The sequence below is a fragment of the Streptomyces sp. NPDC012510 genome (genome assembly GCF_042955065.1).
Taxonomy (GTDB): Bacteria; Actinomycetota; Actinomycetes; order Streptomycetales; family Streptomycetaceae; genus Streptomyces.
The window spans coordinates 1-57,671 of sequence record NZ_JBIBEN010000034.1; the positions used below are offsets into that span (position 1 = coordinate 1).

40 protein-coding genes and 2 pseudogenes (1 of these 42 running past the window's edge) are annotated in these 57,671 nt (G+C 69.7%); 27 read left to right on the forward strand and 15 right to left on the reverse strand.

Translation table 11 applies throughout. From position 1 onward, the window contains the following. Positions 1-92 precede the first annotated feature (92 nt). From ACFY9I_RS39095 to ACFY9I_RS39115, 5 genes and pseudogenes are all read left to right on the forward strand, one after another. A pseudogene (locus tag ACFY9I_RS39095) lies at positions 93-324 on the forward strand (transposase); the annotation flags it as partial. A 291-nt stretch (positions 325-615) separates the two neighbouring features. Then, positions 616-1,179 (forward strand): annotated as a pseudogene (locus tag ACFY9I_RS39100) (DUF5753 domain-containing protein); the annotation flags it as partial. Next, positions 1,176-1,376 carry a DUF397 domain-containing protein gene (locus tag ACFY9I_RS39105; protein ID WP_391011341.1) on the forward strand — a complete coding sequence of 67 codons (201 nt, stop codon included), beginning with the start codon at positions 1,176-1,178 and terminating at the stop codon, positions 1,374-1,376. The pseudogene ACFY9I_RS39100 and the gene ACFY9I_RS39105, both read left to right, overlap by 4 nt. Positions 1,377-1,428: 52 nt before the next feature. Next, a complete protein-coding gene (locus tag ACFY9I_RS39110; protein WP_391011344.1) occupies positions 1,429-2,289 on the forward strand; it encodes a polysaccharide deacetylase family protein in 861 nt (286 codons plus the stop codon). Positions 2,290-2,351: 62 nt separating this feature from the next. Further along, a complete protein-coding gene (locus ACFY9I_RS39115; protein ID WP_391011347.1) occupies positions 2,352-2,546 on the forward strand; it encodes a hypothetical protein in 195 nt (64 codons plus the stop codon). A 23-nt stretch (positions 2,547-2,569) separates the two neighbouring features. Here the strand turns inward: ACFY9I_RS39115 and ACFY9I_RS39120 are convergent, their stop codons facing one another. Together ACFY9I_RS39120 and ACFY9I_RS39125 are read right to left on the reverse strand one after the other, a co-directional pair. After that, the gene (locus tag ACFY9I_RS39120) at positions 2,570-3,241 is read right to left on the reverse strand and encodes an ABC transporter (protein WP_391011350.1); all 672 of its coding nucleotides are present in this window, start codon (positions 3,239-3,241) and stop codon (positions 2,570-2,572) included. After that, a complete protein-coding gene (locus tag ACFY9I_RS39125) occupies positions 3,241-4,197 on the reverse strand; it encodes an ATP-binding cassette domain-containing protein (protein WP_391011353.1) in 957 nt (318 codons plus the stop codon). Before ACFY9I_RS39125 ends, ACFY9I_RS39120 begins: the two co-directional genes overlap by 1 nt. Before the next feature lie 93 nt (positions 4,198-4,290). On the opposite strand from ACFY9I_RS39125, the gene ACFY9I_RS39130 reads away from it, so the two are divergent. The 6 genes from ACFY9I_RS39130 (at position 4,291) to ACFY9I_RS39155 (ending at position 11,175) form a co-directional block, all read left to right on the forward strand. Next, positions 4,291-5,037: a peptidyl-tRNA hydrolase gene (locus ACFY9I_RS39130; protein WP_391011356.1), complete on the forward strand. Its 747-nt coding sequence runs from the start codon at positions 4,291-4,293 to the stop codon at positions 5,035-5,037. A gap of 128 nt (positions 5,038-5,165) precedes the next feature. Next, the gene (locus ACFY9I_RS39135; RefSeq protein WP_391011358.1) at positions 5,166-5,774 is read left to right on the forward strand and encodes a DUF4142 domain-containing protein; all 609 of its coding nucleotides are present in this window, start codon (positions 5,166-5,168) and stop codon (positions 5,772-5,774) included. 126 nt (positions 5,775-5,900) lie between these two features. Then, positions 5,901-6,707: a DUF4142 domain-containing protein gene (locus tag ACFY9I_RS39140; protein WP_391011360.1), complete on the forward strand. Its 807-nt coding sequence runs from the start codon at positions 5,901-5,903 to the stop codon at positions 6,705-6,707. A gap of 251 nt (positions 6,708-6,958) precedes the next feature. Further along, positions 6,959-8,296 carry a DUF692 family multinuclear iron-containing protein gene (locus ACFY9I_RS39145; protein ID WP_391011363.1) on the forward strand — a complete coding sequence of 446 codons (1,338 nt, stop codon included), beginning with the start codon at positions 6,959-6,961 and terminating at the stop codon, positions 8,294-8,296. Positions 8,297-8,557: 261 nt separating this feature from the next. Next, positions 8,558-9,355, forward strand: a complete 798-nt coding sequence (locus ACFY9I_RS39150; RefSeq protein ID WP_391011366.1) for a DUF4142 domain-containing protein — start codon at positions 8,558-8,560, stop codon at positions 9,353-9,355. Positions 9,356-9,570: 215 nt separating this feature from the next. Beyond that, entirely contained in the window at positions 9,571-11,175 is a 1,605-nt protein-coding gene (locus ACFY9I_RS39155) for an alpha/beta fold hydrolase (protein ID WP_391011369.1), read from the forward strand. A 44-nt stretch (positions 11,176-11,219) separates the two neighbouring features. Here the strand turns inward: ACFY9I_RS39155 and hemQ are convergent, their stop codons facing one another. Together hemQ and hemG are read right to left on the reverse strand one after the other, a co-directional pair. Continuing rightward, positions 11,220-11,951, reverse strand: coding sequence for a hydrogen peroxide-dependent heme synthase (gene hemQ / locus ACFY9I_RS39160; protein ID WP_391011372.1), 732 nt, complete (start codon positions 11,949-11,951; stop codon positions 11,220-11,222). A 5-nt stretch (positions 11,952-11,956) separates the two neighbouring features. Continuing rightward, positions 11,957-13,486, reverse strand: coding sequence for a protoporphyrinogen oxidase (gene hemG, locus ACFY9I_RS39165; RefSeq protein ID WP_391011375.1), 1,530 nt, complete (start codon positions 13,484-13,486; stop codon positions 11,957-11,959). Between the two features lie 239 nt (positions 13,487-13,725). Here hemG and ACFY9I_RS39170 point away from each other — a divergent pair, with 239 nt between their 5' ends. After that, a complete protein-coding gene (locus ACFY9I_RS39170; RefSeq protein ID WP_391011378.1) occupies positions 13,726-14,709 on the forward strand; it encodes a DUF4349 domain-containing protein in 984 nt (327 codons plus the stop codon). 62 nt (positions 14,710-14,771) lie between these two features. Beyond that, positions 14,772-16,172 (forward strand): FAD-dependent oxidoreductase, encoded by a 1,401-nt coding sequence (locus ACFY9I_RS39175; RefSeq protein ID WP_391011381.1) that lies wholly within the window; start codon positions 14,772-14,774, stop codon positions 16,170-16,172. 142 nt (positions 16,173-16,314) lie between these two features. On the opposite strand, the gene ACFY9I_RS39180 is transcribed toward ACFY9I_RS39175, so the two are convergent. Further along, positions 16,315-16,659 carry a hypothetical protein gene (locus ACFY9I_RS39180; RefSeq protein ID WP_391011384.1) on the reverse strand — a complete coding sequence of 115 codons (345 nt, stop codon included), beginning with the start codon at positions 16,657-16,659 and terminating at the stop codon, positions 16,315-16,317. A gap of 135 nt (positions 16,660-16,794) precedes the next feature. On the opposite strand from ACFY9I_RS39180, the gene ACFY9I_RS39185 reads away from it, so the two are divergent. The 11 genes from ACFY9I_RS39185 (at position 16,795) to ACFY9I_RS39235 (ending at position 46,468) form a co-directional block, all read left to right on the forward strand. Then, complete coding sequence (locus tag ACFY9I_RS39185) at positions 16,795-17,604, forward strand: rhomboid family intramembrane serine protease (RefSeq protein WP_391011386.1); 810 nt, start codon at positions 16,795-16,797, stop codon at positions 17,602-17,604. 622 nt (positions 17,605-18,226) lie between these two features. Beyond that, on the forward strand, positions 18,227-18,397 hold the full coding sequence (locus ACFY9I_RS39190; RefSeq protein WP_391011529.1) for a helix-turn-helix domain-containing protein: 171 nt from the start codon (positions 18,227-18,229) through the stop codon (positions 18,395-18,397). A 288-nt stretch (positions 18,398-18,685) separates the two neighbouring features. Then, positions 18,686-20,272 carry a TIGR02677 family protein gene (locus tag ACFY9I_RS39195; RefSeq protein WP_391011389.1) on the forward strand — a complete coding sequence of 529 codons (1,587 nt, stop codon included), beginning with the start codon at positions 18,686-18,688 and terminating at the stop codon, positions 20,270-20,272. Beyond that, entirely contained in the window at positions 20,272-21,687 is a 1,416-nt protein-coding gene (locus tag ACFY9I_RS39200) for a DUF2398 family protein (protein ID WP_391011392.1), read from the forward strand. The genes ACFY9I_RS39195 and ACFY9I_RS39200 overlap by 1 nt, the downstream gene beginning before the upstream one ends. Beyond that, entirely contained in the window at positions 21,687-25,991 is a 4,305-nt protein-coding gene (locus tag ACFY9I_RS39205; protein ID WP_391011395.1) for a TIGR02680 family protein, read from the forward strand. The genes ACFY9I_RS39200 and ACFY9I_RS39205 overlap by 1 nt, the downstream gene beginning before the upstream one ends. After that, entirely contained in the window at positions 25,988-27,253 is a 1,266-nt protein-coding gene (locus tag ACFY9I_RS39210; RefSeq protein WP_391011398.1) for a TIGR02679 family protein, read from the forward strand. The genes ACFY9I_RS39205 and ACFY9I_RS39210 overlap by 4 nt, the downstream gene beginning before the upstream one ends. A 160-nt stretch (positions 27,254-27,413) precedes the next feature. Next, positions 27,414-28,589 (forward strand): protein kinase, encoded by a 1,176-nt coding sequence (locus tag ACFY9I_RS39215; RefSeq protein ID WP_391011400.1) that lies wholly within the window; start codon positions 27,414-27,416, stop codon positions 28,587-28,589. Between the two features lie 134 nt (positions 28,590-28,723). Continuing rightward, complete coding sequence (locus tag ACFY9I_RS39220) at positions 28,724-31,843, forward strand: SNF2-related protein (protein ID WP_391011403.1); 3,120 nt, start codon at positions 28,724-28,726, stop codon at positions 31,841-31,843. Continuing rightward, positions 31,840-37,389, forward strand: a complete 5,550-nt coding sequence (locus ACFY9I_RS39225; RefSeq protein WP_391011406.1) for a hypothetical protein — start codon at positions 31,840-31,842, stop codon at positions 37,387-37,389. Before ACFY9I_RS39220 ends, ACFY9I_RS39225 begins: the two co-directional genes overlap by 4 nt. Then, on the forward strand, positions 37,386-44,150 hold the full coding sequence (locus tag ACFY9I_RS39230) for a DEAD/DEAH box helicase (RefSeq protein WP_391011409.1): 6,765 nt from the start codon (positions 37,386-37,388) through the stop codon (positions 44,148-44,150). The genes ACFY9I_RS39225 and ACFY9I_RS39230 overlap by 4 nt, the downstream gene beginning before the upstream one ends. Continuing rightward, positions 44,147-46,468, forward strand: coding sequence for a UvrD-helicase domain-containing protein (locus ACFY9I_RS39235; protein ID WP_391011412.1), 2,322 nt, complete (start codon positions 44,147-44,149; stop codon positions 46,466-46,468). Before ACFY9I_RS39230 ends, ACFY9I_RS39235 begins: the two co-directional genes overlap by 4 nt. An 88-nt stretch (positions 46,469-46,556) precedes the next feature. Here ACFY9I_RS39235 and ACFY9I_RS39240 read toward each other — a convergent pair whose 3' ends face one another. Further along, positions 46,557-47,603 (reverse strand): hypothetical protein, encoded by a 1,047-nt coding sequence (locus ACFY9I_RS39240; protein ID WP_391011415.1) that lies wholly within the window; start codon positions 47,601-47,603, stop codon positions 46,557-46,559. 363 nt (positions 47,604-47,966) lie between these two features. Continuing rightward, entirely contained in the window at positions 47,967-48,884 is a 918-nt protein-coding gene (locus ACFY9I_RS39245; protein WP_391011418.1) for an FkbM family methyltransferase, read from the reverse strand. 103 nt (positions 48,885-48,987) lie between these two features. Here ACFY9I_RS39245 and ACFY9I_RS39250 point away from each other — a divergent pair, with 103 nt between their 5' ends. Continuing rightward, positions 48,988-49,524, forward strand: a complete 537-nt coding sequence (locus tag ACFY9I_RS39250) for an AAA family ATPase (protein WP_391011421.1) — start codon at positions 48,988-48,990, stop codon at positions 49,522-49,524. Here ACFY9I_RS39250 and ACFY9I_RS39255 read toward each other — a convergent pair. The 4 genes from ACFY9I_RS39255 to ACFY9I_RS39270 are packed head-to-tail and all read right to left on the reverse strand — an operon-like array spanning position 49,482 to position 53,453. Beyond that, on the reverse strand, positions 49,482-50,381 hold the full coding sequence (locus tag ACFY9I_RS39255; protein WP_391011423.1) for a glycosyltransferase family 2 protein: 900 nt from the start codon (positions 50,379-50,381) through the stop codon (positions 49,482-49,484). The genes ACFY9I_RS39250 and ACFY9I_RS39255 overlap by 43 nt on opposite strands. Next, positions 50,381-51,595: a glycosyltransferase gene (locus tag ACFY9I_RS39260; protein ID WP_391011426.1), complete on the reverse strand. Its 1,215-nt coding sequence runs from the start codon at positions 51,593-51,595 to the stop codon at positions 50,381-50,383. Before ACFY9I_RS39260 ends, ACFY9I_RS39255 begins: the two co-directional genes overlap by 1 nt. Then, a complete protein-coding gene (locus ACFY9I_RS39265) occupies positions 51,592-52,302 on the reverse strand; it encodes a hypothetical protein (protein WP_391011429.1) in 711 nt (236 codons plus the stop codon). Before ACFY9I_RS39265 ends, ACFY9I_RS39260 begins: the two co-directional genes overlap by 4 nt. Then, the gene (locus ACFY9I_RS39270) at positions 52,299-53,453 is read right to left on the reverse strand and encodes a glycosyltransferase family 1 protein (protein ID WP_391011432.1); all 1,155 of its coding nucleotides are present in this window, start codon (positions 53,451-53,453) and stop codon (positions 52,299-52,301) included. The genes ACFY9I_RS39265 and ACFY9I_RS39270 overlap by 4 nt, the downstream gene beginning before the upstream one ends. A 144-nt stretch (positions 53,454-53,597) precedes the next feature. Here ACFY9I_RS39270 and ACFY9I_RS39275 point away from each other — a divergent pair, with 144 nt between their 5' ends. Then, positions 53,598-54,575, forward strand: a complete 978-nt coding sequence (locus ACFY9I_RS39275; protein WP_391011435.1) for a helix-turn-helix domain-containing protein — start codon at positions 53,598-53,600, stop codon at positions 54,573-54,575. Beyond that, a complete protein-coding gene (locus tag ACFY9I_RS39280; RefSeq protein WP_391011437.1) occupies positions 54,572-55,141 on the forward strand; it encodes a peptide deformylase in 570 nt (189 codons plus the stop codon). The genes ACFY9I_RS39275 and ACFY9I_RS39280 overlap by 4 nt, the downstream gene beginning before the upstream one ends. Positions 55,142-55,273: 132 nt before the next feature. Here ACFY9I_RS39280 and ACFY9I_RS39285 read toward each other — a convergent pair whose 3' ends face one another. From ACFY9I_RS39285 to ACFY9I_RS39300, 4 genes are all read right to left on the reverse strand, one after another. Continuing rightward, a complete protein-coding gene (locus ACFY9I_RS39285; protein ID WP_391011440.1) occupies positions 55,274-55,996 on the reverse strand; it encodes a 5-formyltetrahydrofolate cyclo-ligase in 723 nt (240 codons plus the stop codon). A 166-nt stretch (positions 55,997-56,162) separates the two neighbouring features. Then, positions 56,163-56,846: a hypothetical protein gene (locus ACFY9I_RS39290; RefSeq protein WP_391011442.1), complete on the reverse strand. Its 684-nt coding sequence runs from the start codon at positions 56,844-56,846 to the stop codon at positions 56,163-56,165. A gap of 309 nt (positions 56,847-57,155) precedes the next feature. Beyond that, the gene (locus ACFY9I_RS39295; protein ID WP_391011445.1) at positions 57,156-57,338 is read right to left on the reverse strand and encodes a DUF397 domain-containing protein; all 183 of its coding nucleotides are present in this window, start codon (positions 57,336-57,338) and stop codon (positions 57,156-57,158) included. An 11-nt stretch (positions 57,339-57,349) separates the two neighbouring features. After that, positions 57,350-57,671: the 3' portion of a Scr1 family TA system antitoxin-like transcriptional regulator gene (locus ACFY9I_RS39300; RefSeq protein WP_391011448.1), read on the reverse strand. Its footprint extends 533 nt past the window's final position; only the last 322 of its 855 coding nucleotides appear in the window; the start codon falls outside the window, past its right edge — the gene reads right to left on this strand; it ends in the stop codon at positions 57,350-57,352.

Consider the following 57,671-nt stretch of genomic DNA (forward strand, 5'->3'; position numbering starts at 1 on the left):
AGGACCCTAGACAAGTCCCATCGTTGCAGGTCAGGAGCACTCTCCGCTTATTTGATCAAGCCTCGGACACTCCACCTCGTGAAAGCGCGAGGTTAAAGGGGGGTTCCAAGACGGGCCGAAGTCCTGTTGACCGGGGCAGAACCGGTAGCAAACACCATCTGATCACCGATGCCACTGGCATCCCGCTCGCGGCCACGCTGACTGGCGGCAACCGCATCGATGTCACCCAGCTCATTCCGCTGCTCGAAGCGGTTCCGCCGGTGCGGGGCAAGCGCGGCCGGCCCCCGGCGCCGCCCCGACATGGTGCTGGGCGACCGCGGCTATCGGCGCCGACATCCGCCTGGCCGACACCCTCACCGCGCTGATCGCCTCGCTCCCCTCACTGCTGGAGGGGAAGGAGCGGCACCGATCGGCCCCCGACGACCCTCACTGCGATGTGCTGGTGGACCTGACCGACTGGTGGTGACCTCGCGGAGCTCTCGTGTACGGCGCCGTGGCGTACATGCGTGTTCGATGGACGGTACGCGTAACCGTTCGTGACGCTGGGTGAGTTGATCGTGGGAGAGCCCCGACAGACCCGACTCACCCGGAGGTGGCCGTGCATGAGCGTCGACGGCCTCGTGGTTTCGGCGGTGGGCTCGGCTGGAGGCTCAGGCGATCACTCTGTGCACGTACGAGTGCCGCCTTGTGCCAGGGTTGCTGCAACCGGAGTCCTACGTGCGGGCCTTGTGCGACGAAGACGTTCCACCGCTGCCGGACGAGGAGTTGGAGGCCCTGGTCACGGCGCGAATGCAACGGCAGAGGCTGTTGCGGGACAAGCCGAGGGCCACATTCGACTTCATCGTCGGGGAGGCCGTGCTCATGCGCCTTCTCGGCGGCAGGGACGTCAGCCGCGACCTGTTCGACCACCTGCTGGCAGCAAGTGAGTTGCGCAACGTGACCCTCCAGATCATGCCTGCGCACACCAAGCACCACGCCTGTCTGGCCGGCCCCGTCCGTCTCCTCGAAACCCCTGACGCCCAGCGGTACGCATACTCCGAAGGGCAGGAGAGCGGACGCCTGATCGCCGACAAGAAGGAGGTCGCCAAGCTCTCCCTGCGCTATGCCAGGCTGCGTTCGCAGGCCCTCTCCGCGCAGGACTCCGTGGGCCTGTTGGAGAGAATGCGAGGAGAGCTATGAGCACCGCTGAACTGCACTGGTCCAAGAGCAGCTACAGCAGCGCCCAGGGCGACGACTGCGTAGAAGTCGCCACCGGCCCCTCCACCATCCACGTCCGCGACTCCAAACTCCCCACCAGCCCGGAGCTGGCCCTCTCCCCCGCCGCCTGGCACTCCTTCGTCACCCGGGCGGGTGACTTCGCGCCGGACTCCCTGTAGACAGACAGCCAAACCGACTATCCGCTGACCTCACCCCCCTTACGTTCGTGCGGTGAGCACTCCCGTACGAAGAATCACCGCGCTCTGCGCGTCCGCCGTGCTCGGCGCCACCCTCGCCGCCTGCGGCACCCCGCACGCCTCGACCCGCATCGTCACCGTCACCGCGCCGGCAGACCCGTCGGCGGTCTCCTCGTCCCGGCCGCCCACGCTGGCGCCGGGACCGGCCGGGCTGACCCCCGTGTTCGAGCACGGTCCGCGCACACGCGCGGACAAGACGGTCGCGCTCACCTTCGACGCGGACATGACCGCGGATCAGGGGGAGAGGGCCGCCGCGGGCGAACGGTTCGACAATCCGCAGCTCATCGCCGCGCTACGGCAGCTGGAGGTTCCGGCCACCGTGTTCATGACGGGGCGGTGGGCCGAGGAGTACCCGATCCAGGCGCGGTCGATCGGACGGGACCCCTTGTTCGAGGTGGCGAACCACTCGTACAGCCATCACGCCTTCACCGATGAGTGCCACGGCCTGCCGACGATGGCTCCCGGGCGGATGCGGGCGGATCTGGAGCGGGCCTACCGGGTGTTCCGGGAGGCGGGGATCACCGACCCGATGCCGTACTTCCGGTTCCCCGGCGGTTGCTACGACGGTCGCGCGCTGCGGCGCCTGAGCGCGTCCGGGGTGACGGCGGTGCAGTGGGACGTCGTGAGCGGGGACGCCTTCGCGACGGACGCGGACGACGTGGTGCGGGAGGTGCTGGAGGGGGTGCGGCCGGGGTCGGTCGTGGTCATGCACTGCACGCGGAGTGCCGCGCCGGTCACGGAGCGGGCCGTACGGAAGATCGTGCCGGTGCTCAGGGAGCGCGGGTTCCGGTTCGTGAAGGTGTCGGAGCTGGTCGGGGCGGCGACGGCACGGTAAGCCGCGAACGCACCGAGTAAGCACCCACTTCAGTCATCCCGGAGTCGCTCTACGCTGGACATATGAGCGATTATCGCACCGCTGATACGACCACGGAACCGGCCCCGACCGCAGCGCCTGCCCCGGCCGACGGTTCGCCCTTCGCCGAGTGCGTGCTGTGCCGGAAGCCCACCGAGTACCCGGAGTCGCACAAGGGCATCACCCTGTGCCCGGTGTGCGAGTGGCGGGAGGCCGAGCGCACCGCCTGCTCGGGCTGAGGCGGGCCCCGCAGGCCGTCCGCTCAGACGGCGCGGCGGTTCGTCAGGGCGCAGGCCACGGCGGTCGCGGCCGCCGTGAGGAGTCCGGCTGCCGCCAGGGGCAGCAGCGGGACGGGGACCGTCGCGTGCTGTGAGCCGTCGACCAGGGCGGTGACCGCCAGCCTGGCCGGGGAGCCGGCCACCACCAGGGTGAGCAGTGCGCCGAGGAGGAGGGCGGGGACGGCCCGTCCGGGCGAGCGCAGCAGCGGCCAGTTCGTGAGCGCGCCGACGGCCGTGCCGAGGAGGGCACAGGTGAGGACCACGAGGAGTCCGGCGGCGCCCGCCGGCAGCGGCTCGACCCGGGTCTGGTGGTCCGTGCTCGTGGGGGCGCTGATCAGTGTGACGACGACCGTGGCGGCCGTGCCGAGGAGGGCGGACGCCGCGAACGCGACCAGGACACAGGCCAGGTGCACCCGGCCCGGTCCGACAGCGGCACCCGTACAACCGCGTGCCGCCGGTTGTTCGTTGGTGACGCAGATCCGCGTCAGCCAGGCGGCGACGGGCAGCAGCGCGGCGGCCGTGTAACCGAGCGAGTCGAGCACCGGCTGCCCGCTCTGCACACCGATGCCGAGGAACGCCGCGTAGAGGATGACGGGCGGCAGCCAGCGTTGGGAGCGGACGAGGAGGGCCGCCTGGTAGCGGAGGAGGGCGTTCATCAAGAGCTTTCCACTTCCAGTTCCACGTCCCGTTCCGGTTCCACTTCCGGTTCCCGTGCGGCCGGGGCGGCGGGCGCCGGACCCACGCTCACTACGTGCCAGGGCGGACGAGCCCCCAGCAGCGCCCTGAGCGACGCGTCCGAACCGGCCTGCGGGACGGTGAACCGATGGACGTCACCGGAGCCCGTCTCTTCGACCACGGTCGCCAATCGCCGCACGAGGTCCGGCACTTGGCCACCCGACGGACCCCGCCCCTCGATGACGACGACGGGTACGGCCGCCGAAACGTCACCCCCACCCGCCCCCTCCGCCCACGAAGTCCCCTTCCTCGTACGAAGGTCGAGCGCGCCCCCGACCACCGCGTACGTCGCGTCCGGCACCCCCGCGAGCCGACGCGGGTCATGGTCCACGAACACCACCACCGCCCCGGCTGTCGTGCGCTCGACGACCGCGCGCTCCAACTCCTCGCGTGCATCGGCGTCCAGGCCCGTCCACGCCTCGTCGAGGACGAGCAACTCCGGTGCGCCGAGGAGGGCCTGCGCCACGGCGACCTTCTGACTGCTGCCCTTGGACAGCTGCGCCATGGGCGTACGTGAGTACTCGGCGGCACCGAAGCGCTCCAGCCACTCGCCGGCGGCGCGGGCGGCGGCCGGGCGGTCCAGGCCGTGGACGGCGCCGAGGTGGGTGAGGTACTCGGCGGCGGTGAACGGCAACGCGGCGGGGAAGCGCTCGGGGACGTACGCCGTGCGCGGTCGTCCGGTCACCCGCCCCTCCGAGGGCGCGTCGAGCCCGGCCAGGACGCGCAGCAGCGTCGACTTGCCGGTGCCGTTCGCGCCCTCCACCCGGATCAGCGCACCGGGGGCGACCTCCAGGTCGACTCCGCGCAGCACCCAGGGGCCACGGAACCCGTAACGGCGGCCGACACCCTCCAGCCTCAGCGGTAACTCCCGTTCCATGCCCCCATCTTCGTACAACCGAGCGAGTATGGGGACCGGGGACCTCATCGTCCGCCCGCCGAACACGGTTCTTCCGCCTGGCAGACTGGTCGGGTGACCACGAACGACCCGGCCCCCAGCCACACCACCGCCCCCGCCACCGCGCAGGACAGTCCCTTCAGGGACGAGCGGACCTCGCGCGACGAGGCGCCGCAGTTCGTGCTGCCGCTCGTGGCGCGCATCGAGCGGGCGGCTCCCCCGGCGCGTACGGACGCGCTGGAAACGGCGGCGCGGGCGGTGCTGGTGATGCTGAGCGACGAGCGGTCGCTGGGGGACGGGGAGTGGGCCGAGGCGATGCGGTGCTGGCAGGACGCGCGGATCCGCAAGGTGGTGCGGCGGGCGCGCGGCGCGGAGTGGCGCCGGGCCGAGGCGCTGCCGGGGATCACGGTGACGGGCAAGTCGGCGGAGGTGCGCGTCTTCGCGCCGGTCCCGCTCGACGGCTGGCCGAAGGACCTGGCCCGCCTCCAGGTCTCCGGCACCGACCTCGACGATCCGGAGCCGCCCGCCGAGCCCGACCCCGCCGCCCCGGTCCTGTGGCTGAACCCCGAGGTCGACATGTCGGCCGGCAAGGCCATGGCCCAGGCGGGGCATGGTGCCCAGCTCGCCTGGTGGGACCTCTCCGACACGGCCCGCGCCGCCTGGCGCGACGCCGGTTTTCCGCTCGCCGTCCGCACCGCCGCCCCGGCCCGGTGGCAGGCCCTGGCCACCGCCGCCCTCCCGCTCGTCCGCGACGCGGGCTTCACGGAGGTGGCCCCGGGCTCCTGCACGGTGGTCGCGGATCATCGGGCGCTCCAGGGCTGAGGGCCTTCCCTTCCCCTTCCTCGGCCCGTTCAAGGCTCGTTGAACAACTCCCGTGGGCCCTACGTACTTCCCGGTACTGGCCAAGCAAGTGTCCCAACGACCAGTTGGCATCATCCGGGAGGATCATTTTGCGGCGTCTCAACGGCTCGGTCATCGCCGGCCTGGCTCTCGTCGTCACCGTCGGCGCCCTGGCGTTTCCTGTGTGGTCCTACGCCGACCGTTCGGGTACCGCCCAGGCCAACATGGCCGCCGGCACGGTGAACACCCAGTGGGGGCCGCTGACGGCCGCCGACCGAGATCTCATCATCCGCGTACGGCTGGCGGGGCTGTGGGAGCTGCCGGCCGCCGAGCAGGCGATGCAGCGGTCGAGCAGCCCGGAGGTCAAGGAGGCGGCGGACCACCTGATCGTGGGCCACAAGGACCTCGACGAGCGGGTCAGGAACGTGGCGACCCAGCTGGGCGTCGCGCTGCCGAACGTGCCGAACGAACAGCAGCAGGGCTTTCTCCAGCAGATGAACAACGCCACGGACGACCAGTACGACCGGGTGTGGGCCAACCTGCTCCGCTCCGCGCACGGCAAGATCTTCCCGGCCATCGGGCAGGTGCGGAACATGACCGAGAACACCCTGGTGCGCCAGCTGGCCTCGGACACCAACCAGACCGTGCTCGACCACATCACGATGCTGGAGAAGACCGGCCAGGTCGACTTCGACGCGATCGCGAACGGCACGATCTGACGCGGCCCCACGGCACGGTCCGGGCCCGCCGCTGCCCCGGCAGGGCCCGGCCCCGCCGGGGCAGCACCCCCACCCCAAGCAACAGTCAGTCCCCAACGATCAGTTGGTTTCCTCCGGGAGGCTCTTTTGCGACGCTCCAAGGGCTCTGTCCTCGTCGCCGTGGCGGTCGTCGGCACCATCAGTGTGCTCGCCTACCCCGTGTTCTACTCGTACCCCAACCGCAACGCCACGGCCGCGGCCGCGCTCACCGGTGACACGGTGACCACGCAGTGGGGGCCGCTCACCCCGAGCGACCGCGACCTGCTCATCCGTGTGCGGCTGGCGGGTCTGTGGGAGCTGCCGGCGGGGCAGCAGGCGCTGGAGCGCAGCGGCAGCAAGTCCGTCCGGGAGGCCGCCGACCATCTGATCGTGGGCCACACCGACCTCGACAAGCGGTCACGGGTCATCGCGGCGAAGCTGGGCGTCGAGCTGCCGAACCAGCCGACGGCGGAGCAGCAGGGCTGGCTGGACCAGATGACCGCCTCCAAGACCGAGGCCGAGTACAACAAGACGTGGGCGAACCTGCTGCGGGCCGCCCACGGCAAGATCTTCCCGGCGATCGCCACCGTGCGGAACTCCACCCGCAACACGCTGATCCGCCAGCTCGCCTCCGACGCCAACCAGACCGTGCTGGACCACATCACGATCCTGGAGGGCACCGGCGAGGTCGACTTCGCGACCATCGCCGACAACTCGGTCAGCGGTACCGCCAGCCCGACCGGCCCGCCGCCGCCCGAGCCCGGCCAGGTGCCGCCCGCCGCGCCCCCGGCACTGCCGTCCACCAATCCCCGCGTGAGCTCGGTTCCGTCGCCGACCACCCCCGGGCTGGTCCCCACCGGCCGTCCGGACCCGGAGGAGATCAACAAGGACCAGGGACTGCCACAGGTCCAGTAGGCCCGGGCGGGTCGGGTCCGGCGGGTCCGGCGGGTCCGGTCCGGTCCGGTAGGTCGGTCCGGTGCGTCCGGCGGGTCAGATGCGGCGGGCCGGCGGAAAGCTCAAATGTTGCTCTGAAGGTCCCCTCCACGGGGTTCGGTCCCGGCTGACGGGGCCATGACTCCGTCACGCCGGAACACAGGTCCGCCGTAGGGAGACACACAGGGTCCTGGTGAAGCCGTGACCGACGTGACCGAGGAGGGGACGGGACGATGGAGCAGATCGCGCGGTTGGGGACGGGCATCGGCTGGCGGCCGGAGATCGCCGACGCCGTCGAGCGCATGACCCGGGCGGCAGGCGGTGTCGACTGGGTCGAGGTCGTCGCCGAGAACGTCTGCCCCGGCCACATTCCCGAGCCGCTGCTGCGCCTGCGCGAGCGCGGTGTCACCGTCGTCCCGCACGGCGTCTCCCTGGGGCTGGGCGGCGCCGACCGCCCCGACGAGCAGCGCCTGCGCTCCCTGGCCGAGCGCGCGGAGGCCCTGGGCGCCCCCCTCGTCACCGAGCACATCGCGTTCGTACGGGCCGGGGGTGCCCTGACGGCGTCCGCGCGGCTGGAGGCCGGGCATCTGCTGCCGGTGCCGCGCACCCGGGACGCCCTGGACGTGCTGTGCGAGCACGTCCGCATCGCCCAGGACGCGCTGCCCGTGCCGCTCGCCCTGGAGAACATCGCGGCCCTCATCAACTGGCCGGGCGAGGAGATGTCCGAGGGCCAGTTCCTGTACGACCTCGTCGACCGCACCGGCGTCCGGCTCCTCATTGACGTGGCGAACCTCCACACCAACCACGTCAACCGGGGCGAGGACCCCGCGAAGGCGCTCGACGAGCTGCCGGTCGAGGCCATCGCGTATGTCCATGTCGCGGGCGGCTTCGAGCGTGACGGCGTCTGGCACGACAGCCACGCCCACCCGGTCCCCCGGCAGGTCCTCGACGTCCTCGCCGACCTCGCCTCCCGCGTGACCCCACCGGGCGTCCTGCTGGAGCGCGACGAGAACTTCCCCGAGCCGGCCGAGCTGGAGCGGGAGTTGGGGGCGATTCGCGGGGTGCTGGAGAAGGCCGAGGTGCGAGCCGCCGAGGGACGGGACGCCGGGGAGGAGACGGCGGTGCGGGACGCCGAGAGGGCGCCCGTGGCCGAGTCCGCCGCCCGGCAGCGGCTCGGGCTCGCACAGGCCGCGCTGCTGTCCGCGCTGGTCGCGGGGACACCGGTGCCCGAGGGGTTCGACCGGGTGCGGCTGGGCGTGCAGGCCCGCGCCCTTGCGGCCAAGCGGGCCGACGTCGTGGCGAAGGTGGCACCGGAGTTGCCGGAGATCCTCGGCACGGCGTACCGGCCGGCCTTCGTCGCGTACGCGCAGGGCAATCCGATGACCGACGGCTACCGGCGGGACGCCCTCTCCTTCGCCGAGCACGTGCTGCTGACGGGCCGGCCCGGCGACGCGGGCACCCTGCGCGAGCTGCGCCGCTGGTGGCAGGAGCGTTCGGGCCCGGCCCCGCTCTCCCAGCGCCCGACGGCCCGGCTGGCCCGCGCGACCCGCAGGGTGCTGCTGCGCCGCTGAGCCGGTGTGCTCCCGCGCCGAGATGTGCTGCGATTAACAACCCGTGCCCCCACGACCCCCAGGCACGGGTTTGCCGTCCCTTTACCTCTGCTTTGACCTGACTTGCCCACCGCTCCGCTTACCCCATCCGGCGCGTTTTGTCCCCTCCTCAACCGTTCCTCGTTTCGGGGCAGTTGGCTCAGACCGGGCAGTAACATGCCAGCCGTAGGCGAGTCAGCACCCGTTGCGCATCAGCGTGCGGTGCCGCAAGCAGGAGGCACCATGCGAACCACCGACGGCAGAGGGGGACTGTTCAGTGGCACAGGGCTCATCGTCGCCGGACTGACGGCGACACTCATCGCGCTGGTCTTCCCGATCTGGTCGTACGCCGACCGCTCGGGCACCGGCGTCAGCGTGCTCAACGCGTCCACGGTGACGACGCAGTACGGTCCGCTGTCCGCGCTGGACCGGGACTTCGTCACCAAGGTCAGGCTGGCCGGGCTGTGGGAACTGCCCGCCGGCCAGCAGGCCCAGACGAAGGGCACCACCTCGGCCGTACGGACCGCCGGGGACCACCTCATCGAGGGGCACACCTTCCTCGACGCCCGCGTCCGCAACGTCGCCTCGCGGCTCGGCCTGCCCCTGCCCAACCAGCCGACCGACCAGCAGAAGGCCTGGCTGGACACGCTGACGGCGGCGCAGGGGCAGCACTACGACCGGGAGTTCGCCAACATCCTGCGGCTGGCACACGGCAAGGTGTTCTCCGTCGTCGCCCAGGTCCGCGCCACCACCCGCAACTCGCTGGTGCGGGATCTCGCCGACGACGCCAACACCACCGTGCTCGACCACATCAAGGTCCTGGAGGCCACCGGGCTCGTCGACTACGACGCGATCGCCCGCGACGCCGCCGCCGCGAGCACTCCGCCGATGACCAACTCTCCCGCGCCGCCGGCCCCGTTGATCGACCCCGGCTCGCCGATCCCGGTGGCCCCGTCGCCCACCGCGCCGACGGCCACGGCCTCGCCGCGCTACACGCTGCCACCGGCCGCCAACGGGCCGGTGGCGGACGACAGCGCGTAGCGACGGGCACGGCGATCCCGGGCCGCAACCGCCTGCGGCCGCCGCCACGGAACGGCGGGCTGCGATCCGCCCGCCGACGGCCCGGCCCCGCGCGCGCCGGGGGTTGTGACCACCGCACCCCCGGACGCGGGGCGACACTGCCGGACAGTGCTTTACATTGCCCCGTTTCACACCAAACATCCCTTTGTTGCTGTCGTGCTGCGAAGGGATTCTCGATGCGAGCTGCCGTTCTCTACGGAATCGTCGGGGCGGTGTTGCTGAGTGCCCTGGGCACAGCGCCGGCCAAGGGGGACATGAGCCCGGCGGCGGGGGCGGTCGCCCTCGCGGCACGGCGGGCCGCCGACGAGGGGATCGACTTCGGGAAGTGCCCGGAAGTGGAGGGGCTGCCGGACGGGGTGCGGTGCGGGACGGTCGAGGTCCCGCTCGACTACGCCCGCCCGGACGGCGAGCGGATCTCGCTGACCGTCAGCCGCATCCCGGCCACCGGGAAGGACGCGCGGGGCAAGCGGGTCGCCCGGCAGGGAGCGCTCGTGTTCAATCCGGGCGGGCCCGGAGCCTCCGGGATGTTCTTCCCCCTCGCCGGCTACGTCCCCCGGTGGAAGCGGATCGCGGCCGCCTACGACCTCGTGGGGTACGCCCCGCGTGGCGTCGGCCGGTCGGCGCCGCTGTCCTGCCAGGACCCGAAGCGGCTGCGCCGAGGGCCGTCACCGGCGCCGACGCACCCCTCGGAGTCGTACAAGAGGGAGCGGATCGCGCGGGCGAAGGCGTACGCGCGGGGCTGCGCCGAGCGGGGCGGGAGCGCGCTCAGGCACTACCACTCGCTCAACAACGCCCGTGACCTGGACGTGCTGCGCGCCGCGCTGGGCGAGCCGCGACTGACGTTCATGGGGGCGTCGTACGGCACGTACTTCGGGGCGCTGTACGCGTCCCTGTTCCCCTCGCACGTGCGCCGGATGGTCTTCGACTCGGCGGTGAACCCGGACCCCGGCCAGATCTGGTACGAGAACAACCTCGACCAGTCGGCCGCGTTCGAGGGACGCTGGGCGGACTTCCGGGCGTGGGTCGCCAGCCACCACAAGGTGTACGGGCTCGGGAACACCCCTGAGAAGGTTCTGCGCAGCTATGAGCGGGCGTCGGCCCGGCTGGCCGTCCGCCCCGCCGGCGGCAAGGTGGGGCCGGGACAGTTGCAGGGCGCGTTCCTGCAGGCCGCGTACCACGACGACCACTGGCCGCAGCGCGCGCTCGCGCTCTCCGCGTATCTCAAGGGCGACCCGAAGCCGCTCGTCCAGATCGCCGGGCCGCACCCGGAGGGAGCCGTCGAGCAGGAGAACGCGGGCGCGGTGTACACGGCCGTCGAGTGCAACGACGCGCCCTGGCCCACCCGGTGGCGGGTGTGGGACCGCGACAACACGCGGCTCGCCCGCACCGCGCCCTTCGAGACGTGGGACAACGTGTGGACGAATCTGCCGTGCGCCTACTGGAAGGGGCCGCGTCAGCGACCGCTGGATGTGCGGACCGGGCCCGGCGAGCTGCCGCCGACGCTGATCCTGGCAGCCGAGCGGGACGCGGCCACGCCCTATGAGGGGGCGATCGAGCTGCATCGGCGGCTGTCGGGGTCGGTGCTGCTGACCGAGCGGGACGCGGGCAGCCACGGCGTCGCGGGCGGGGCCAACATGTGCGTCAACGCGTATATGGAGGCGTACCTGTTGGAAGGGAGGGTGCCCGGGCGGCGAGCCGCGTGCGCGGCCCGCCCGGAACCTCGTCCCGGCCCCGCTCCCCGTCCCGGCCCGGCGCCCCTCACCGGCGAGGGGCGCGGGTAGTCCGCCCAGGCCCGGTGCCGGTGCCGGTGCCGGTGCCTGGTGACTCAGGCCAGGCCCGCCACCAGTTCCGCGACGGACTTCCTGCGGCCCGTGTAGAACGGGACCTCCTCGCGGACGTGCATACGGGCCTCGGAGGCGCGGAGGTGACGCATGAGGTCGACGATGCGGTAGAGCTCGTCGGCCTCGAAGGCCAGGATCCACTCGTAGTCGCCCAGGGAGAACGAGGCGACCGTGTTGGCGCGGACGTCCGGGAAGCCCCGGGCCATCTTGCCGTGGTCGGCGAGCATGCGGCGGCGGTCCTCGTCGGGCAGCAGGTACCAGTCGTAGGAGCGCACGAAGGGGTAGACGCTCACGTAATCGCGCGGGGTCTCGTCCGCCAGGAACGCCGGGATGTGCGAGCGGTTGAACTCGGCGGGACGGTGCAGCGCCATGTTCGACCAGACGGGCGCGAGGGCGCGGCCCAGCCTCGTCCGGCGGAAGAGGTTGTACGCCTCCTGGAGCTGGTCGCTGGTCTCGGCGTGCCACCAGATCATGAGGTCGGCGTCGGCACGCAGGCCCGACACGTCGTACGTACCGCGGATGGTCACGTCCTTCGCGGCGAGCTGGTCGAACAGCTCCTGGACCTCGTCCGCGTAACCGGCGCGGTCCTCCGGCAACACGTCCTTCAGCCTGAAGACGGACCACAGCGTGTAACGGATGACCTCGTTGAGGTCCTTGGCCAGCTTGCCCTTGTTCGGGATCCGGCCGGACTCGGTGGTGGGGGCGTCGTCGCTCATGGGTCTCATTCTCCCGCTCCGCCGTGCAGGCTCCGCACCGGGTGGGCGGTGAGGTGCTGCACAGTCCGCGGGTCACCGTGGATCTCATCGACGGCAGCCGCCGCGCTCGCCACGCACGCCGGGATGCCGACGCCGTCGTACGCGGCCCCGCAGACGGCGAGGCCGGGGAGCTTGCCGAGGTGCTCGCGGACGCGGGCCACACGCGCGTGGTGACCGACCGGGTACTGGGGCAGGCCGTCGTCCCAGCGGGTGACCCGTGTTTCAAGGGGGGTGGCGGTCAGGCCCGTGGCCTCGCGCAGGTCGTGTCTCGACACGTCCACGAGATGGGCGTCGTCGTGGTCCAGGATCGCCGTCTCGCCGTACCGGCCGACGGAGGTGCGCAGGATCAGCAGGTCGGGGTTCTGGTCGGCGATCCAGCCCCACTTCTGGGAGGCGAAGGTGGACGCCTTGATCGTGCGGCCGTCGACGGGCGGCACGAGGAAGCCGCTGCCGTCGGGGAGCGTGATGTCGGCGCGGCGGTAGGCGAGGGTGACGAGGGCCATGGAGGCGTACTCGACGGCGGACAGTTCGGCGGCGGCCTCGGGAGCCTCGGCACGCAGCAGCCGGGCAGCGGCCGGAGCGGGGACGGCCACGACGACGGCGTCGGCGTGCAGGACACCCGTCCCGGCGTTCCCTTCAGCGTTCCCGGTGCTTCCGGCGCTCCCGGCGCTTCCGGCGATCCCAAGGTTTCCGGAACCCTCGGTGACGATCCGCCAGCCGCCGGAGGGCTCGCGGCGCAGCTCCGTCACCGGCGTCCGGGTGAGGATCTCGGCGCCGCGCGCCCGTACCGCCTCGGCTACCGCGTGCGGCAGTCCGCCCACGCCGCCCTCGATGCCCATGAAGACCGGGCCGGTCTGCTGGGCGGCGGCGGCACGCTCCTGGATCCCCCGGACGGCCTCGGTGAGGGAGGTGTGGGTCCGCGCGACCTCGAAGAGCTGCGGGACGGCCGAGCGCATCGAGATGCGGTACGCGTCGCCCGCGTAGACACCGCCGAGGAGGGGCTCCACCAGACGGTCGACGACCTCGCGGCCTAGGCGGGCCGCCACGTACTCCCCCACCGCCACGTCGTCGCCGACCTCGGTGCGCGGCAGGTCGGCGTCCCGCTCGATCCGGGCCAGGCCCTCGTCGGACAGGACCCCGGAGAGGGCGGCGGCGGTGCCGGGGACGCCCATGACGTGTCCCTTGGGCATGGGCCGCAGGACACCCCGGGTCCAGAGGGAGGCCGTCGCGGTGGCGGGCGGCTGGAGGCGGTCGGCGAGGCCGACCTCGCGGGCGAGGGCGATCGCCTCGGGGCGGCGGGCCAGGATCGACTCGGCGCCGAAGTCGACGCGGACGCCCGCGATCTCGCCCGGCAGCAGCTTGCCGCCGACCCGGTCCGAGGCCTCCAGCACGGTCACGCGCGCGTGTCTGTCCAGCAGTCGGTGCGCGGCGGCCAGTCCCGCGATCCCGGCCCCGATGACGACGACGTGCCCGGCGTCCGTGTGCGATCCGCTCATGGCTCCACCCTCTCAGATGTCACTGACAGTCATGCCGTCGGTCCCACCGGCCGCCTCGTCGGCGATCACGTCGTCCGCCGTCCTCGTGCCGTCGGTCCGCGTGGCCCCGCCGAGTCCTGACCGTGACCTCTTCGGGACCGGCTCAGGCCAACGTTCCGGTCCGCTCCGGCGTCGAAGGATCGACAGGCAAGGCAGACAGAGCAAGCGAACCGGTCACGACCCTCGGGGGGTACGCCGCAATGGCGCAAACACACGTACGACGTTCCGGGCGGCCCGCAGGGGTCGTGGCGGCCCTGTTCCTCACCGCCGCCCTGGCACTCACGGGCTGCAGCGCGGACGCCAGGAACAGCAGCTCGGACAGCGGGGTGGCCAAGAGCATGGTCGACGAGGCGGCCCAGCAGGAGGGCGCGCTCGACGGCGGCTACAGCGCTCGTGAAGGCGCCGCCGAGGACCAGGCCGCCGACGCACCGCCGGACCTCACCGCGAACCACGTCATCCGCACCGCCACCCTGACCGTCCGGGTCAAGGACGTACCGAAGGCCCTGGACGAGGCCCGCACCGCCGTGGAGAACGCGGGCGGGTTCGTCGGCAACGAGTCGACGACCCGGGACGGCAAGGACCGCGAACGCACCAAGGTCGTCCTGCGTGTGCCCACCGACAAGTACGAGGAGGTCCTCACCGAACTGGAGGGCACCGGCAAGCTGATCGAGCGCAAGACCAAGGCGGAGGACGTCACCGACCAGGTCGTCGACGTGGACAGCCGCATCAAGACCCAGCAGTCGAGCGTCGCCCGCATCCGCGAACTGATGAACCGGGCGACCAAGCTCGGCGATGTGGTCACCCTGGAGGGCGAGTTGAGCAGCCGTCAAGCGGACCTGGAGTCGCTGCTCGCCCAGCAGAAGTCCCTGAAGGACCGCACGAGCCTCGCCACCATCACGCTGTCCCTGTCCGAGACCGCGACCAAGAAGGTCGAGAAGGACGACCAGCCGGGCTTCGTGGACGCGCTGGCGGGCGGCTGGAACGCGTTCGTCGCCGTGTTCCGCTGGCTGGGCATGGCACTCGCCGCCATCCTGCCCTTCGCCCTGGCCACGGCCCTGGTCCTGCTCGTGTGGTTCCGTTTCGTCCACTCCCGCAGGCCCCGCCCGGCCACGACGACAGCCGCGTCGGGCGACGCCGCCGGTTCGCTCCCGTCCGCCGCGCCCGACGAGGAGGAGCGGGACTGACCGGCGGCCGAATCCCGCCCCGGCCGGGAGGGTCCGCGTGCGGGGCCCCGTAGCGTGTGCCCATGAACACGATCCGCGCTGACGAACGTTCGAGGGAACGCCTGGTGGTCATCGGCGGCGACGCGGCGGGCATGTCCGCCGCGTCGCAGGCCCGCCGGCTGCGGGCACCTGACGAACTGGAGATCGTGGCCTTCGAGCGGGGCCACTTCACCTCCTACTCGGCGTGCGGCATCCCCTACTGGGTGGGCGGCGACGTCTCCGAACGCGACCGGCTCATCGCCCGCTCGCCCGAGGAGCACCGGGCCCGTGACATCGATCTGCGGATGCGTACGGAGGTCGTGGAGATCGACGTCGAGGGCTCCCGTGTGCGGGCGCGGGACCTCGACGCGGGCACCGAGTCCTGGACCGCGTACGACAAGCTCGTCATCGCGACCGGCGCCCGCCCGATCCGCCCCGACCTGCCCGGCGTCGACGCCCCCGGTGTGCACGGGGTGCAGACCCTGGACGACGGCCAGGCCCTGCTGAACACGCTGAACGCCACCGAGGGCCGCCGCGCGGTGGTCGTCGGCGCGGGATACATCGGCGTGGAGATGGCCGAGGCGCTGATCAACCGGGGGTACGAGGTCACGGTGGTCAACCGCGGCAAGGAGCCGATGTCCACCTTGGACCCGGACATGGGCCGCCTGGTGCACAAGGCCATGGAGGGCCTGGGCATCACGATGGTGAACGACGCCGAGGTCACCGCCCTGCGCACCGGCGACGACGGCCGCGTCCGCGCGGTCGCCACGGAGGACGCCGCATACCCGGCGGACGTGGTGGTCCTGGGCATCGGCGTACGCCCCGAGACGGCACTGGCCAAGGCCGCGGGCCTACCTCTCGGCGACCACGGCGGCCTGCTCACCGACCTCTCCCTGCGCGTACGGGGCCACGAGAACATCTGGGCGGGCGGCGACTGCGTCGAGGTCCTCGACCTGGTCTCGGGCCGCGAACGCCACATCCCCCTGGGCACCCACGCCAACAAGCACGGCCAGATCATCGGCGCCAACGTCGGCGGCGGCTACGCCACCTTCCCCGGTGTCGTCGGCACCGCCGTCAGCAAAGTCTGCGACCTGGAGATCGCCCGCACCGGCCTCCGCGAGAAGGACGCCGACCGCGCGGGCCTGCAGTACGTCACCGTCACCATCGAGTCCACGAGCCGCGCGGGCTACTACCCCGGCGCCGCCCCCATGACGGTGAAGATGCTCGCCGAACGCCGCACCGGCCGCCTCCTGGGCGTCCAGATCGTCGGCCGGGAGGGCGCGGGCAAACGCGTCGACATCGCGGCGGTGGCCCTCACCGCAGGCATGACGGTGGAACAGCTGACCGCCCTGGACCTGGGCTACGCCCCGCCCTTCTCCCCGGTCTGGGACCCGGTCCTGGTGGCGGCGAGGAAGGCGGTGGCGGCGGTGAGGTCCGCCTCTTAAGGGGCGCGGGGAACTGCGCGACCTTCCAGGGGCGCGGGGAACCGCGCACGTCTTCAGGGGCGCGGGGAACTGCGCGACCAGCCACGACGCACCCGCACCCGCACTCGCACCCGGCGCCGCACAGCACCCCCACCACGCCCCGTCACACGGCCGACGTACCGGTGATCCGATCGATCGCCTGTCGCGCCTGATCCACCGGTGGCCGCGAGGGCAACGCGGACACCGACGCGGCGGACGTCACCGCAGAGGTCCCCGCAGCCGGAGACGGCCCCGCCGCCGCGGGCTTCGCGTGCGCCGCCGGCCGGGCGGACCGCAGCCGATGGCTGACCGCCTCGTCCAGCGTCACCGGCCGCTGCATCCGCGCGGCCAACCGCCCGGCCTCCTGGCCGAGCGCGGCCACGTCTTCCCAGGGCAGCCGCACCACCAGCGAAAGCTCGGCCTCACCATCGGGGGTGGCGTGCATCGCCGGGGCAACTCGGTCGTTCATCGCCTGTTCCTCACGTAGGTTCGTAGATCCGCGGTTGAGGAGTCATACGCACCACCCGCCCCGCACGTTCACCGACGGCCGGCACCAGGCCCGGCCCGCCTGATTCCGGCCCCGTATGCAGGGCAGAAGTCCGGTGTGGTCATCCCCGTCCATGACGTGAACCCCGTGCGCCGTACGCCCTACGTGACCTACGTGCTGATCGCCGCGAGCGCCTTCGTCTTCGTCTTCATGCCGGGTCTCGCCGGTTCCGTACCCGGTGACAGCGAGCTGGCACGGCTGTGCCACACGCAGGCGTTCCTGGAGCAGTACGCGGCGATACCACAGGAGTTGATCCGCCATCAGCTGCCCCAGCTGGTACCCACCGGCGAACTCACCCGCTCGGGCGGCTGCGCGCTGGGCCCGCCGGGCTACGACAAGTCGCCCGCGCTGTCCGTCGTCACCGCGTTGTTCCTGCACGGCGGCTGGCTGCACCTGCTCGGCAACATGCTCTTCCTGCTGATCTTCGGCAACAACATCGAGGACCGGCTGGGGCATGTGCGGTTCGCGCTGTTCTACGTGGCGTGCGGGTACGCGGCCGCGTACGGTTTCGCCCTCGCGAACGCCGACTCGGCCGACCCGCTGATCGGCGCGTCGGGTGCGGTCGCCGGGGTGCTCGGCGCGTATCTGGTGCTGTACCCGAAGGCCAGGGTCTGGGTCCTCGTACCCTTCCTGGTCTTCCTGCCGCTGCGGCTGCCGGCGTGGATCGTGCTGGGCTTCTGGTTCGGGCTGCAGGCGGTGTACTCCTCCGGCCAGGGCGTCTCCAGCGCGGGCACCGTGGCCTACGTGGCGCACGTCGTCGGCTTCGTCGCGGGCATGCTGCTGGCCTGGCCGCTGCGGCCCGGCACTCCGCCGCCACCGGAGCCGCGCGGCCTGCTGTGGGGCAGGCGGGCGCGGCCGGGATGGTGAGAGCGGCAGCGCAGACGATCGCATCGAAATTTGCAGAAACAACCTTTGCGATATCAACCAGCGAGCGTCACAGCACACGCGCGATCAGTCGCACGTTTGATCACCTTCCACCCTCTCTAGCAGAGCTCACGCTGACCCATTGCTGAGTTATCTGACTCACTGTCAGACGACGTGGGGCTGACATGCCCACCTGCCTACCAGCTCACTCCAGGCGACGGAGCGGCCCCCATCAGGGGTGACACCTCGCACCCGCGAGAGGTTCCAGTGAAGGGTCCCACCGGCCCGGGCACACCCCGCTCAGAAAGGGAAGCCGACCCCTTTCATGCCCCACCCGCAAAGGCGCACAGCCCGGAAACGCGGCGCGGAACATAGCAGAGCATCCCCGGTTAGCAAAACCGGGGATTCCCACCACCATTGTTCTTATCCGCGCCGACACTTGGCGGTGGCAGAGCGCGGAAATGTTTGGGCTGCACAAGCCGACCTGTACGGTGCAGCCAACCACGACCACGTGGCCGCCTGGAACGAAACGAGAAAGTCAGTGCCGCAAGAGCAGACCAGCATGGGCAGTATCGCAAGTACGAGATCCGCCTCACAGAAGAGCCGCACCACCGAGCCAATACTGATGGACACGACGGAACTGGCCGCCATGCTAAATATGTCCGAGAGCTGGGTTTACAGGGAGGCCGCCAAGTTGGGACTCAAGGGTTACAAGCTCGGACGAGGACGGAACGCAAAAGTCCAATATAAGCGATCCGACGTGTTCAAATGGCTAGAGCAGCAGAAGATCCACTAGCAACCCAGCATCGACGTTGAAGCAAATAGACCGCGACCATAGCGGACAACAAAAACGTTGACTTCAGCTAGGTAGCCCTACCCGGCAATAAAAGTCAGCAATCGCCCGCGTCGCCAGCAGCCACGAAGGCAGCAAACGGACACGGCAGGGCTGTCAGCACGCCGCCATACGACGCCTTGATCCAGAAGGAGATCAGGCCGTGTATCAGTCCGCTGCTTGTCATAGGGGGGTGTCAGAGTCGAAGCTGATGGCTGCCCCGGGTGTCCACAGCTGCAGGGAGGGGAATAGGTGCCGCAGTTTGACGGTTCCGGCTCGCTGGGGTCGTTCGATCTTGATGGTCTGGTGCTTGGTGACCGGCTGAGATTGTTCAACTTCACCCAGCGGGACGATGCGGCGTCGTATCTGTGGGTGCTGCGGGCAATGAACGCCCTCCGTGCAGTTCACCAAGTACAGGTACACACCAACGACGTAGCGGCAGCATTGGAGGAACTGGCCGCCGACCATGCCGACGTCCCAGCCGTTCCCGATCTCAATCTGCGGGCAATGCTGGATGTCCTGTCCGGGGACCGGGACCGTGAGCGAGACGGCGGCCGGGTCCTGTGTCGGGTGGAGGATGCCGCCCGGGCGGGAAGTCTGGCCGCATACCGGAACAGGCAGTCGGTGTACCAGTTCACAGAGATCGGCTACCGGGCCTACATGGCAGTGGAGGATGTGCTCGGCGCGCGGGTGGAGGACGCCAACCTGTCCCGGCTGGTGTTTGCCGACATCCTGGCCGATCTGAAGGCCCTGGCCGTTGCGAACCTCAGTGCGGACCGGGAGGAGATCTACCGCAAGCTCTCCCGGCTGGACAGCGTGCTGGATGACATGGCCCGCCGGGCCGCACGGTTCTATCTGACGTTGAACGACGTGGTGCGGACCACGGACATCTCTCCAGAGACGTTCCTGCGGCACAAGCACGCCCTGCTGGCGCACATGAGCGATTTCTCTGCTGAGCTGGAGCGGTACACGCCACGGCTGGCTGAGGCGGTCCGCGCAGTGGAGGACAGCGGGATCGAAACCTTGCTGGAGCGGGCGGCGGAGGCAGACGAGCGGCCGATGATGCGGCCGGACGCCCGCCAGGAGGATTGGCGGCGGCGCTGGGTGGGACTTCGCCAGTGGTTCCTGGGCAGTGAGGTGTCGGAGTCGAAGGCCGACCAGTTGCAGGGGGCGACGCGCACAGCCATCTCGGGTGTGATCGCGTTGCTGCGGCAGGTCACCGAGTCGCGGCGGAGCGGGGTGAGCCGCACCACGCAGTTGCGGCACCTGGCGGCCTGGGTCGCGGGAGCACCGGATGAGCAGGCGGCGAACGCGCTGATCGCCGCAGCGTTCGACCTGCGGTCGGCCCGCCATCTGGGCGGTGCCCACGACGACGGTGAGCAGATCTCGTCCCGCTCCACGTGGTGGGACGCTCCCGGCGTCGAGGTGAGCATCAGCTTGTTCCGCCATGGCAAGCGACCTTCGCCAGGGGGCCCGCAGCCGATCCGTACCGAGCGCGGGGCGCGCGCCCGGCTGCGGGAGCAGCAGCGGGCGGTCCGGGCAGCGGAGCGGGCGGCGGCCGAGCGGCTGCTGGAGCACGGTCCGCATGAACGGGTGCTGGACGAGGCCGAGACCCGGGCGGTGCTGAAGCTGCTCACGCGGGCGTTGGAGGCCCGGACCGTGGTCGCCGGGCAGTTGAGGTCGGCCACCGGCACGAGCGACGTCATGACGCTGCGGCTCAAGCCCAGCCAGACCGGTAGTCGGCTGCGTACCGTGCACGGCACGCTGGTGCTGCCCGGCTTCACCCTGGAACTCTCCCCTGCCGGCCCCGCCCGGCCCGGCCGGGGAGAGGCTGTCTGATGGCCGCCGTACACCGGGTCGCTGCGACGGTAGAACCTGCGCAGCTGGGCTCGTACCAGGAGGCCGCCCGGCTGGTGTTGCTGCACAGCGTGATCAGCGAGAGCCACCCCCGCCCCGGGGCGCTATCGGTGGTGCTGCGCTGGGCGGACGAGCTGTCCGAGGACTTCCGCTCGCTGTTCGGCTACTCCCTGCACACCACCGCCCGGCACGCGAGGCTGATCAGGCGTTTGGACGCGTTCGACGGAAGCCAGGCGATCGTGGCGGCCAACAGCGGCAGGAGGCCGTTCGACCGGCGGCGGTTGGCGTACTTGTGCCTGGTCCTTGCCTGCCTGCATGGTTCCAGGGTCGAGATCGCCCTCGCCGACCTGGTCAAGGACTTCAGTCCGCACGCCAACGCCATCGATCACCTCGGCTTCGACCCGACCGCCCCGGGGCACAAGGACGCCATCGTTGACGTCATGGACTGGTTGGTGCAGTACGGGGCCCTGCGCGTCTCGGACGGTTCGACTCAAGCCTGGGCCCGCGATCCGGATCGAGGGGACGCGCTGTTCGACATCGACCATGAGCTGTGCAACGCCCTGTTCCGTCCTGGCAAGCCCCTGCAGCACCTGACGAGCGCCGCCGGGTTGTTGGAGGCGCCGCCCAGCGGTGTCGGCCGCGATGCCCGCCGCCGGCATGCGGCGCAACGGGCGCGTCGTGCGGTGATCGAATATCCGGTGGTGTACTTCGCCGACGCCGATCCGGAGACCGCCGCCGCGCTGCGGCAACCCACGCTCGCGGAGGACTTGGTGCGGCTGACAGGGCTGCAGATCGAGCGCCGGGCCGAGGGCATCATGCTCGTCGACACCACCGGCCACTTCACCGACCGGCGCTTCCCGGGCCGCGGCGGCGCGGTCAACCGTACGGCCGGCCTGCTCCTTGCCAAGGTCGCTGACCTGCAGGAAGACCCCGACCGGTCCCGCGAGCTGAAGCGCATGCGACCGCCAGATCCCCTGGAAGAACACGCCGACCTGCTCGCCCGTATCGACCTGGCGCTGCCCCACGGCGGGACGCTGGACGCTCTGGCGCTGGACGCGCGCCCAGCTGACAGCAGCATGGCCCCTGCCGTGGACGAGGCGGTCCGGGCCCCCGACCTGCCGCTGGTTGAGGACGCACGCCTGCACGAGATGATCAACGAACTCTATGAGGAGTTCGGCCCGGCCTCGTTCACCAACAAGTGGCAGGCCGACCCGCGTGGCCTGCTGGCCGAGGCTCTCGCCCTCCTGGCTGATCTGCGCCTGGTGCACCCGGTGCCCGGCGGTGTGCTGGTTCGCCCGGCCGCCGGCCGCTACCGCAACATCACCGCCGTCCTGCCCCGCCCGAAGACTGACGGGCAGTTTGCGTTCGACTTCTCGGCCGCGGAGGACTCCTCTTGATGATGCCCGCCGAATCCAGCCCTTCCTGCGACGCTCCGACCGTCCGTTTCAAGCCCACACGTGCCGGGATCATCGGCCTGTGGGACTACCGGGACGAGGAGTTCGTCTTCGCCGACGGCCGTCTCGTCCTTCGCGGTCACAACGGGTCGGGCAAGACCAAAGCGCTGGAGGTGCTCTTCCCTCTGGTCCTCGACGGCAGCATCGACCCGCGCCGACTGGATCCGTTCAGTGGCGAGGAACGCACGATGAAGTCCAACCTGCTCTACCGGGGCCAGGAATCGGCGTACGGGTACGTGTGGATGGAGTTCACCCGAGCCACCGCCGACGGTGAGCTGCTGGAGGCGGTGACCGTCGGCATCGGCCTGCTGGCCCAGAAGAGCAAGGAACGCCCAGGCCGCTTCTTCTTTGTCACCGACGGCCGGATCGGCGTGGACTTCGGCCTGCTCAGCGCCGACTCCCGGCCGTTGCGCAAGAAGGAACTGGAGAAGCTCATCGGCCGGGACGCGGTCTGCAAGACCGCCACCATGTATCGGCAGGCCATCGACGATCGCCTGTTCGGCCTGGGTCCTCAGCGCTACGCCCAGCTGGTCAACCTGCTGCTCCAGCTGCGCCGCCCGTTGTTGGCCAAAGACCTCGACCCGGACAAGCTCTCCGACACTCTGACGGCGGGCCTGCGGCCCGTAGACGAGGCGCTGATCGCCCAAGCCGCACGGGATTTCGAAAACCTCGCCGAAATCCAAGCCGTGCTGGACTCCCTGGCCAAGGCCGATGGCGCCGTCCAGGACTTCCTGCGGGACTACACCGCCTACTTGGGGGCGCACGCCCGGGACCGCGTCGAGCAGATCAACGCGCGCTGCGAGGCCACGGTCGGCCATTGCAACAAGATCGCCACAGCGGCGCAGGACCGCCGTGCGGCTGCTGCCGCCCTCCAGGCCGCGAAGGCTGCCCGGGACGAGGCTGATACGAAGCGCAAGAAGCTCGGTGCCCACGTGGACGGACTCCGCAACCACGACGCGCTGAAAAAGGAGGTTGGGCTGCGAGAGCTCCGTGACCGCGTCCGTGACGAGGGCAAGGACATCGCCAGCACCCAAAGCCGCCTGGAGAAGATGGGGCAGCGCCTGGCCCGCCTGACGTCTGAGGCAGACCGGGTCGAGAAGCGGCTCGGCGAGCTGCGCAGCGCTGCCGACCGGCACACCCAGACCCTTTTGTCGGCAGGACAGGCCGCCGATCTGATCACTGATGACGACCCGCTGGACCTCGCCGGTGACCTTCTGACCCACGTCGAGAGCCGGGCCACGGTACGTCGCCATGACATCGGTGAAGTGCGTGGCTACCTGGACGCGGCCGAACGCGCCGCTCAGGACCAGCGCCGCGAACAGGGCCGGTTCGACGCCGCCGACAAGGAAGTCACCGACTACGATGCCGCCTGCTCCCAGGCCGCCGACACTCTCGCCACCGCCCGATCAGACGCGGCTACCGAGCTGCGGAAGATGATCGAGCGGTGGACGGGCACGGAGCCAACAGCCGTTCTCATCACTTCTAACGCGCCGACTCTGACGGCGGCGCTGGAAGCCGTCGGCGAACCGGATGCGTCCGCACTGCCCGAGGTCTTCCGCTCCCTCACCGACGAACGCCGCACCAGCGCCTTGTCCCACCAGGATTCCCTCAAGCGCCGTCATAGCGAGATGCAGGAGAAGCTCGCGGCGCTCCGCGCCGAACGCGCAGAGGTCGCCGCCGAACGAGATGACGCGCCCCCCGTCAGCGACCTGCGCCCGGCAGACCGTAGCGGCCGTGCCGGCGCGCCACTGTGGCGGCTCGTCCGCTTTGCCGACCACCTGCCACAGGAGCAGGCCGCGGCGGTGGAAGGCGCCTTGTACGGGGCGGGGCTGCTCACAGCCTGGCTTCACCCCCACGCCGACGCCACCGTCCAAGCGCTCACTGAGAGGGAGCCCGACGGCTACCTGCTGCCGCTCCCCGCCGCCCAGCGCCCTACCGGTCGCACCCTGGCGGACGTCCTCGTCCCTGACGAGGAACAGTCCCAGGTGCCGCCCGAGGCGATTGCTGCGGTCCTGGCCTCGGTCCGTCTGGCCGACGACCTCGGCGCCGACATCGGCGACACTCCCGCGGTGAGCACCCGCGCGCAGTTCACTCTGGGGATCCAGCTCGGTGCCCACCCGAAGGTCCGGCCCGAGTACATCGGCGCCACCGCCCGCGCTGCCCGGCGCCGCGAACGCCTGCGCGCCTTGGACCAGACGATCAACGGGCTGGAAGACGATCTCGCCGACCTGGTCGCCGCGCAGCAGACCGCCGCCGAGGCCGTGACAGACTTCGACACCGCCCGCCGGCAGCTGCCGCCCACCGCGCCGATCGCCGAGGCGGTCCGTGACGTCGAGGTCACCGCCGTCCAGCTCGCCGGCGCCCGCGAACGGCGGGATGTCGCACGCAGGGCCCTCGATCTGGCCATCGCCAACACCCACGACACGAAGCGTCAGCTGCGCCGCGCCGCCACCGCGGCCCGCCTGCCCACCCAGCCCGAAGCACTCGCCGAGGTCGAACGCGCGGTCAACGACTTCGCCACCGCTGGCGATGCCCTCCACACCACACGATCCTCCATCCGCGACACCGACAAGGATCTTGACGACCGCCGTGGGAGCATCGCCGAGCAGAGCCAGGACTACGCCGAACAAACCGAGGCGCTGAACACCCGCAAGGCCGACCACGAGGCCCTGGTGGAACGCCTGCGCACCGAGGAGGCAGTGCTCGACGCTCCCCTTCGCGACCTCCAGAAGCAGCTCGAGGAAGCCCAGACGGCGCTGGACGACGCCAACGCGGCCTACAAACAGGCCGACGCAGAGGCCCAGGTTCAGCAGACCCGGCTCACCACGGCCGAGAACGCCCTGGATCACATCGGTGATGCCCTCACCACTGCCCTGGACGAACAACTACGCACCACCGCCGGCCTGGAGCCCTATACCCGCCCCGACCTGCTTCGCCTGCTGGCAGCCCCCACCGACACAGCCTGGACACCGGTCAGTGTGTGGCCCACCGCGGAACAGGCCGCCGCCCGTGTGATCACGCAACTCACCGCGCACCCACCGCAGCTGCCCCCGGATGAGGCCGCCCGCAGCGCTCTGCCGTCCACCACGGTCGCGCTTCTGGACGCCCTCGATACCGCTACCCGCGGCCGCCGGGCCACCGAGAATGTCCTCAAGACCACCACCACGAAGATCTCGACCGCCCTGACCGATCTGGAAAACGCACTCGCGGAATCCGATCAGGGCTACCACCTGGAGTGGGAACCGGACGGCGACATCATCCTTGCCCGCGTCTCCGACGCCGAAGGCCCCGCCCCCGTCGCCGAGTTCGGCCGACGTCTGGCTGAGCAGGTCGCCGACCAGCGCATCCTGCTGGAAGACCGCGAACGTACCGTCCTGGAAGACGCTCTGCTGACCGGGCTGGCCCAGCAGATCCACTCCCGCACCATCGACGCACGCAACCTGGTGAAGGCCATGGACGCCGACACCCGCGCCAAACCCATGTCCTCCGGCACCACCGTCGGCATCCGGTGGGTGCAGTCCGACGCCCTCACCGACGAAGAGCGCGCGGTCAACCAGCTACTGAAGAAGGACGCAGCCGCCCTGGGCCCCGCCGGACTGGCCGAACTGCGCTCCCTGCTGAGGGCTCAGATCCGCGCCGGCAAAGCACGCGACCGTCGCAAGACCTACCAGCAGATCATCGCCGACGTCCTGGACTACCGGTCCTGGCGCACCTTCGAACTGCTGCTGTCGCGCCCCGGCGAGAAGGAAGAAAAGCTCACACGCTCCAAGCACAGCGAAATGTCCGGGGGTGAGAAATCCGCCTCCATCCACCTTCCGCTGTTCGCCGCAGCCCACGCCCAGTACGGCTCCGCCCGCCCAACCTGCCCCCGTCTGATCGCCCTGGACGAAGCCTTCGCCGGCATCGACGAGCAGTACCGCCCCGATCTGCTCGCCCTGACCGTCAAATTCGATCTCGACCTGTTCATGACCGGGCATGACCTGTGGATCACCTACCCGACCGTCCCGCGCATCGCGCACTACGACATGAACTACGACAAGGCCAGCCACACCGTCTCGGCCATGCTCATGCTCTGGGACGGACAGCAGATCCTCGACGATCTCGGTTACCCCGGATCGGACGAACTCGCCTCCTCTCTCCTCGGCTTCACCCCCAGCCGGCACGCCCCCGCCGCTGACGGCCTGCTCGCCGACCTGGACGACGACGGCCCAGATGACCAGTCGGACGAAGGAGCGGACGAGGTATGACCACCACCCCTGCGACAGCCCGCGAGCGCTACCTGCAGCCGGAATACACGCGCCTGCTGGCAGCCGCCCGCCGCTCGCTGGAACGCACCGGTGGGAGCCTCGACGGCACGATCAGCGTCAGCGCACCCACCGACGCCGAACGCGAAGCCCTTATCGGTCTCACCGGCACCTACCGCCCACCCGGCACTGCGAAGATCACCGTCCGGCTCGCCGACCTCGACGCCGCCATCCGCACCGCCACTGGGGCCACGCTCGCAGGGCTTCTCACCCAAGCCGGCGGACCGCTGCGCAACCGCCCCGCCGAGAGGGCCGCCCTTCAAAACGCCCGCACCCAGCTCCTCACTCAAGCCGAGTCCAGCCCACTCCACGCCAGGCACGCCTGGTACCGGGCCTGGTTGAGCGGCGTTGCCGCCGACGGCACGCTGACCACCTTGATCAACAAAGGTGATACATCAGCGCTCGCCCGCGCCGTCCGGGTTCTGGAGCACCTCGACGCTCGGTCCGCCGACACCCCGCCGCTCATGCTGCCCGCCCTCGCCGAGACCGTCACCGGCGACACCAAAGCCCTCAACCACGGCCGCGGGCCCTTGCCCGGCCTCGTCCTACGCGCCCTGGCCCAAGCCCACAGCGTCCCGCTGCCGTCCACCGCCGAAGAACGCCGGGAGCTGTGGGATGCCTTCGACGTCATCGTCGACGACCTCGCCAGCCGCGTCCTCGTCCTCAACCTCCCCGCCCACGGACAGGGCCTGGGCGAGTGGCTCACCGGTGCCGCCGCCTACGGGACCCCCTTCCACATCACCCTCCACCAACTGGTCACCCTGCCCATCACGGTCAGCCTTCCGATCGTCTACGCCTGCGAGAACCCGGCTGTCCTGCGGCGCGCCGCACAAGAACTCGGGCCCGACAGCCCACCGCTGATCTGCGCCGAAGGCCGACCCTCCACAGCCTTCCACCGCCTCACCCGCACCATCACCGACGGCGGCGGAACCCTGCATTACCACGGCGACTTCGACTGGCCCGGCATCGACATGACCAACCAGCTCATCTCCCGCCACAACGCACGCCCCTGGACGATGACCGCAGCCGACTACCGCACCGGCATCGCCCAGGACGACCACATCCCACTCCGCGGCAAGCCGCACCCCACGCCGTGGGACCCAGAGCTCGCGGACACGATGAAGCACGCAAACCGAGCCCTCTACGAGGAGGCCGTCGCCGACACCCTCCTCGACAACTTGACGGCATCCAGGGCTGAAACCTGAAGGAGTTACTGAAGTCGTTTGGCCACAAAGCACCCCGCTCGGCTCGCTGGCTGATCGGTGCAGGCTGTTGCGAGGAGCCCCTTCCTGTGGTCGGCCGGACGATTAGAGTGATCGGCGAAGAGCTGCTCGGCAGATTTGCGTGAAGGGTGAGTTGGGGCGTATGAGCGGGGGGCCCACGCGGATCGGCGATTACACCGTGGCACGTCGGCTGGGCTCGGGCGGCATGGGCGAGGTCTATCTCGCCTACTCCCCCGTGGGGTCGCCGGTGGCGGTGAAGGTCATCCGCAGTGACCGCCTCGACCCGGTGACACGGCAGCGCTTCGAGAAGGAGGCGCTGATCGCCCGCACGGTGGTGGGGACGAACCGGGTGGCCCGCTTTCTGGATGCCGACCCGTACGCGGATCAGCCGTGGCTCGCGATGGAGTACGTGCCCGGCCGGACGCTGCTGGAGTACATGTCCGAGCACGGGGCATTGTCAGCACCACTGGTGGCCAGCCTCGGGGCGCTGCTCGCCGAGGGGCTGCGGGCGGTGCATGCGGTGCGGCTGCTGCACCGGGACCTGAAGCCGCAGAACATCATCCTGAGCGATGACGGCCCGATGATCATCGACTTCGGGCTGGGAGCCTTCATGGACTCAGCCCACGAGTCTTTGTCCCACAGCGGCATGATCATCGGAACGGTGCGGTGCATGCCTCCGGAGCAGGCGAGGGGCAAGCCGCATGTGACTCCTGCGGCGGATGTGTACGCGCTGGGCACGGTGCTGCTGTACGCCGCCACCAGCCACTACCCCTACGACGGGGCGATGTGGGAGGCGATCGCCGCCCAGGTTGCCAACCCCGCCCAGGGGCCGGATCTGAGTGGTGTGCCTGAGGAACTGATGGGGCTGGTGTCGTCGATGCTGGCGCACGAGCCCGAGGTACGGCCGTCGCTGGATGAGGTGGCCCAGGCGTGCACGGATATCCTGGCCGCGGCTGGCGTGTCTCCGGCGGACGCGCGGTGGGCCCTGGTCAAGCGGACCGCTGAGAACCCGCGCGGGCCCGTGCGGGAAGAGGTGCCGGAAGCGGTGCTGCGGCTACTGGAAGAGCGGCCCGACGACGGGAGCGAGGAGAGCGCGCTCTCGCCCCTGGATACACCGCACCGGGACACCTCGGCGGAGGAGCCGGCGGCCGCCTCCGAGAGCACCCTGCCGCCCGAGCCTTCGTCGCCCCTGAGGGCTTCGAAGGCCGAGGGCGATGATGAGTCTGCGTCCGCCTCATCGCGCCCGCGGCGGGAGCGGGCGCAGCAGAAGGTGGCGGATGACCTCCGCGCCCGCTACGCGATGCGGGCCTCCTTGTAACAGTCCGTGACCCCGCTGATCGGGATGTCGGTGCCGTGTAGGAAGCTAGTTGAATTCGCGTTGTGTGGCTTATGAGGGGCCATGCGACACGTGAGCAGATGACGGTGTAAGGGCTCTGCCGGAAGGTAGCGCCAATGAGTGATGCGGAGCGGTACGTGACCGTCGATGCGGGGGCCGAGACCAGCCGGGACGACGCAGGCGGGGAGGCGCGGCTGGACAGTGCTGACGCGGCAGCGCCGCACCCCGCCTCTTCGGGGGCGTATGCGCCCGGTGCTCAGGTCCTGGTCCGGGATGAGCTGTGGCTGGTGCGCAAGGTCCGCCCGACCCGGCGGGACGGCTGGATGGTCTCCGTCACCGGGGTCTCGTCGTTCGTGCGCGGCATGGACGCGGTCTTCTACAGTCGGCTGGACGAGATCCAGGTCCTCGATCCGCGCGAGACGGTGCTGGTGCCGGACGACTCGCCCAACCACCGGCGGGCGCGGCTGTATCTGGAGGCGGTGATCCGCAAGACTCCGCTGCAGCAGGTCGAGCATGGCCTGGCACTGGCCGACCGCCACCTCATGGACCAGCAGGCGCACCAGCTCCGGCCGGCCGAGCTGGCGCTGTCGATGAAGAATCCGCTGCCGCGCATCCTGATCGCCGACGTGGTGGGGCTGGGCAAGACCCTGGAGATCGGGGTGTTGCTGGCGGAGCTGATCCGGCGTGGCCGGGGTGAGCGGATTCTGGTGGTGACGCCGCAGCATGTGCTGGAGCAGTTTCAGAGGGAACTGTGGACCCGGTTCGCGATCCCGCTGGTGCGGCTGGACTCGACCGGTATCCAGCGGGTGCAGCAGGAGATCCCGGCGGGCCGGAACCCGTTCGCGTACTTCAAGCGGGCGATCATCTCCGTGGACACGCTCAAGAGCGATGTCTACGCCCACCACCTGGAGCACACCGACTGGGACGCGGTCGTCATCGACGAGTCCCACAACCTGGTCAACCGCGGCACGCAGAACAACGCCCTGGCGCGGCTGCTGGCTCGCAAGACCGACGCGCTGATCCTGGCCTCGGCCACACCACACAACGGCGACGCCGCCTCCTTCGCGGAGCTGATCCGGCTGCTGGACGAGGCGGCGATCGCGAACCCGTCGAAGTACGACGTGGAAAACCTGCGGCATCTGTACATCCGGCGGACCAAGACCTCCCCAGAGGTCCGTGAGTCCCTCAGCGACAACGACTGGGCTGCCCGCGGTGAGTCCCTGCCCGTGCCGGCTTGGGCTACAGACAAGGAACGGGCGGTACTGGAGGAGCTGGCGGCCCGCTGGATCCCCCGCGACCCGAACGCACCGTCGGTGTGCCGGGACCGGCTGGTCCCCTACCAGCTGCTGAAGTCGTTCCTGTCCTCGCACAGGGCCCTACTGGAGACCATCGCGACCCGCAAGAAGACGCTGCAGCAGCCCGACAAACCGACCAAGGCCACCAGCCGGTCTCAGCGCCCGGTGGACCCGCAGGCGCGGGCGGCGGCCAAGATGGCAGAGCTCGCCGCGCTGGAGCACTTGGAGAGCCTCGCCACCGAGATCACGGACGAGGACTCGGCGAAACGGGCCGCCCTGCTGGATCAGCTCCGCCAGATGGAAGTCGGTCCAGGCTCGGAGACCCGCGTGGTCGTCTTCTCCGAGCGCATCCCCACCCTGAAGTGGCTGGCCGAGACGATCCCTGCCGAGCTCGGCTTCCCCAGCGCGGAGACCACGGACCCAAGCAAACCCTGGCTGGCGTACGGCGGGGCGGTGCAGGTGATGCACGGGCAGGCCAGCACCGACCAGGAGCAGCAGGACATCGTCGAGAAGTTCGGCCTGCGCGACGACCCCGTGCGCATCCTGTTCACCGGTGACGTGGCCTCCGAGGGTGTCAACCTGCACCAGCAGTGCCACCTGCTCATCCACTACGACCTGCCCTGGTCGCTGATCCGCATCGAGCAACGTAACGGCCGCATCGACCGATACGGCCAGAAGCACCCACCGGAGTTCCGGGCGCTGGTGCTCACCAGCGACGTGGCCTGGCGAACCGACGAACAGACGGGCGAGGTGCGCACCCTCGACGACCGGCTGGTCGGCGAGAAGCTCCTCAAGCGCGAGGAGGAGGCCCACAAGATCGAAGGCTCCGCAGAGGCGGTGACCGGCCTGTACCGGGCCAAGGACGAAGAGGACCGGCTCACCCTGGATCTGATCGCCGGCCGCACAGTCGAGGAGTCGCTCAAGCAGTCGCGGCAGAACGGCGCGGCGTTCTTGGCCGACATCCTCGGCCAGGTCGGGGCCGTGCCCGAGCACCCGGAGGTGCCGCTGGCGCAGCTGCCGACGTTGTTCGCCTCCAGCGCCGCCTACTTCGACGAGGCGCTACGGCAGATCTGCAAGACCAGCCCCGAGGACGAGCTGCATCTTCGCCGGGACGACGACGGCACGATCGCCTTCGAGCCCCCGCGTGACCTGCTGTACCGGCTGCGCTCACTGCCCAAGTCGTACCTGGACGAGCAGCGGGTCCTGCCCAGCAAGGACGAGCCGGGCCGACTGCGGGTGACGTTCTCCAAGGCGCTCGCCGAGCGCCGGCTGACCGCAGCTCGGGAAACGTCCGACTCGATGTGGCCCAACGTGTCCTTCGTGACCGACGTACACCCCGCTCTGGAGTGGCTCACCGACAAGGTGCTCGTCGAGGTGGGCCGCAACCAGGCTCCGGTACTCGCGCTCACCCCGGACCGGCAGCGGATGGCGCTGGCTGACGAGCAGCTGGTCCGTCTGCTGTCCGGCCCGGTCTTCCTGATCCAGGGCACATACTCCAATGCCTATGGCCGGCCGACCGTCGTCGAGTGGATGGCCGTGGGCGGCCTGCCCGATGCCCCGGACGTGGTGCCGATGGATGCGGAGTTCCTAGCCGTGGCCGGGGTGGGGCCGAAGATGCCGGGCCGCGCCGAACCGTACGACCTGCCCGGGCTTCAAGCCCAGGTGAAGGATGCGATCGACCAGGCGCACCAATATCTCAGGGCGCGCGAGGCCGCGTATACCCAGCGCATCGACACCGTGCTGGCGCCCTACCGCCAGCGGGTAGCGGACTGGCGGCAGGAGGCACTGTTCTCCTCCAGTCGCCCGGACAAGCGCCGGATCGATGACACGACCAGCACCCGGATGAAACTGGTCAACGAGCTGCAGACAGCCGGCGAGCCAATGCTGCGTCTGCTGGCCGTACTGGAGCCCGACATCACCGAGGGGGGTACCGCCCAGTGAGCACCGAATTCGACTCCTTCACCAACCGCGGCGAGTACCTGTCCGCGCACTACTTCGCCGACCAGCTCAGCACCGACCTGAAGAAGGGCTTGCTGGGCACCTGGACGCTGCGCGAGGGCGACGAAAACGATCCACGTCCCACCCCGCGGCAGCAGCTGCGTGCCTTGCGCGGCCCCTACCTCGCCGAAGACGTCCGCGGCTACTTCGCCGCCCAGGCCGCCAAGGACGCCGATGACGACCTAAAGCCCAACACGTATCAGAACCCGGAGTGGGCGAAGCGGCTGTCCGAATGGCACCAGCAGATCCTGCGCGCCCTCGGTTACAACGACGCCGGCCCCGCCGAGATCACCGTGCACCGTGCCGGCCGCGAGCACACCGTGTCCGTCGCCTACCACGGGCACGGCATCCTCGCCCTGGATTGCGGTTGGGCCGCCAACCACGACAACGCCCTGAACCCCGACAAGGCCGGCCGCCTGCTCGCGCCTCTGAGGGTCAGCTCCACCGAGCGCTACGAGACCGGGCCCGCGCTGGCCTCCTGGCTCTTCCAGAGCGAACTGGGTGAAGAAGGCGGACCCCGGCCGCGCTTCATCCTGCTGCTGCACGGCGGCGTCGTGCTCCTCGCAGACCGCGCCACTTGGTCCGAGGGCCGCTACCTCGCCGTCAGCCTGGACGCCGCCCTTGAACGCAACGACCGGCGCCAGCTCGGCGAACTCGCCACCGCCGCTGCCCTGTTCAGCCAGGAGATGCTACGCCCGGGCGACAACGACCAGGCCCCCGCCATGGACGCCCTGCTCAAGGCGTCCAGCAACAACGCCGTCGGCGTCACCAAGGAGCTGCGCTACGCCCTGCAGCACTCCGTCGAGGTCATCGCCAACGAGGTCCTCGACCGGCTGCGCGAGACCGGTCTCGACCCCCGCGAAATCGAGGATCCCAAGATCCCGATCGCCCAGCAGCTCACCCGCGAATCCCTGCGGTACCTCTACCGCATCCTCTTCCTGCTGTACGCCGAAGCCCGCCCCGAGCTCGGCATCCTCCCCGCGGACGACGGCTCCTACGAAGCCGGCTACTCCATGACCCGGCTGCGCGACCTCGTCGAACGCGACGAAGAACTCGTCGAGGAAGAAGCCCGCAACGGCTTCCACCTCTTCGAGTCCCTCGCCGTCCTCTTCGCCAAGGTCAACTTCGGCCACCGCGAATACGGCACCGAGGAAGACGACGACCAGCCCGGCGACGACGAGGAAACCCGCAAGGCCAAGGCCGCCCGCCGCAGCGAGGATCGCGGCCTGCGCTTCGAACCCCTGCGCAGCGAACTGTTCGAGCCCAACGCCATCCGCCTCATCGGCCGCGGCTCCCGCGACCCGCGCAGCAGCGACGACGAGCCTGTGTGGCTCGACCTGCGGCTGCGCAACGCCGCCTTGCACGAGGTGCTGCGCCTGCTGACCATGAAGAAGGCGAGCCGGCGTGGCGAGCGCGGAGGCTTCATCTCCTACCGCAACCTCGGCATCAACCAGCTCGGCGCGGTGTACGAGGGCCTGATGTCCTACACCGGATTCATCGCCACCCAGGAACTGTGCGAGGTCGCCAAGAGCGGCGACCCGGAAAAGGGCTCCTGGATGATCCCCGCTGACCGGCAGAAGGAGTACCCCGACGAAGTCCTCGTCAAGTACGGCGAGAAGGACGCCCGCAAGGGCCTGCGCGGCCCGAAGAAGTACAAGGCCGGCACGTTCGTCTACCGGCTCTCCGGCCGCGAGCGCGAGAACTCCGCCTCCTACTACACCCCCGAGTCCCTGACCCAGGTCACCGTCGAACTCGCTCTCAAGCACCGCTTGGACCAGGAGCACGACGCCGACGGCAACCCCATCAAGACCCGCGCCGCCGAATTGCTCCGGTACAAGATCTGCGAGCCCGCCCTCGGCTCCGGCGCCTTCCTCAACGAGGCCATCAACCACGTCGCCGACGAATACCTGCGCCGCCGCCAGGACGAACTCGGCGAGACCATCCCCAACGCCCGGATCATCACCGAGAAGCAGAAGGCCAAGGCGTACATCGCCCTGCACAACGCCTACGGCGTCGACCTGAACGCCACCGGCGTCGAACTCGCCGAGGTCTCCCTGTGGCTCAACACCATGCACCCCGGCATGCGCGCCCCCTGGTTCGGCCTCCACCTACGCCGCGGCAACTCCCTCATCGGCGCCCGCCGGGCCGTCTACGCAGCCGACGATGTCACCAGCAAGGACAAGGCATGGCTGAAGGACAAGGGCACCCTGGCCCCCGCCCGACTGCCTTTCCTGAACGGGGGCGAACCCCAGCCCCTGCCTGACGGCGCCGTCCATCACTTCCTGCTTCCCACCCCGGGGTGGGCCGCCGTCACGAAATCCAAGGATGCCAAGGAACTCGCCGAGGAGCAGGTCAAGCAGCTGGCCGCATGGCGCAGGAGCATCCTCAAGCCACCCATGTGGAAGCCCACCCAGTACGAACCACAGTCCAAGGCGGACAAGGAAGCGCGCAAACCCAGGAAGCCCAAGGAGAAGCAGCCAGTCACCCAGACCACCCGGCTGCAGGCGGTAGCACGGCGGGCGGAATTCCTGTGGTCCCTGGTCGTCAAGCGCATGCAGCTCTCCGAACAGGAGATCACCCGCGAGATCGATGTGTGGGGTGCTGATCCGAGTGACCCGGAGTACGCGTTCCTGCGCCCCTTCGCCCCCGACGACCGCCATAGGAACAGGAACAGAGACCAGCGGGACGACCTGCGGACCAAAGAGAAGATCTACCGCGACCTGTTCACTGCGGCCGACACACCCTACTGGCGGCTCAAGACCGTCATGGACGCCTGGTGCGCCCTCTGGTTCTGGCCCGCCGACGAGACGCCCCTCCTGGACGGCACCGATGGCGCGTACACCGACGAAGCCGGCGTCGCCGGCACCGACGACCTGAGCGCGCTACTCGGCGTTCCTGAGGTCGGCCCGACGCCACCTGAGCTGACTCCGTCCGTGACGGCCACTGCTGGGAGCGATCAGCGGCAGCGTGCGGAGCCGCGCTTCTTTGAGCACACCGCGCTCTTCTCCGTCGGCCCAGAGCAAACGTCCTTCGAGGACCTGGAACTGACCAGCGACGATCTCGTCGTCGAACTCAAAAAGGCCGGGCCCAACATCGCCACTGCGAAGTCTGCCGGCAAGAAGCACCGGCGCACCTGGCGACGAAGCATCCCGCTGAAGGAATTCGAGGACTGGCTTGACTTTCTCGAAGCGATGCTCGGAACCGCCGATGTGCCTGCCGGCTCCCTCATCGAGCAGTTTGAGGACCTGGACGAACTCAAAAAGTATGAGAACACCCTCCCTGAGTTCATGGGTATGGACGCTGCCGACCCTGAACAGCGTTTCCCTTGGCTTCACGTCGTGCGCAATATCGCCAAGAAGGAAGGTTTCCTGCACTGGGAGCTGGACTTCGCCCTCGTCTTCGCCCGGCACGGCGGCTTCGACCTGCAAGTCGGGAACCCGCCGTGGGTCCGACCGCGTTGGGACGAGTCTGCGGTTCTCGCTGAGCACGAGCCATGGTTCGCCCTGACGGAGAAGGTGTCTACGTCGGAGAGAAACCGACGGCGCCTCGAAGTCCTGGGCCGATCCGCCACCCGCGACTACGTGCTCGGAGAACTGACAGCCACGAGCGCCCAGGTCGCCATGCTCACATCGCCTCAGACCTACCCGCTGCTCACCGGCACCCAGCCGGACCTGTACCGGGCCTTCATGTGCCAGGTGTGGAAACACAGCGCCCTATCCGGTACAGCGGGACTCGTTCATCCCGACACGCATTTCACGGGAGACAAGGAGTCCAGGCTCCGCGAAGCTGCTTACCGGCGACTGCGCATCCACGGCGACTTCGTCAACGCTGGGCAGCGCTTCTTCCCCGAGCCCGTGGGACACACCGCCCATTTTGGCGTACACATCTACGGTTCCCCCGGACAAGTCAGCTTCGACCACTTGTCGTGGCTTGTCTCCACTGACGCTTTGCGTCGTTCAGCTCACCACGATGGCTCGGGGGAGGTTCCCGGAGTCCGCTACCGGAACGGCGAATTCGACGAGCGCCCCCACCTATCTCGAGTAGTCCACGTGGACTGGGACCTCCTGAGTGTCTGGCAGCGCCTATTGGACGAGGAAGGCCAACCCGTCGAACAGGCTCGCCTGCTGTTTCCCGTCAGCTCGGCGGAGGCATCGGCGATCGCAGCGCTGGCCGACTACCCGTTGCGGCTGGGAGCTCTTGGGCCACAGATCTCGCCGGGATTTCACGAAAGTGGTGCCAAAGAAGCCGACCTGATCGATTACAACCGTCCCGGCGCCCACGACGGCAATGAGTACCAACCGGCCAGGTGGCGCCAAGTCATCCTCAAGGGCACCCAGCTGAGCACCGCCAATCCGGTGTTCAAGCGCCATGACGCGAACAGCAACGACCCCTTCGGGCGCAATCTCGTCAGTCTGCCGGACGATTTCGTACCGGACACCGCTTATATGCGTGTGCCGGGACGCGAGCAGGAATTCCTCGCCGCGCAGGACCGCTGGATCGACCACCATGCACTGTCCCGTCTGCGGCAGAGCGAGAAGGCGCTTACTCGCGCACGCGCCCAGGCGGCTGCGGCACACGGAATCGCCGAGCGTGAGGTCACTCCGGAGCAAATCGATGCACGGCTCGTAGAGCGGGCGCGTCGACGCTACGCGGTGTTTGCTCGCGTTGCGTGGCGGCGGCAGATCGCACCCAACACCGAGCGGGCACTCTACGCGGCACTCGTCCCGCCCGGCACCACGCACGTTGATGCCATTCACAGCCTTGCCATGCCTAGCCTTCGGACGACGGCCTTGGTGGCTGGCTTCTGGGCTTCTCTGCCCCTGGACTACTTCCTGCGGGCAACCGGCCGAGGGGACCTCCGAGTAGCAGGCGCCAAGGCCATGCCCGCACCAGCCCCTGACCACCCTCTGGCCTCCGCTCTGCTGCTCCGCACGCTTCGCCTGAACTGCCTCACCAACGCCTACGCAGACATCTGGTCCAAGCTCTACGACCCCGCCTGGACTGGCAGCGAGCGGTGGGCGCGCAGCTGGCCCGACCTGCAACATCTGCACGAAGTGACGCCGGACTGGCGTCCCGACACGCCGCTGCGCACGGAGCGAGCCCGGCGTTCCGCGCTCGTCGAGATCGACGCCCTGGTAGCGGTGTGGCTGGGGATGGACGCCGACGCCCTGATCGCCGCATACCGTGGCCGTTTCCCCGTGTTGCAGAAGTACGAGGCGGTCACGTGGTTCGATGCCGAGGGCTGGAAGATCGCCGGCAATGCCCGAACCATCGGCCAGCGCCAGCGCAAGGAAAGCTTCGAGCAATTCCAGGCGTACATGAAGGACCCGGATAACGCCCCGCCCCCGGCGGGCTACACCCCGCCCTTCTACAAGGCCGACCGCGAGGCGGAGATGCGCGAGGCCCACGCGGTGTTCCAGGCACGCCTGGACGCGGCGATCGCACGCGGCGAGTGGGACCCGGAGCAGCAGGAGGTACCTGAGCAGTGAGGCCGACGCTGCAGGCGCGGGGGCTCAAGGAGAGCCTGCTGCAGTACCTGTCGACGACATACGCGCTGTCCGACGAGGGGGCGCGGGAGGCGTTGCACCGGTTCCTCGGAGATGAGACGTCTGGGATGTTCCGGGGACCGTTCCTACGCATCCGCGCACCCTTCATGCAGGCGGCTCCGGGATGGGAGCAGCATCTGGAGTGGCGCCGTGACGACTGGACCCCGTACGCGCATCAGGCGGCGGCGTTCGCCCGGCTGTCGTCGGCGAACGGGCACGAGCCGGAGCCGACGCTGGTCACGACAGGGACGGGCTCGGGTAAGACGGAGTCGTTCCTGTATCCGGTGCTGGACCATTGCCGCCGTGAGCACGCTGCGGGCAAGCGCGGGGTCAAGGCGGTGTTCCTGTACCCGATGAACGCGCTGGCCAGCGACCAGGCCGACCGCATCAACAAGCTGCTGAGCGGCGAGGGTGCGCTGTCCAAGCTGTGGGCGGGGCTGTACATCGGGGACCGGGCCGCGACCCGGTACGAGAAGGTGCGCACCCGGCGGTCAGAGATGCAGGTGTCGCCGCCGGACATCCTGATCACGAACTACAAGATGCTGGATCTGCTGTTGCAGCGCACGGAGGACGCTCCGCTGTGGCAGGGCGCCGACATCCGCTACGTCGTGGTCGACGAGTTCCACACCTATGACGGTGCGCAGGGCACGGATGTGGCGATGCTGCTGCGGCGGCTCGCGGCCCGGGTGGGAGCGCCGGAGGAGGGGCGCCCGCTGGGACGGATGTGCCCGGTGGCGACGTCAGCGACGCTGGCGTCGGGCACGGACCGAGATGGGATGCGGGACCTGCTCGCCGTGGCGGGGCAGGTCTTTGGCACTGAGTTCCCACGGGAATCGGTCGTGGGTGAACAGCGGCTGTCGGTGGACGAGTTCGTGCCGATGTCCGGGTTCGCCCCGCTGCCGATGCCGGCGCCGCAGGAGCTCGCGGCCCTGCCGGATCCGGCCTCGGGCGACGAGGCCCTGGCAGAGCTGATCCATGCTGTCACCGGCACCCTGGACTTGGACCAGCGGCTGCTGGGCCGGAACCTGAAGCGGCACCTGCTCACGCAGGCGGTGATGCGGGCCCTCGACGGCGAGGTGCGCACCGCCGACGAGGTGCTGGACATCATGTGGCGGGCCGGGGCGTACTCGTGGAGCCAGGCGGTCACCGAGAACCGGGAGCAGGCGGCACTGGCACTCGCGCGGGTGGTGGCGCTGCTGTCGTATGCGCATGATCCGGATGCGCCGGCGGGTGAGGAGCGGCCGTTCGTCCATGTCGAGGTGCACCAGTGGGCGCGGTCGGTGTCGCGGCTGCTCCGTGGTGTCCTGCCGTGGCCGAAGGCGGAGTTCCGGTGGGATGCGGCCGGCCTTGCGGATCTGAGCAGCACGGACGGGGGCCGGTCGGCGCCGGTGACGACGGCGACTTCGGGGCAGGTGGCGAACCTGTTCCTGCCGGCGGTGTACTGCCGGGACTGCGGGCGTTCCGGGTGGGCGGTGTTCTCGCCGGAGAGCGACGACCGTGAGGTGCAGTTCGACACCCACAAGATCCGCCGGGCCTCCGCCGGGCAGGACAAGATCCGGGTCAGGAATCTGGTCGCGGCTACGGATCAGGAGGCCAGGGAGGGGTCGTTCCGGGAGAAGATGGATTCCGCCGGACGGGCCGGGAAGAACGGCCGGGCGCCGTTGCAAGGCGCCGGCGGGACACTGATGGTGCTGGACGGGGTCCACGGGCGGCTGCGACTGCCCGATCCGCTCAACGACTACGACCAGAGCACGGGCGAGCCCCGGCTGACGGCTCGGGATGCCGCGTTCGTGCTGGTGAACATCGGGCCGACTGCGAACACCGCGGCGCGGGAGGACTGGTGCCCGGCCTGTGGTGAGCGCAATGCGATCCGCTACCTGGGTACCGGGTCGGCGGCTTTGGCAGCGGCGTCGGTCACGCAACTGTTCACCGGCGGAGAGCTGGACAAGAAGCGTCACGAGGACAAGACGCTGATGTTCAACGACTCGGTGCAGGACGCCGCGCACCGGGCCGGGTTCGTTTCCAACCGGTCGTACACCTTCTCCCTGCGCGCCCTTCTCAAGAAGCACCTGCGGGAGGACACACCCACTGCGCTGAACGACCTGATCGCCGACGTGGTCGATGCGACCACGGACAAGGACGTACTGGCGGCGGTGGTGCCGCCGGATCTGCATGACGTCAAGGGCGTGGCTCGGGTGTTGTCCGGCAAGGGCGGCGGCCGGGGGGTGATGAAGACGTGGCAGCTGATCGGTGAGCGGCTGGCATTCGAGACGCTGATGGAGTTCGGGTTCCGCTCCCGCAACGGCCGCACCCTGGAGCTGACTCGGACGGCGGCGGCACACGTGCGGATCGAGGACCCGGCCGCGGCAGTGGCCCTCGTCAAGCGCCTGCACCTGGAGGCTGCCGAGGACGGGCTGCCCGCGGTGGAGCAGGACGACGCGCGCTATCTGGCCTTCCTGCGGATCTTCCTGGAGCGGCTGCGCACGCGCGGCGCAATCGCACACGCCTGGTTGGACAAGTACATACAGGAGGCAGGCACCAGCCGGCACCACATCTGGGGCGGACGACCGCCCGGCATGCGAGCCTTTCCCGACTCGGTCGCCGCACCGGTGTTCCTGCTCAACCGGCCTAAGGACGACAGCGACTTCGACTTCGCCACCGGCCGACTGTCCTGGTACGAGCGGTGGGCGGGCCGCTGCCTTCAGCTGCCGCGCGAGCAGGCGCCGGAGTTCTGGTCGCGCCTGCTGCCGGAGCTGAATGCCGCCGGGCTGCTGGCGATGCGCACCCCTGACGACTCCTCACTGCGCGTGTACGGTCTGCACGCCGGGAGCATCGCCGTCCAGCTGCTGACCGACGAGGAGGTCCGGTCCTCCTTCGTGCGCTGCCCCCGGTGCTTCTGGGAGCAGACGGTGCACCCATCCCTGCTGGATCAGTGGCACGGGCAGCCGTGTCCCTCCTACCGGTGCCGCAATCCGCACCTGGTGGCCGGAGATCGGGCCGAGGAACTGGGGGTACACCACCGGGACCGGGACTTCCGGGAGGACTACTACCGGCACCTGTACCGCAAGGCCGGCACCTACCAGGTGATCACCGCCGAGCACACGGGGCTGCTGACACGTCCGCAGCGGGAGCAAGTGGAGAAGGCGTTCAAGGAACGCGACGGGTTCAACAACCCCAACGTGCTCTCCTGCACCCCGACGCTGGAGATGGGCATCGACATCGGGGACCTGTCCGCCGTAGTGCTGGCGGCGCTGCCCCGCCGCCCGGCGAACTACGCGCAGCAGGTGGGGCGGGCGGGTCGCCGCAGCGGGAACGCGTTCCTGCTCACGATCCCCGACCGGCGGCGCCGGGATCTGTACTTCCTGGAACGGCCCCGAGAGATGATCGCCGGCGTCATCGTGCCGCCGGGTTGCCACCTGTCGGCGGTGGAGATCCTGCGTCGCCAGTACGTGGCCCACCTGCTGGACCTGGCGGCCGCAGGCAAACTGGTGCGTGCGGACGGCATCGTGCTGCGGGCCCTGCCGCACAAGGCCCCGCGCCTGTTCGGCCCGTCCGGCTACCTGGCCGACCTGGTGGAGGTGGCCGTCGCCCAGGGCGAGCGGCTGGTGGAGGACTTCCTCGCCCTGTTCCCCACCGGGGTCAACGAGCAGGCCCAGGCCGACCTGCGTCACTTCGCCGTGCACGGTCTGCGCAGCAAGGTGGAGGAGGCCGAGCGGGCCTGGCGGCGGATCGAGGAACGGCTGCGGGCGCGGCTGCGGGCGATCAACGAGGCACACGACGAGCTGAACGAGGACGACCCCGAGGCCGCGGCGCAGAAGGCCGAACTGGATGCCGAACGGCGGTCGGTGGGTCGCCTGCTGCTGGAGCACGGTGACACCAACGCCCAGGACGCCCTGTGCGATCTGGGGCTCCTGCCGAACTACGAGCTGCTCGACACCACCACCACGCTGTCGGCAAGCCTGTACTGGTCGGAGGGGAAGGATGAGAAGACCGGCAAGGAGGTCTTCGGCTCCAAGCAGGTGTCATACGAGCGGCCACGCCGCCTGGCCCTGAGCGAGCTGGCGCCTGGCAACACCTTCTACGCGGGCGGCTACAAGCACCGCATCACCGGCATCGAGATCAACGCCGGCGGCGAGCCCACCTGGCTCACCTGGCGGGTCTGCCCGGGCTGCGGCTACGTGCGCACCGAGGACGCGGCGACCGACCGCTCCCCCTGCCCGCGCTGCCAGACGCAGCACATCGCGGACGACGGCTCGTGCCTGTTCCGAGTCATCGAACCGGCCATGGTCACCGCGCGGGACAAGCGGGACGACGCGCGGATCAGCGACGACAAGGACGACCGGGACCGGCGTTTCTACACCATCGTGGACGCCGTCGACATGCCGGTGGAGGAGCTGGAGCCGCATACATCGTGGCGGCACGAGACCGAGACGTTCGGCATCGACTTCTGCCGCAGGGCGATGATCCGGCGCATCAACGTCGGCCCGATGCGGTTCGACGCTCCGCCCCGTGACGACTTCGCCGGCGGCCTGGTGCGGCTCAACCCCTTCCACGTCTGCCCCGGGTGCGGGGCGGCGAGCGCGGACGGACGGCCCGTCTTCGACGACCACGTCGATGCGCTCAGCTCATCCGCCGCCCGCACCCCCCAGCTCAAGCACCACCGCCCCTGGTGCCCACTGCGGCGCGGCAAGCAGCGCCGCCTGGACCCGGTGCCGGTGCTGCTCGCCCACCAACTGCGCACCGAGGCCCTGCGCATCCTGCTCCCGGCCGCCACTGTGCACGTGGACCAGAAGATCCACTCCTTCAGGGCGGCCCTGCGACTCGGGGTGGACAAGCACTTCGGCGGCGACCCCCAGCACCTGGACACCACGCTGGCGTCCATGCCGGACGAGGCCACGGGTGAGCGCCGCTGGTTCCTGGTGCTGTACGACGCGCTGCCCGGTGGCACCGGCTATCTGCACCGGCTCACCAACCCCGGCGCCTTCCGCGCCGCCCTGGCCGCCGCGCGTCGAGAGCTGCTCGCCTGCCCGTGCAAGGACGAGCATCGGCGCGCCTGCCACCGCTGCCTGCACCGCTACACCCAGGAGCGTTATCAGGACATCGTCTCGCGCGTCGAGGCCCTGAACATGATCGCCAAGCTGCTCGGCCCGGTCGACGAACACGGGCAGGAGGCAGAGGACCTTTGGAAGACCACGCCGGTGGCCAGCACGCGGGCCATCGGGCTGGACGCACAGGTCGAGTCCGACCTTGAAGTGCGCTTCCTCGCCGCGCTGCGCGACTGGGTGGACGCAACCGACGACGCTTCCCTGGACGAGGACGGCCACGCCAGCGGGCACCTCCGCTTCACCGCGGGTTCTGAGGTGGTGCACTGGCGGCTCACCGCCCAGGAGCACCTGGAGCGGACCCGCACCGACTTCACCTTCACTCGGATCGGCGGACCCAAGCAGAGCGTCAAGGTCTACCTCGACGGCTACCGCTGGCATGCCAGCCGCCAGCACAACCGCATCGCCACAGATGCCGAGAAGCGCACCCGGCTGCGTGCCGAGGGCCAGACCGTATTTCAGATCACCTGGGACGACGTGGACCTGTTCGAGCGCCGCACGACTCAGGCCGAGGCGGTATGGCCGCCGTACGGGCGCGGCGCCCAGGAGCAGGCCAAGGACGCCTATGAGCAGTACGGCGGGCATCGGGGGCACTTCGCCGACGCCGTGTTCGCCAACCCTCTCGATACCCTGCTCGCCTACCTCCGCGACCCCGACTACGCCCTCTGGGCCCGCCGGGCCCGCGCCCTGGTCACCGGCCTGACCCGCGACCCGAACACCAAACCCGTGGCCGCGGTCCAGCAACGGGGCGACCTCGTCCGGGCGCTGTACACCGTCCTCGCCGACTACAGCCCTGACGGTGCACGGTCGCACGCATCCGACCAGGGCGGAGGGGGCCGCGTCGGTCCCGTACACGTCTTCCGGACCCAGGACGCGCACGGACTGCCGCTCGTCTTCGCGCTGGACGCCGCACACCCGGAGCATCTCGCCTGGACGGCCCTGGCGATCCTGGACGATGCCAGGGAGGTGCTCGACAGCAGCGAGCACCGGCTGCGGTGGCGTTCCTGGCTGTACTGGTCGAACCTGATTCAGTTCCTCTCCCGCTCGGGCGGCGACGGCGTCCAGTTGGCCGCAAGCCGCGCCGCCGATTTCCCCGTCGACGTGCTCGCCGTGTGCGGGGGCATCGGCCACCTCGAGTCCCTCATCCAGGCCCCCGACGCCGCCACACCTGTATTCCCCGCGACGCCGGCCGCCGCTGCCCCGGATGCCACGAGCCGCACGGAGACCATCGCTGCCGCGGCGACCAAGGCTCTGCGTGATGTCGTATGGGACGAGGACATCCTGCCCTTGCTTCGCGAAGAGGCGGACGAGACGCCGGAGTTGGCGGCGCTCGCCGAGGAACTGGCCGCCCGTGGCAAGCAGGCTCCCGTCTTCGGCTACGAGCTGGGCACCAGTCGCTGGCCGGCCGACTTCGCCTGGGACGACACCGGCGTCAAGATCGCTGTTGTGGCGCCGGTGCACGGCGAAGACGATCCCGAGGCCGAACGGCGCGACGCCGCCTATGGAGAGGCCGGCTTCACCGTCCGCACCGCCGCCGAGTGGCTGACACACCTAGACACCCTGACCGACCTGCTCCCCGACACGGAAGGCACCACCCGATGAAGGCCCGGATCAGCCTGTATCACAAGGCTGAACAGGAGCTGTACAAACTCGACCGCTCCGTCAAGGCACAGTTCTTCGACTTCTGCCACCGGTTCCGGGAGGATCCGGACCACCCGGGCCTGGACCTGAAGCCGCTCAAGGGCGACGGGCGTATCTTCCGCGCGAAGATCAACACCTCGTACCGGGCGCTGATGGCCAAAACCGGCATCGGCCCGGACGGCAAGGCCGGCTGGCTGGTCATCGCGGTACGCCACCGCAAGCACGTCTACGAAGAACTCTCCGTCGCCGTCAACCGCGTCAGCGGCGAGATCGAGTTCGTCGACCTCTCTGTGGTCGGCGACAGCGCCCTGCGCCGCGCGGGCGTCCAGCTCACCCCCGCCGAGCCCGAGCCCGGCCAGGAACCCGCTCCCGTCCCCGCGCCAGCACCGCCCGTCGCCGCAGAGGCACCGCCGCTGCTCGCCGACTACACGGTCGATGACCTGCGCAAGCTTGGCGTCGCCGAACAGCTGATCGACCTCGCCCTCGTCGTCACCGACAGCGCCGAACTTGACCAGCTCGTCGAAGGCGCGCCTCTGCTGTCCAAGGACATCCTCTATGGCCTGGCCGCCGGCATGTCCTTCGACGAAGTCCGACGTGAGATCACCAAGCCGGTCGAGCTGGCCGACAAGCCCGATCCGGAGGATCTCACCGCGGCGCTGGCCCGCACCATCGTCACCACGGTCGACGACGATCTGCGGGAGGCCATCGAGGAAGGCGATTTCCGCGCCTGGAAGATCTACCTCCACCCCACCCAGGCCAAGCTGGTCAAGCGCCACTACAATGGCCCGGCCCGCGTCTCCGGCGGTCCCGGCACCGGCAAGACCATCGTCGCCCTGCACCGTGTCCGCCACCTCGCCCAGCAGCTACCCCCCGGCCACAGCAAGCCGATCCTGCTGACCACGTTCACCAAGAACCTCACCACCGACTTGCGGTCCCGACTCGCCAGCCTCCTCGAACCCGAACTGCTGGCCCGCGTCGACATTGCCCACATCGACCAGCTCGCAGCCCGCATCCTCGGCGAGAACACCGCCCCCGGCCGGGCCAAGCAGCGCGTCTACGACAGCGTCGCCCTCGACGAACTGCGCCAGCTGCTCGCCGAACTCGACGACCACCGCTTCGAGGCAGAGTTCCTCTTCGAGGAGTGGGAGCAGGTCATCCTCGGCCAGTCCATCCCCACCCGCTCCGCATACTTCCAGGCCCGCCGTGCCGGCCGCGGCAAATCCCTCACCCGCCCCGAACGCGCCCACATCTGGAAGCTCATCGAGCAGTTCACCGCCCGCATGGACAAGCGCGGCATCGAAACCTGGGGCCAGGCCGCCGAACGCGCCGCCCGCTACGAAGTGGAACGGGCGACGAAGATCGAAAGCCGTCGGGCCCACAAGAACGACGTGGACGGCAAGGACCTCATCCACCGCGACGACAGCTCCGGCATGCGCTACCTCGGCTACCGATACCGGCACATCGTCGTCGACGAAGCCCAGGACCTGCGCCCCGCGCACTGGAAGATGCTTCGCGCCATGGCCGACCCCGGGCTGCCCAACGACCTGTTCATTACCGGCGACACCCACCAGCGCATCTACGACCACCAAGTCGCCCTCGGCTCGGTCGGCGTCCACATCCGGGGCCGTGCCTCACGACTGACCCTCAGCTACCGCACCACCAAGGAGATCCTCGCCCAGGCCCTGCGCGTCGTCGATCCGAAGAACCCAGACCTGAAAGTCACCTACGACAATCTCGACGACGGCACTGACAACCTCGCCGGCTACCGCTCCGTCCTGCACGGCCCCACTCCCACCTTCACCCCGTACAACAGCTGGGACGACGAGCTCACCGGCCTGGCCGCCCTGCTCAACACCTGGAAACAGGAGCTGTCCACCGACGCCAACGGCAACGCCCGCGACGTGCGCGGGCGCATCGCCGTCTGCGTCGCCGACCGCGACATGGTCAGCCGGACCATGTACTACCTGGAGACCCAGGCCAAGATCACGTGCGCCGAGCTGACCAAGGACGGCCCCAAGGGCGACGGCGACATCCACGTCGGCACCATGCACCGCTTCAAGGGCCTCGAGTACCAGCGCCTCGCCATCATCGGCGCCACCGACGGCATCGTCCCCCGCACCGCGGTCATCGACCGCTACCGCACCGACGACCCCACCCGGTACGAACGGGAACTACGCAAGGCCCGCTCCCTGCTCTTCGTCGCCGCCACCCGCGCCCGCGACGCCCTGAGCATCAGCTGGCACGGCGTCCCCAGCCCGTTCCTGCCGGTCTCACGCTGAACCAAGCACCAGGTGCGGGGCTTCTTCCGGTCTTGGGATGGAGAAGCCCCGCCCTGCTCTTAGCCCCCGCAAGGCTTCCTCAACGTCGTCACCAGCGCGACAAGGAACCCGGCTCGTAGCGCAGTTGGTAGGCCCGCACCCCGCCCTCGTTCATGCGATAGATCGTGATCTCTGACAGGAACTGGGTCTTCACCTCCCAGGTGCGCCGGCGCTCCTTCTCCTCGATCCCGCTGATCCACTCCTCCACATGCTCCGGCAACTTGAACGCCAGCCGGTACGCCTCCTCCGCGCCCCACGGCGCGACGGTCCATTCAGCGGAGCGCCCCTGACCCGTGCGCCGGATCCGGACGTCATGGACGGGATGCGCCTCCGCGTACTCCAGGAACTCCCGCTGATCGTCTGCGGCCAGCGGCAGGATGAAAGGCGCGGCCGGAAACCCCAGCAGCAGTTCCGCCTCTCTGTGCTGCCACAGCACCGCCGCGAACTTCTCCAGTTCCTTCCGTACGTCCTGCAGAAACCCCGAGGCCGGCGACTCCACCTCAGGCAGCAGATGCCCAGGCGAGGTCTCCAGCATGATGCGCAACTCGCGACGCACCCACATCGCGGGAAACACCTTCACAGCGTGCTTGTCCTGGCACTTGCTCAGCGCCCAGGCCGTGCTGGAGATCGCGCCCAGAAGCCAGCCGAAGGACGCCCCTGACAGGTCGATCAGAGAGATCTGATGGGCAAGGGCGTACTTCTGCGCGTCCACAGTGAACCCATTAGCGGAGAACAGGGCGTACGAGTACTGGTACCGCTGCCGCGGCCGACGCCCCGGCGCCGTCATGAAGTTCTCGTTCACGTCGTGCAGCACGCCGTGTGCGTTCCGGACCACCTCCAGCCCGCACGCCTTCTGGTAGAACTTCGCCTCCAGGAACAGCCGCACGGGCAGCGAGAACGCCGGAGTGAACGCGAACTCCCCCAGCACATCCACCTGATGCACCGCCCCGCGACCGCGCACCAGCAGTGTGTTGCCCGACATCGTCAGATCAGCGGGGTCCTGCTTCTCGTGCACCAGCAGGCGATAACCACTGGACCGCAAGAGCCAGGCCAGCGACTCCTCCAGCAAGTAACCCCGCAGCGATGAATCCGACAACCCCACAGCCCCCTGTACTTCGGTCTCGCCGCTCTACGCTCGGCGCCTTCCCGAACTGATCATCGCAGCCCGAGAACGTTTCTGCGCCTCGCGGTGCTGCGCCCCGATGTCGGGGTCTCGCCGGGGTGCGTCCGCAACGCGGTAAAGGCCGTGCGGGAGGCCCGAGGCGGCCCAGCAATCATGAGGTCCATGAACGAGCTGGAGCCGGAGCTGATCGAGGATGAGGTGAACGACCTACTCGACGGCCTGCGTGACGCCGGACGGGACGCGGACGACGAGTATGAGTGGACCCGGTGAATGTGCCGGGCGCCCGGGCGGGGGTCGTCACTCTCCTCGCCCAGGCGCCCGGAGCGTACGGCCCGCTCAGAGCCGCCGGGGTGGCAGGGTGGCGGCGTCGGTGCGGGAGAAGATCAGGTCGCTCATTTCTGTGACGGGCCTCTGCCACCGCACCGGTGGTGCTGGCCGGTGGATGGCGGCCGGGTAGCTGGCCGCCGCGTAGTCGTTGGGCAGCCGGTAGACGTGGAACCCGTGCTCGCGCAGGGGCGAGAGGACGTCGTCCACGGTCCGTCCCTGTTTGGCCAGCGTCCTCGGAGTGACCTCGATGACCAGCTCGGCGTCGTGGCGGAGCCGGTGTAGGACAGGGGCGAGCCCGCGCACGGCTGCGGCCTCGCCGCCCTCTATATCGATCTTGATCAGGCTGGCTGCGACAAGCTCATCCTCCGTGAGGAGCGCCGGCAGTGGCGCTGCCTCGGCCTCGAAGGAGGCTTCCACGGTGTGGGGGCGGACCGCAGTGGTGCCGCCGAGGTTCGTCGCCCGCTCCAGGTAGAAGGTCATCCGTCCCGGGGCATCGGAAACGGCGGCATGGACGGTGCGGACGTTGCCGCACCCGTTGGCCTCGATATTGGCCGTCAACGCCTGGTGGAAGGCGGGGGACGGTTCGATGGCGACGACGCGGCCGGCCGGTCCGACGAGCCGGGAGGCCAGCAGCGTGAAGTAGCCGGTGTGCGCGCCTGCGTCGATCACGAGATCGCCCGGGGCGAGGCGCGAGCGCATCCAGGCGGTCAGGTGCGGCTCCCACACCCCGAACAGCCACAAGTAGCGCTGGATGACGTCGCTGGTCAGCACGGGGAAGGTGGCGCCGGTGCGGGCATGTGCGGTCGCGGTGAGCGGGTGCTGCTTGAGGTAGTCGCTCAGATGCCCGGCCAGCTGTGGCTTTCCGAGACGGCCGGGGGCGTACCGCACGTACGCGCGCAGGGTTCGCAGCACGAGCGGAGGGATCACGGCAGACCTCCGGGGTGAGGGCGCGGCCGATCCGGCCGCGTGGGAGGGCAGAGGGTGGCAGGCTGGGCCGAGGAGGAGTCCCCACGGCGGAGGAGGAGAGCGGGTGAAGGCGGCATCGCCCAGTCCGGCGGCGGACCGCGGCCAGGAGAGCGGGCCGGTGGTGTACTTGCTGGTCGGGCTGACGGGGTCGGGCAAGACCACGTACGCGAAGCGGCGGCTGGAGCCGGATGGGGCGGTCCGGCTGTCGGTGGACGAGCTGGTCCACGCCCGGCACGGCCGCTACGGCGTGGACTACCCGGAGCGGGACTACTTCGCTCTGGAGGCGCCGGTGGTCGCCGAGGTCCGCGAGCGCCTGGTCGAGCTGGTCATGGCCGGCCGTGACGTCGTGCTGGATCACGGGCTGTGGCTGCGCTCCGCGCGCCAGGAGTGGAAGAAGCTCGTTGAGGAGGCTGGCGGCCGGTGGCGGCTGCTGTATTTCCCCGTCTCCCGCGAGGAGCTGCTGCGGCGCCTGGAGGAGCGCAACGGGCGCGAGGACGCCAACGCGCTGACCGTCACGCAGTCGGCGCTGGACGACTTCTACGCCCGGTTCGAACCTCCTCACGACGAGGGCGAGGAGATCATCGAGCCCGGCTGGCTCTGATCCGTCCCCGACGTCGAAGGCCGCCAGGTCGTGATCAGCCGCGTCGCCTCCGCTGCCCACCACGTGGGAACCGTTTCCAGCGAGACCGGCCGGAAGTTCAGGCGCGGGGAGTCGACCGCGATCCGACCGCCGTGCCGCTGAAGGTGGTCCAGCAGGCGCTGGGCCTCGGCGAGCCGGGCCGGGGAGGCGGTCTGCCACGTGCCGTCCTGGGAGTGCTCGGCCCGCCGCTCGACGTCCTGCCTCACGCCGTCGCGCCACTTGAAGTGGTGGACCACGACTGGCGGTTGGTTGGCGGGGCGGTGGCCCTCGGCGCGGTGGTTGCCGGACGCGACCGAGACGCTGGAGTGGGCAAGCACGATCTTGCGGGGGTCGCCGCGCAGCAGGCGGTGGGTGAGGAAGCCGCCGAGTGGATACGTGGCGTCCAGGCCGTCGTCTGCCTTCCAACCGGTCAAGGCGCCGTCGGCGGCCACGCGATCGAGCATCAGCCCGCCCGCCGTACCGGTGCCCGACCGCTCCGCCTCGGCGATTACGTCCTCCAGTGGTGCGGGGTAGGCGTGGAACTCGTCGGAGTCGGCGAGCAGGTGCCAGCCGGCCCCGGCGCGCTCGCGCAGAGCATCGCGGAGGCGGGGGTTGGTGTGCTCGTGCCACGGCCCGGTGCTCACCGCTGAGGGGATGATCCCGAGTTGGCGACAGGCGGCCTGTACCTCGTGGCGCCGCTCCGGGGCGACGTGGTCGGGGAAGTGGAAGGCGAGCAGGAAGCGCTCGATACCAATTGCGCGGTAGTGAGTCACCCAAGCAGCCAGCAGGGCGGGCTCGACGGGACCGATGACAGCGATCAGCGAGGGCGGGACGGGCATCAGTACGACTCCTTCGGCGAGGTGAGGAAGGCGGTCTGCTCGGCGGCCGTGGGCACGCCCAGCTCGGCGGCCGTGGTCGCGCCAGGCCGGGGCAGCGGGGCCCAGGCCAGGTCACGCAGGACGGCGGCCAGGGCGGCGCTGTCGCCGGGCGGGAACGTACGAGCCCAGCCTTGGCCTGCCAGGGCCTTGGCGAGAGCCGGGGCATGGTCGGAGACGATCAGCGGGATGCCCAGGCGGACGGCATCGACCACCAGCCCGGACTCTTTGCCCACGCCGGGCCGACGGGCCACGAGCACGGCGTCGGAGGCCGCGTACACCGCCCGCACCGCAGCCTCGGGCACGGGCCCGGGAAGCATGTGCAGGCGGACGTACGGCAGGGCCGCCCATGTCTGAAGGCGGTCGTGGTCGAGCGGGGCTCCGGCCACCAGCAGGTGCAGCGGTACATCGAGCTGGGCGAGGGCAGCGCCGACGACGTCGAGGTCTTTGTATGGCCACCAGCCGCCGACCAGGCACACGGTCGGCTCGGCGCCCGGGATGCCGAAGGAGCGCCGGGCCTGTCGGCGCTCGGTATCGGTGAGCCGGTCGCCAGGGTCGGCGACCGCGAAAGGCCGCACCATGACCGGCAGATGGGGGAAGCGGACGGCCAGATCGTCGCGTACGGCGTCGGTGGGGGCGAGCGCGAGCACTCGCCGCTCGCCGCGGCGGGCCAGACGCCCCACCACCCTCAGCACGGCGTCCTCGGCCGTGACGAGCTCATGGACGAACCGGGTATGCCGCCCGCCCAGCAGCCCTGCGGCGCCGTGCAGGGCCTCGCTGGCGCTGAGCACCACCACGGTGGCAGCGGGGCCGGCGAGACGGTGGCCGGTGCGGACGCACGCGGCCTCGGCCAGGCACCGGGAGACCAGCGTGACCTGGTGCGGCAAGCGGCGCACGGCTGCGGGCCAGCGGCGGGAGGCGAATGCGCGCTGACCGGCCACGGCAAGCGCCGCAGCGACGACGCCGGCCGCCGCCAGGACCGCGGGCACCGCCCCGGCGGTGCCGGTGATGTGGCTTCCCGTCGCGCTCAGGGCCGCCCTCGTCTCGGCGGCGACACCATACGGGGCAACCACCACCGTGTGGTCGTGCGCCGTGGCGAGCGCGGTCAGGGTTCGGTGGCGGTGCCCGCCCGGCCGGTGGGCGCCCGGCTCGACGAGCACCAGGCCGTGGCCGGTCATCCGGCGACGGCCTGTTCGCCGTGCCTGGCGGTGAACTGGGCGAACAGCCATCCGGGGTCGTTGAGCTTGTCGAACAGTGCGGGCACGCGGGCCGCCTCACGGGCGAAGGTGACGCCCTCGCGAGCCCCAAAGATGGCGAACTGCGCGAACTCGCCCTCCCCGGCGGTGCTCCAGGCGGCGATCCGCTCGGCCGCCTCTGCGTCGTCCATGCCGTACTCGCTGCCGCGCGCCAGCATCGCGCACTCGCGAAACCCCGCCTTCCAGGCGTGATACGGGGACTGGTTGATCCGGGTGGTGCCGGCGATGTCCGGGACGAACTGCGTGCGGCCGGGCAGCGCGGCCAGCACGTCGACCGCCTCACCCAAATCCCGCAGGGCCGATCGGCGGATCAGCTTCAGCCCGCCGTAGCCGTAGATGAGGCCGTTGAGCGGGTTGCGGGCCCGCCATACCCGCATCGACGTCCCCTCCGGCAGCGGCTCGACGGCGCGGAGGTCGAACTCGGTGCCGATGACGAAGTCGGCGTCGGCCAGCAGGAACTGTTCAGCGTCGACCACCTCGGCGGCCAGCCGGTAGGCCCGCCGCATCCCCTGAACCCCGTGCAGCCGCTTCACCTGGATGCCCAGCACCCGCTGAAGCCGGGCGTGGAGGCGATCGGCGATCGGCTCGTCGTACGAGAGCATCACCGCATCGAACGGTGCCTGGCTCATCGCAGGGCCTCCAGATAACGGGCCGCCACGGCGGCTGGGGTGAGGTCGGTGGTGGAGGCGTGGGCGCGCTTGGCGTGCACCCGATAGAACTCCGCGTCCGTGGCCAGCCGGACGGCGATGGCCACGGCCTGGTCGGCGGTGTCGAAAAGGAGGTCGTCGTCGATGTGCTCGGCGAGCCACCCGGTGCGCGGGGCGATCACCGGTAGGCCCAGGCCCTGGCAGTCGATCACGGACATCGACCAGGGGCAGCCCGCGCGGAAGGGGGCTATGCCGAAGTGCGCGCTTGCCAGCAGGTTGCGGTAGCGGACGCGGTCACCGCGGTCGGAGGCGACCGTGACCTTGTCGAGGGCTGCGAGTTCGGCCCGGTGCCGCTCGGGGCTGGGGTCGAGCCGGATGCGTTCCGGGCTGCGGGTGCCGAACAGGTCCATCACCGTCAGTTCGACCGGCGCCTCGGCCGCCAGGCGCCGGGCCAGGGCGGCGAACCGCTCGGTGCCGTAGTGCGCGTACAGCCGGTGGTTGTAGACACCGACCGCTCGCCCGTCCGGTACGGCCACCTCGGCGGGGTCGCGGACCAGGCGCTCGTCACGCGGGGCGGGCGCGATGTGCAGCTTCTCAGCGATGTCCACGCCCATCCGCGCGGCGGCGGTCGTCGTCCAGGAGGCGGCGGTGGAGGAGTGCACCAGGACGCGGTCGCAGGCGGCGAGTCCGGCGGCGAAGGCCAGAAGCACGCTGCGGCCGAGTCCGCCGTCGTCCAGGGACGGGTCGAGCTCCAGGCGCCCGTCCTCGGCGAAGGAGAACGGCAGGTAATGGCAGTACCCGGCGATCAGCGCATCGACGTGGGCTTCCAGCAGCGCGGCCCGAATCGCTGGGGCGGACTCGACCTGATTGGCCACCACTACTTCCGGCTTGATGCGCCGCACGAGGTCGACCAGGCCGTCCAGGCCAGGGTCGAAGCGGGCCCTGTACTTCGTGGGCGGTGACGCGGTGGGCTCGAAGCCCACCCGGGCGTCCCCGGCCGCGACCGGAGCGGCCACCGTCACCTCAGCCCCGGCATCGGTCAAGGCCGGTGTGAGCAGGTCAGCGAAGGTGAATCCCGAGTCGGCTGACAGCCGGTTCGGGTTGGAGACGTTCAGCAGGTACAGCAGGCGCATCGCGCATCCCTCCCGCCGGCCACGGGGGTCGGGCCGGGCCGGTCGTTGGAAGGAAACCGGCGGCGAGGATGACGACAGAATGGTGAACTGTCCTCACTCACGGTTCACTCACGCACTCAACAGGCAAGCAGAGCGGGGGCTTTGATGGACGCGCAGGGCGACGCGGTCAGCGTGGAGCAGGCCGCGGAGGACTTCGCGGCCGAGGTCGCCTACTGGCGCGAGGTGCGCGGGATGCCTAAGAAGGCCCTCGCCGAGCTGATGGGCTTCCACCCCTCCTACGTCAGCCACATGGAATCCGGGCGGCACAAGCCGACGGCGGACTTCGCCCGCCGCGCGGACGAGACCTTGAACTCGGGCAAAGCGATTTGGCGCAAGTGGTGCGACTACGAGACAGCCAAAGCCCGGGAGACCAAGGCCGCCAGCGCCGCCGTGCCGCCACCGCGGCGGAGCGAGCAGCCCTACGCCACCGGCTCAGCGATCGTCGTCGAGCACGACGCGGCCCGCCTCGACTACGACGGCCGCCGCTACCGGCTCACGATGCGCCGCCTGCTGCGCAACACCGGCAGCGACCCGATCACCCGCTACCTGATCCGCATCTCGGTCGACCGCTACCCCGGCGATCCGGAACGCTCCAACTCCCACTACCGGGCCCATCCGCTGACTTGGGAAGAACTCGCGCTCACCGCGACGTGCCGGGGCGAGGCGATGCGCTGGCAGGCCAAACACGACCGGGACGCCTTCAAGGAGGTCTGGCTGCTGTTCGACAACGACCAAGGCCGTTTCCCGCTCTACCCTGGCGAGTCGGTGTGGATCGAATACGCGTACACCGTGGGGGATGACAAGTGGGGTCGCTGGTTCCAGCGGGCCGTGCGGCTGCCCACCGAGCACCTGGAAGTCGAGCTGGTCTTCCCTGCCGTGCTCGATCCGGTGGTGTGGGGCACCGAGACCTCGATGACCGCTGAGGCAACTCCGCTCAGGTCCGCCCCAAGCAGGCGCGAGGAGAACGGAATGCGCGTCTTCACCTGGTCGACCACCCAGCCGGCGCTGCACGCCCGATATCGTCTGGAATGGAGATTCCGGGCCCGGCCCGAACAGGACGTGACTCAAAGGAAGTTCAGGTGATCGAGGTGCGGCCCAGCGAACAGATGCGCAACCTCGGAGTCGTCCAGCATGGCGCCCCCGTCCTTACCGACGTGGCCCGCCCCTTCGACCTGCCCGCCGAGAGGGGCGCCGCGGAACGAGCCGTGGAGATGCTGTTCGCCTCAATGGAGCGCATCGCCCAAGTGCACCCCTTCGCCAAAGGAATGGGCATTGCCGCCCCGCAGATCGGCATCGGTCGAGCGGCGGCCGTCGTCCAGCCCGCCGAGGACGGCGCCGGCGCCATCGTGCTGCTCAACCCCCGCATCACCGCGGCCTCCGACGAGGTGGACGAGCAGTACGAGGGGTGTCTGTCGTTCTTCGACGTCCGCGGCTTGGTTCCCCGCCCCTTGGCAATCACTGTCGAGACCACCGCGCTCGACGGCACCACAGTCACCAAGGTCTACGAGCGGGGCCTGGCTCGCCTGGTCCATCACGAGGTCGACCACCTCGAGGGGCTGCTGTACCTCAACCGGATGCGGCCCGGCGTCGAGCCGATCCCAGTCGACGAGTACCGGCAGACTGGACGCTCCTGGGCGTACGACTCCTGACAGGAGCGCGGGCCACAGCGCCCGCGACGGCAATCGACTCTGTACTGAGCCTGTCCTGACCACTCGGGATTACTTGCCGCCTACTGGGCAGCGTACGAGTGCCGTGGCCCTCCAACCTGGGCCCCACCCGCTTCAGCGGTTCGCTCTGGCCTGCAAAGCAGGGATGGCGGCGATCTTGGAGGCGTCGAGGTGGTCCCAGAAGATCCCTTTCGGCCGACGCGGCGAAGTGCACTCGATCACTGCTTCGGGCGTAATAACCAGGTCAACGTTCACGTCGTGGTCGGTGACCGGAATCGAAGAGTCGATCACCTGGAGCGAATGGACCGTAGTGACGACAAGCGTGCTCGGGCCCACGAGTCCGGCCTCCGTCAGAAGCGCAAACTCCAGATCTGAATAGCCGGCACCCTTGCCAATTCGAGCGCCATGGCGGTTGACCGCCACACTCCCCAGGACCACGACGTCCACCGGCTTCAAGGCATCGACTTCGACGGTGGGAGCGACCGTTGCCGCAACGCGGCTCGCCGCAGCTTCAAGTGGCGGCACGTCCAGAGCGGCAGGATCGAGCAGATAGAACGGCTTGAGCGTGGCGAGCTTCGGCACCGCCATGTAGACGAGCTTGCCGTCCTCCAGAGCGCGTGCCCGTACGGGAAGCTGAGCCTTGTCGGGCACGGCCTTGATGACCCTGGATTTCTTCCACGCGCCTAATTCCGCCAGACGGGCCGCGGCCTGATCCGAGCCCTTGAAGTGAGGGATACGGCCGTGAGCGGAGTCGTCGTAGACCGCGTCGGCCGCGTCGAGAGCATCCCAGACCTGGGTCCGTACGAGTTGCTTGGCGTCGTCGTGCTTCGTCGGCACCCAGGTTCTCCTCACACTTACGTCGTTGCCATGAGAGCGAACTGCCGGTCATGGACGTCGGCGTGTGGACGATCACGTTATCCGGCCCTGTCGGGGATTTTGTGATGCGGCCTGCGCCAGGGCGCACCTGCTTCTACGCAGTCGGAGGCATCGCGCGTTCGACGGATCAGTAGCGGTGGCCTGGCCAGTGCGGGTCCTCCCAGCGGTCAGGACCGGTGACCCCGAGCAGCCGTATCCGGTGAAGCAGTTCTTCGGATACGCCGATGGCAGGTAACCGGGTTGGCGCATGGCGGACCAGCCAGACAGTCAGCTCGGCGCGCATCTCTTCCCCGTTCTCCCAAGCGTCCCAGGGCAGTTGGTCACCGAGCAGGTCGTACTCCCACTGTGTCGCCGCTTCGGCCAGGTACTGGTCGGCCGCGGGTCCGGTCAGTGCTTCCCAGGTGTGGAGCCACGGGCTCAGCGCGCCCGATGCCTCGGCGCTCAGTATGAGGACCTCGTACGCGGGTACGGCGGGATCCGGATCCGTGAGCGTGTACGCCCACCAGGCGTACGGGAATTCCTCGACTGCCGCGGCCTGCTCAGCAGGCCACTGCTGCCAGTGGCCTAGTGCGAACGAGCGTCCAACTGTTTCCATGCCGAAGAGGGGCTCGATGAGCCCGCGGACGAGGGCCGTGGCGAACTGGGGCAGAATCCTGCGGAGGACAGATGCGTGATCGCTCCAGTCGATGGCCTCCCATGTGCGCCGCAGGAGGTCGGGGTCCAGCTCTGTGTCCGCCACCTTGAGCTGGGCAAGATCTTCCGCGCTGCCCCAGTGGCACTCGCAGTTGTGCTCTGAGGGGTGGGCGGTCATCCCCCGGAAGGTGACCGCCAGGCCATCCATTGCGGCGTCGAGGCGAAGTCGGGCCCGGGATCGGTCGAGGTTCATCATGGACGTTCGCCTTCGAGGACTCCGGGAGTTGGCACCGCCCGAAGATCACTAACTTACCGGGGCGGGCCCCAGCCCGCCATCAACATGACAGCGGCCTCCGCGCCGCCCTGGGTCGTCACCACCACTCGGGGGGACGCTGCGCCGCCTGCGCGCAGGGCGCTCAATGGAGTGCACGTCAATCCTGACGGTCACCACCTGTGGTAGCCACGAACACTGAGAACATGCCCAGTACTACGTCCGCTTGGCGTACTCGACGAAGGCCGCCCAGGTGCCCCGCTGGACGGCCATGATTCCTCGATTGCGCGCCTTCGTGTCCCGAACCATCACCTTGTTCGGATCGTTGTCGGCCACTTCAACGCAGTTCTGCGTCTCTGTGTAGGAGCTGGTTCGCCAGTTCGGGGTCTTGCGCTGCATGGGGCGCTCTCCTAGTCCGTCGGCATCTGATCGAAGTGCTGGATCGCTGTGGAGATGAGGTCCCGGACGGCGGTGCCGTAGACCGCTGACTGTTTCAAGAGGGCGAACGCCTTGGTATACAGCTCGATCTCTCGGGGCTGCGTGACGGAGAACTCTGCGGAGTAGGTCTCTACAAGAACGAGTCGGCTGTCGAACATCGAAAAGGCGTTGCCCGGCCATATGAAGGTTTGGGCAGACCTGGGGACGATGCCCAGGCTGAGGCGGGGAAGCCGCATCACTGCCAGGAGGCGGTCGAGTTGCCCTTTCATCACTTCGGGGCCGCCGAAGTTGGTG

What these genes read in the sequence shown, in the direction of transcription:
- ACFY9I_RS39105 (WP_391011341.1), top strand. Translation starts at nt 1,176, where the DNA reads ATGAGCACCGCTGAACTGCACTGGTCCAAGAGCAGCTACAGCAGCGCC.
- ACFY9I_RS39115 (WP_391011347.1), top strand. Translation starts at nt 2,352, where the DNA reads ATGAGCGATTATCGCACCGCTGATACGACCACGGAACCGGCCCCGACC.
- ACFY9I_RS39120 (WP_391011350.1), bottom strand. Translation starts at nt 3,241, where the DNA reads ATGAACGCCCTCCTCCGCTACCAGGCGGCCCTCCTCGTCCGCTCCCAA.
- ACFY9I_RS39125 (WP_391011353.1), bottom strand. Translation starts at nt 4,197, where the DNA reads ATGGAACGGGAGTTACCGCTGAGGCTGGAGGGTGTCGGCCGCCGTTAC.
- ACFY9I_RS39145 (WP_391011363.1), top strand. Translation starts at nt 6,959, where the DNA reads ATGGAGCAGATCGCGCGGTTGGGGACGGGCATCGGCTGGCGGCCGGAG.
- ACFY9I_RS39150 (WP_391011366.1), top strand. Translation starts at nt 8,558, where the DNA reads ATGCGAACCACCGACGGCAGAGGGGGACTGTTCAGTGGCACAGGGCTC.
- ACFY9I_RS39155 (WP_391011369.1), top strand. Translation starts at nt 9,571, where the DNA reads ATGCGAGCTGCCGTTCTCTACGGAATCGTCGGGGCGGTGTTGCTGAGT.
- hemQ (WP_391011372.1), bottom strand. Translation starts at nt 11,951, where the DNA reads ATGAGCGACGACGCCCCCACCACCGAGTCCGGCCGGATCCCGAACAAG.
- hemG (WP_391011375.1), bottom strand. Translation starts at nt 13,486, where the DNA reads ATGAGCGGATCGCACACGGACGCCGGGCACGTCGTCGTCATCGGGGCC.
- ACFY9I_RS39170 (WP_391011378.1), top strand. Translation starts at nt 13,726, where the DNA reads ATGGCGCAAACACACGTACGACGTTCCGGGCGGCCCGCAGGGGTCGTG.
- ACFY9I_RS39175 (WP_391011381.1), top strand. Translation starts at nt 14,772, where the DNA reads ATGAACACGATCCGCGCTGACGAACGTTCGAGGGAACGCCTGGTGGTC.
- ACFY9I_RS39180 (WP_391011384.1), bottom strand. Translation starts at nt 16,659, where the DNA reads ATGAACGACCGAGTTGCCCCGGCGATGCACGCCACCCCCGATGGTGAG.
- ACFY9I_RS39190 (WP_391011529.1), top strand. Translation starts at nt 18,227, where the DNA reads ATGGACACGACGGAACTGGCCGCCATGCTAAATATGTCCGAGAGCTGG.
- ACFY9I_RS39200 (WP_391011392.1), top strand. Translation starts at nt 20,272, where the DNA reads ATGGCCGCCGTACACCGGGTCGCTGCGACGGTAGAACCTGCGCAGCTG.
- ACFY9I_RS39205 (WP_391011395.1), top strand. Translation starts at nt 21,687, where the DNA reads ATGATGCCCGCCGAATCCAGCCCTTCCTGCGACGCTCCGACCGTCCGT.
- ACFY9I_RS39210 (WP_391011398.1), top strand. Translation starts at nt 25,988, where the DNA reads ATGACCACCACCCCTGCGACAGCCCGCGAGCGCTACCTGCAGCCGGAA.
- ACFY9I_RS39215 (WP_391011400.1), top strand. Translation starts at nt 27,414, where the DNA reads ATGAGCGGGGGGCCCACGCGGATCGGCGATTACACCGTGGCACGTCGG.
- ACFY9I_RS39220 (WP_391011403.1), top strand. Translation starts at nt 28,724, where the DNA reads ATGAGTGATGCGGAGCGGTACGTGACCGTCGATGCGGGGGCCGAGACC.
- ACFY9I_RS39235 (WP_391011412.1), top strand. Translation starts at nt 44,147, where the DNA reads ATGAAGGCCCGGATCAGCCTGTATCACAAGGCTGAACAGGAGCTGTAC.
- ACFY9I_RS39255 (WP_391011423.1), bottom strand. Translation starts at nt 50,381, where the DNA reads ATGCCCGTCCCGCCCTCGCTGATCGCTGTCATCGGTCCCGTCGAGCCC.
- ACFY9I_RS39260 (WP_391011426.1), bottom strand. Translation starts at nt 51,595, where the DNA reads ATGACCGGCCACGGCCTGGTGCTCGTCGAGCCGGGCGCCCACCGGCCG.
- ACFY9I_RS39265 (WP_391011429.1), bottom strand. Translation starts at nt 52,302, where the DNA reads ATGAGCCAGGCACCGTTCGATGCGGTGATGCTCTCGTACGACGAGCCG.
- ACFY9I_RS39270 (WP_391011432.1), bottom strand. Translation starts at nt 53,453, where the DNA reads ATGCGCCTGCTGTACCTGCTGAACGTCTCCAACCCGAACCGGCTGTCA.
- ACFY9I_RS39275 (WP_391011435.1), top strand. Translation starts at nt 53,598, where the DNA reads ATGGACGCGCAGGGCGACGCGGTCAGCGTGGAGCAGGCCGCGGAGGAC.
- ACFY9I_RS39290 (WP_391011442.1), bottom strand. Translation starts at nt 56,846, where the DNA reads ATGACCGCCCACCCCTCAGAGCACAACTGCGAGTGCCACTGGGGCAGC.
- ACFY9I_RS39295 (WP_391011445.1), bottom strand. Translation starts at nt 57,338, where the DNA reads ATGCAGCGCAAGACCCCGAACTGGCGAACCAGCTCCTACACAGAGACG.